This is a genomic window from Pseudomonas sp. SST3 (assembly GCF_003325755.1).
In genome coordinates this window covers 229683-285064 of record NZ_QORI02000002.1, presented here as the reverse complement: position 1 = coordinate 285064, position 55382 = coordinate 229683, and the positions used below count along the sequence as shown (strand labels likewise).

The 55382-nt window shown below is 61.8% G+C and carries 56 protein-coding genes, 1 tRNA gene, 1 other RNA gene and 2 pseudogenes (2 of these 60 cut by a window edge); 26 read left to right on the top strand and 34 right to left on the bottom strand.

From position 1 onward, the window contains the following. Window positions 1-119, bottom strand: partial view of a PAS domain-containing protein gene (locus DQ405_RS03495; RefSeq protein ID WP_168422951.1) — the beginning only. The gene continues 1981 nt to the left of window position 1, outside the view; 119 of the gene's 2100 nt are visible here — the first part of the coding sequence; it begins with the start codon at window positions 117-119; the stop codon falls past the left edge of the window. A 206-nt stretch (window positions 120-325) separates the two neighbouring features. Further along, window positions 326-1006 carry a GMP/IMP nucleotidase gene (gene yrfG / locus DQ405_RS03490; RefSeq protein ID WP_168422950.1) on the bottom strand — a complete coding sequence of 227 codons (681 nt, stop codon included), beginning with the start codon at window positions 1004-1006 and terminating at the stop codon, window positions 326-328. A 120-nt stretch (window positions 1007-1126) separates the two neighbouring features. On the opposite strand from yrfG, the gene nudE reads away from it, so the two are divergent. The 3 genes from nudE (at window position 1127) to DQ405_RS03475 (ending at window position 5467) form a co-directional block, all read left to right on the top strand. Next, entirely contained in the window at window positions 1127-1693 is a 567-nt protein-coding gene (gene nudE, locus DQ405_RS03485; protein WP_168422949.1) for an ADP compounds hydrolase NudE, read from the top strand. Beyond that, window positions 1690-2505: a 3'(2'),5'-bisphosphate nucleotidase CysQ gene (gene cysQ, locus DQ405_RS03480; protein ID WP_168422948.1), complete on the top strand. Its 816-nt coding sequence runs from the start codon at window positions 1690-1692 to the stop codon at window positions 2503-2505. The genes nudE and cysQ overlap by 4 nt, the downstream gene beginning before the upstream one ends. 94 nt (window positions 2506-2599) lie before the next feature. Beyond that, a complete protein-coding gene (locus DQ405_RS03475; protein WP_342030394.1) occupies window positions 2600-5467 on the top strand; it encodes an ATP-binding protein in 2868 nt (955 codons plus the stop codon). Between the two features lie 13 nt (window positions 5468-5480). Here DQ405_RS03475 and DQ405_RS03470 read toward each other — a convergent pair whose 3' ends face one another. Both DQ405_RS03470 and DQ405_RS03465 read right to left on the bottom strand, forming a co-directional pair. After that, the gene (locus tag DQ405_RS03470; RefSeq protein ID WP_168422947.1) at window positions 5481-6473 is read right to left on the bottom strand and encodes an asparaginase; all 993 of its coding nucleotides are present in this window, start codon (window positions 6471-6473) and stop codon (window positions 5481-5483) included. Window positions 6474-6533: 60 nt separating this feature from the next. Further along, complete coding sequence (locus DQ405_RS03465) at window positions 6534-7979, bottom strand: alanine/glycine:cation symporter family protein (RefSeq protein WP_168422946.1); 1446 nt, start codon at window positions 7977-7979, stop codon at window positions 6534-6536. Window positions 7980-8130: 151 nt separating this feature from the next. Here DQ405_RS03465 and DQ405_RS03460 point away from each other — a divergent pair, with 151 nt between their 5' ends. After that, the gene (locus DQ405_RS03460; RefSeq protein WP_168422945.1) at window positions 8131-8952 is read left to right on the top strand and encodes a helix-turn-helix domain-containing protein; all 822 of its coding nucleotides are present in this window, start codon (window positions 8131-8133) and stop codon (window positions 8950-8952) included. A 103-nt stretch (window positions 8953-9055) separates the two neighbouring features. On the opposite strand, the gene DQ405_RS03455 is transcribed toward DQ405_RS03460, so the two are convergent. Beyond that, window positions 9056-9814: a substrate-binding periplasmic protein gene (locus DQ405_RS03455; protein ID WP_168422944.1), complete on the bottom strand. Its 759-nt coding sequence runs from the start codon at window positions 9812-9814 to the stop codon at window positions 9056-9058. 375 nt (window positions 9815-10189) lie between these two features. Next, complete coding sequence (gene aspA / locus DQ405_RS03450; protein ID WP_168422943.1) at window positions 10190-11614, bottom strand: aspartate ammonia-lyase; 1425 nt, start codon at window positions 11612-11614, stop codon at window positions 10190-10192. Window positions 11615-11804: 190 nt separating this feature from the next. Here aspA and DQ405_RS03445 point away from each other — a divergent pair, with 190 nt between their 5' ends. Then, window positions 11805-12731, top strand: a complete 927-nt coding sequence (locus DQ405_RS03445) for a LysR substrate-binding domain-containing protein (protein ID WP_168422942.1) — start codon at window positions 11805-11807, stop codon at window positions 12729-12731. Window positions 12732-12771: 40 nt separating this feature from the next. Here the strand turns inward: DQ405_RS03445 and adhP are convergent, their stop codons facing one another. Next, window positions 12772-13812 (bottom strand): alcohol dehydrogenase AdhP, encoded by a 1041-nt coding sequence (adhP, locus tag DQ405_RS03440; protein WP_241729786.1) that lies wholly within the window; start codon window positions 13810-13812, stop codon window positions 12772-12774. A 230-nt stretch (window positions 13813-14042) separates the two neighbouring features. Here adhP and purE point away from each other — a divergent pair, with 230 nt between their 5' ends. The 5 genes and pseudogenes from purE to DQ405_RS03415 all read left to right on the top strand — a co-directional run bounded on the left by purE (window position 14043) and on the right by DQ405_RS03415 (window position 17238). Further along, complete coding sequence (gene purE, locus DQ405_RS03435; RefSeq protein ID WP_168422940.1) at window positions 14043-14534, top strand: 5-(carboxyamino)imidazole ribonucleotide mutase; 492 nt, start codon at window positions 14043-14045, stop codon at window positions 14532-14534. Next, entirely contained in the window at window positions 14535-15620 is a 1086-nt protein-coding gene (locus tag DQ405_RS03430; RefSeq protein WP_168422939.1) for a 5-(carboxyamino)imidazole ribonucleotide synthase, read from the top strand. It abuts the gene before it with no gap. 99 nt (window positions 15621-15719) lie between these two features. Next, a pseudogene (locus DQ405_RS03425) lies at window positions 15720-15970 on the top strand (GlsB/YeaQ/YmgE family stress response membrane protein). A gap of 49 nt (window positions 15971-16019) precedes the next feature. Continuing rightward, window positions 16020-16550 carry a DUF3299 domain-containing protein gene (locus tag DQ405_RS03420; protein ID WP_168422938.1) on the top strand — a complete coding sequence of 177 codons (531 nt, stop codon included), beginning with the start codon at window positions 16020-16022 and terminating at the stop codon, window positions 16548-16550. Beyond that, window positions 16534-17238, top strand: coding sequence for a uracil-DNA glycosylase family protein (locus tag DQ405_RS03415; RefSeq protein ID WP_168422937.1), 705 nt, complete (start codon window positions 16534-16536; stop codon window positions 17236-17238). The genes DQ405_RS03420 and DQ405_RS03415 overlap by 17 nt, the downstream gene beginning before the upstream one ends. Before the next feature lie 6 nt (window positions 17239-17244). On the opposite strand, the gene DQ405_RS03410 is transcribed toward DQ405_RS03415, so the two are convergent. From DQ405_RS03410 to DQ405_RS03330, 17 genes and pseudogenes are all read right to left on the bottom strand, one after another. Continuing rightward, window positions 17245-18324: an FAD-dependent oxidoreductase gene (locus tag DQ405_RS03410; RefSeq protein ID WP_168422936.1), complete on the bottom strand. Its 1080-nt coding sequence runs from the start codon at window positions 18322-18324 to the stop codon at window positions 17245-17247. Between the two features lie 225 nt (window positions 18325-18549). Continuing rightward, a complete protein-coding gene (locus DQ405_RS03405; RefSeq protein WP_168422935.1) occupies window positions 18550-19434 on the bottom strand; it encodes a D-hexose-6-phosphate mutarotase in 885 nt (294 codons plus the stop codon). 162 nt (window positions 19435-19596) lie between these two features. Next, window positions 19597-20286 carry an ABC transporter permease gene (locus DQ405_RS03400; protein WP_168422934.1) on the bottom strand — a complete coding sequence of 230 codons (690 nt, stop codon included), beginning with the start codon at window positions 20284-20286 and terminating at the stop codon, window positions 19597-19599. Continuing rightward, window positions 20283-20978: an ABC transporter permease gene (locus DQ405_RS03395; protein ID WP_168422933.1), complete on the bottom strand. Its 696-nt coding sequence runs from the start codon at window positions 20976-20978 to the stop codon at window positions 20283-20285. The genes DQ405_RS03400 and DQ405_RS03395 overlap by 4 nt, the downstream gene beginning before the upstream one ends. A 62-nt stretch (window positions 20979-21040) precedes the next feature. Further along, window positions 21041-21796 (bottom strand): ABC transporter substrate-binding protein, encoded by a 756-nt coding sequence (locus tag DQ405_RS03390; protein WP_168422932.1) that lies wholly within the window; start codon window positions 21794-21796, stop codon window positions 21041-21043. A gap of 14 nt (window positions 21797-21810) precedes the next feature. Beyond that, complete coding sequence (locus tag DQ405_RS03385) at window positions 21811-22584, bottom strand: ABC transporter ATP-binding protein (protein WP_168422931.1); 774 nt, start codon at window positions 22582-22584, stop codon at window positions 21811-21813. A 271-nt stretch (window positions 22585-22855) separates the two neighbouring features. Further along, entirely contained in the window at window positions 22856-24913 is a 2058-nt protein-coding gene (locus DQ405_RS03380; protein ID WP_168422930.1) for a BCCT family transporter, read from the bottom strand. Between the two features lie 218 nt (window positions 24914-25131). Beyond that, window positions 25132-25911 carry a transporter substrate-binding domain-containing protein gene (locus DQ405_RS03375; protein WP_168422929.1) on the bottom strand — a complete coding sequence of 260 codons (780 nt, stop codon included), beginning with the start codon at window positions 25909-25911 and terminating at the stop codon, window positions 25132-25134. Window positions 25912-26044: 133 nt separating this feature from the next. Then, a complete protein-coding gene (locus DQ405_RS03370; protein ID WP_168422928.1) occupies window positions 26045-26368 on the bottom strand; it encodes a DUF3325 family protein in 324 nt (107 codons plus the stop codon). After that, entirely contained in the window at window positions 26361-27938 is a 1578-nt protein-coding gene (locus tag DQ405_RS03365; RefSeq protein WP_168422927.1) for a PepSY-associated TM helix domain-containing protein, read from the bottom strand. The genes DQ405_RS03370 and DQ405_RS03365 overlap by 8 nt, the downstream gene beginning before the upstream one ends. A 1-nt stretch (window position 27939) precedes the next feature. Next, window positions 27940-28266 carry a hypothetical protein gene (locus DQ405_RS03360; protein ID WP_168422926.1) on the bottom strand — a complete coding sequence of 109 codons (327 nt, stop codon included), beginning with the start codon at window positions 28264-28266 and terminating at the stop codon, window positions 27940-27942. An 18-nt stretch (window positions 28267-28284) separates the two neighbouring features. Further along, entirely contained in the window at window positions 28285-30417 is a 2133-nt protein-coding gene (locus DQ405_RS03355; protein WP_168422925.1) for a TonB-dependent receptor domain-containing protein, read from the bottom strand. A 481-nt stretch (window positions 30418-30898) separates the two neighbouring features. Then, window positions 30899-30974 (bottom strand) — tRNA-Phe (locus DQ405_RS03350). Between the two features lie 173 nt (window positions 30975-31147). Continuing rightward, window positions 31148-31420, bottom strand: a complete 273-nt coding sequence (locus DQ405_RS03345; RefSeq protein ID WP_168422924.1) for an oxidative damage protection protein — start codon at window positions 31418-31420, stop codon at window positions 31148-31150. Then, window positions 31417-32499 carry an A/G-specific adenine glycosylase gene (gene mutY / locus DQ405_RS03340; protein ID WP_446730857.1) on the bottom strand — a complete coding sequence of 361 codons (1083 nt, stop codon included), beginning with the start codon at window positions 32497-32499 and terminating at the stop codon, window positions 31417-31419. Before mutY ends, DQ405_RS03345 begins: the two co-directional genes overlap by 4 nt. Further along, window positions 32496-34717: pseudogene (locus DQ405_RS03335) on the bottom strand (AsmA family protein). The gene mutY and the pseudogene DQ405_RS03335 overlap by 4 nt, the downstream one beginning before the upstream one ends. 153 nt (window positions 34718-34870) lie before the next feature. Beyond that, complete coding sequence (locus tag DQ405_RS03330) at window positions 34871-35269, bottom strand: acetyl-CoA sensor PanZ family protein (RefSeq protein WP_168422923.1); 399 nt, start codon at window positions 35267-35269, stop codon at window positions 34871-34873. A gap of 217 nt (window positions 35270-35486) precedes the next feature. Between DQ405_RS03330 and hisB the strand changes: the two genes are divergently transcribed. The 7 genes from hisB (at window position 35487) to DQ405_RS03295 (ending at window position 40479) form a co-directional block, all read left to right on the top strand. Further along, complete coding sequence (hisB, locus tag DQ405_RS03325) at window positions 35487-36080, top strand: imidazoleglycerol-phosphate dehydratase HisB (protein WP_168422922.1); 594 nt, start codon at window positions 35487-35489, stop codon at window positions 36078-36080. Further along, window positions 36080-36718, top strand: coding sequence for an imidazole glycerol phosphate synthase subunit HisH (gene hisH / locus DQ405_RS03320; protein ID WP_168422921.1), 639 nt, complete (start codon window positions 36080-36082; stop codon window positions 36716-36718). Before hisB ends, hisH begins: the two co-directional genes overlap by 1 nt. Further along, window positions 36719-36979: a DUF2164 domain-containing protein gene (locus DQ405_RS03315; RefSeq protein ID WP_168422920.1), complete on the top strand. Its 261-nt coding sequence runs from the start codon at window positions 36719-36721 to the stop codon at window positions 36977-36979. A 37-nt stretch (window positions 36980-37016) separates the two neighbouring features. Further along, window positions 37017-37760, top strand: a complete 744-nt coding sequence (gene hisA, locus DQ405_RS03310) for a 1-(5-phosphoribosyl)-5-[(5-phosphoribosylamino)methylideneamino]imidazole-4-carboxamide isomerase (RefSeq protein WP_168422919.1) — start codon at window positions 37017-37019, stop codon at window positions 37758-37760. Between the two features lie 88 nt (window positions 37761-37848). Further along, entirely contained in the window at window positions 37849-38619 is a 771-nt protein-coding gene (gene hisF / locus DQ405_RS03305) for an imidazole glycerol phosphate synthase subunit HisF (RefSeq protein ID WP_168422918.1), read from the top strand. Window positions 38620-38688: 69 nt separating this feature from the next. Then, window positions 38689-39435: a substrate-binding periplasmic protein gene (locus DQ405_RS03300; protein ID WP_168422917.1), complete on the top strand. Its 747-nt coding sequence runs from the start codon at window positions 38689-38691 to the stop codon at window positions 39433-39435. A gap of 297 nt (window positions 39436-39732) precedes the next feature. Further along, window positions 39733-40479: a substrate-binding periplasmic protein gene (locus tag DQ405_RS03295; protein WP_446730856.1), complete on the top strand. Its 747-nt coding sequence runs from the start codon at window positions 39733-39735 to the stop codon at window positions 40477-40479. A gap of 9 nt (window positions 40480-40488) precedes the next feature. On the opposite strand, the gene DQ405_RS03290 is transcribed toward DQ405_RS03295, so the two are convergent. From DQ405_RS03290 to gpmI, 4 genes are all read right to left on the bottom strand, one after another. Beyond that, window positions 40489-41253: a divergent polysaccharide deacetylase family protein gene (locus DQ405_RS03290; RefSeq protein WP_168422976.1), complete on the bottom strand. Its 765-nt coding sequence runs from the start codon at window positions 41251-41253 to the stop codon at window positions 40489-40491. Between the two features lie 50 nt (window positions 41254-41303). Beyond that, complete coding sequence (locus DQ405_RS03285) at window positions 41304-42641, bottom strand: S41 family peptidase (RefSeq protein ID WP_168422915.1); 1338 nt, start codon at window positions 42639-42641, stop codon at window positions 41304-41306. Between the two features lie 41 nt (window positions 42642-42682). Continuing rightward, window positions 42683-43942, bottom strand: a complete 1260-nt coding sequence (locus DQ405_RS03280) for a murein hydrolase activator EnvC family protein (RefSeq protein ID WP_168422914.1) — start codon at window positions 43940-43942, stop codon at window positions 42683-42685. 115 nt (window positions 43943-44057) lie between these two features. Next, on the bottom strand, window positions 44058-45593 hold the full coding sequence (gene gpmI, locus DQ405_RS03275; RefSeq protein WP_168422913.1) for a 2,3-bisphosphoglycerate-independent phosphoglycerate mutase: 1536 nt from the start codon (window positions 45591-45593) through the stop codon (window positions 44058-44060). A gap of 142 nt (window positions 45594-45735) precedes the next feature. Between gpmI and DQ405_RS03270 the strand changes: the two genes are divergently transcribed. The 3 genes from DQ405_RS03270 (at window position 45736) to secB (ending at window position 46985) form a co-directional block, all read left to right on the top strand. Next, entirely contained in the window at window positions 45736-46149 is a 414-nt protein-coding gene (locus DQ405_RS03270) for a rhodanese-like domain-containing protein (protein ID WP_168422912.1), read from the top strand. A 2-nt stretch (window positions 46150-46151) separates the two neighbouring features. Then, window positions 46152-46406, top strand: a complete 255-nt coding sequence (gene grxC / locus DQ405_RS03265; protein ID WP_168422911.1) for a glutaredoxin 3 — start codon at window positions 46152-46154, stop codon at window positions 46404-46406. Window positions 46407-46490: 84 nt separating this feature from the next. Beyond that, window positions 46491-46985 (top strand): protein-export chaperone SecB, encoded by a 495-nt coding sequence (gene secB, locus DQ405_RS03260; RefSeq protein ID WP_168422910.1) that lies wholly within the window; start codon window positions 46491-46493, stop codon window positions 46983-46985. 87 nt (window positions 46986-47072) lie between these two features. Here the strand turns inward: secB and DQ405_RS03255 are convergent, their stop codons facing one another. After that, window positions 47073-48050, bottom strand: coding sequence for an NADPH:quinone oxidoreductase family protein (locus tag DQ405_RS03255; RefSeq protein ID WP_168422909.1), 978 nt, complete (start codon window positions 48048-48050; stop codon window positions 47073-47075). A gap of 175 nt (window positions 48051-48225) precedes the next feature. On the opposite strand from DQ405_RS03255, the gene DQ405_RS03250 reads away from it, so the two are divergent. Continuing rightward, the gene (locus DQ405_RS03250) at window positions 48226-48636 is read left to right on the top strand and encodes a flagellar basal body-associated FliL family protein (RefSeq protein WP_168422908.1); all 411 of its coding nucleotides are present in this window, start codon (window positions 48226-48228) and stop codon (window positions 48634-48636) included. Window positions 48637-48652: 16 nt separating this feature from the next. On the opposite strand, the gene DQ405_RS03245 is transcribed toward DQ405_RS03250, so the two are convergent. Continuing rightward, entirely contained in the window at window positions 48653-49102 is a 450-nt protein-coding gene (locus DQ405_RS03245; RefSeq protein ID WP_168422907.1) for an EVE domain-containing protein, read from the bottom strand. A 193-nt stretch (window positions 49103-49295) separates the two neighbouring features. Between DQ405_RS03245 and DQ405_RS03240 the strand changes: the two genes are divergently transcribed. Next, entirely contained in the window at window positions 49296-49445 is a 150-nt protein-coding gene (locus DQ405_RS03240; protein ID WP_168422906.1) for a hypothetical protein, read from the top strand. A 52-nt stretch (window positions 49446-49497) separates the two neighbouring features. On the opposite strand, the gene DQ405_RS03235 is transcribed toward DQ405_RS03240, so the two are convergent. The 4 genes from DQ405_RS03235 to DQ405_RS03220 all read right to left on the bottom strand — a co-directional run bounded on the left by DQ405_RS03235 (window position 49498) and on the right by DQ405_RS03220 (window position 50839). Next, window positions 49498-50100: a 5-formyltetrahydrofolate cyclo-ligase gene (locus tag DQ405_RS03235; protein WP_168422905.1), complete on the bottom strand. Its 603-nt coding sequence runs from the start codon at window positions 50098-50100 to the stop codon at window positions 49498-49500. 6 nt (window positions 50101-50106) lie between these two features. Further along, window positions 50107-50285, bottom strand: a non-coding RNA gene (gene ssrS, locus DQ405_RS03230) — 6S RNA. 33 nt (window positions 50286-50318) lie between these two features. Further along, entirely contained in the window at window positions 50319-50633 is a 315-nt protein-coding gene (locus DQ405_RS03225; RefSeq protein ID WP_158186502.1) for a cell division protein ZapA, read from the bottom strand. Continuing rightward, entirely contained in the window at window positions 50630-50839 is a 210-nt protein-coding gene (locus DQ405_RS03220; RefSeq protein WP_045164100.1) for a TIGR02449 family protein, read from the bottom strand. Before DQ405_RS03220 ends, DQ405_RS03225 begins: the two co-directional genes overlap by 4 nt. Window positions 50840-50962: 123 nt before the next feature. Between DQ405_RS03220 and DQ405_RS03215 the strand changes: the two genes are divergently transcribed. The 4 genes from DQ405_RS03215 to DQ405_RS03200 all read left to right on the top strand — a co-directional run. Then, on the top strand, window positions 50963-51517 hold the full coding sequence (locus tag DQ405_RS03215) for a YecA/YgfB family protein (protein WP_168422904.1): 555 nt from the start codon (window positions 50963-50965) through the stop codon (window positions 51515-51517). A 13-nt stretch (window positions 51518-51530) separates the two neighbouring features. Next, window positions 51531-52862: a Xaa-Pro aminopeptidase gene (pepP, locus tag DQ405_RS03210; RefSeq protein WP_168422903.1), complete on the top strand. Its 1332-nt coding sequence runs from the start codon at window positions 51531-51533 to the stop codon at window positions 52860-52862. A gap of 2 nt (window positions 52863-52864) precedes the next feature. Further along, window positions 52865-54043: a 2-octaprenyl-6-methoxyphenyl hydroxylase gene (ubiH, locus tag DQ405_RS03205; RefSeq protein ID WP_168422902.1), complete on the top strand. Its 1179-nt coding sequence runs from the start codon at window positions 52865-52867 to the stop codon at window positions 54041-54043. A gap of 144 nt (window positions 54044-54187) precedes the next feature. Next, a protein-coding gene (locus tag DQ405_RS03200; RefSeq protein WP_168422901.1) for a 2-octaprenyl-3-methyl-6-methoxy-1,4-benzoquinol hydroxylase crosses the window boundary here: on the top strand, window positions 54188-55382 show its 5' portion. Its footprint extends 26 nt past the window's final position; 1195 of the gene's 1221 nt are visible here — the first part of the coding sequence; the start codon lies at window positions 54188-54190; the stop codon falls past the right edge of the window.

Here is a 55382-nt window from a genome sequence, read left to right as displayed (position 1 = left end):
CGCAGCGAGGCGGGCCAGCCTTCGGTCGGGCCCAGAGGCGTTGCGTTCCACTCGTGGGCGCGGATCCGCCCGCTCATTTCATTGGTACCGGCTGGCCAAGGCCTTGAGTTTACTGCCATAGGTCGTCCATCGATGCGCGGCGGGCCGTTGGCGCCAGTCGTCGCGCTTATACGGCATCGTTTGCCTGGTGAGGCGCAGCCAGCAGCCTGGCCTCGTTGTTTGTTATGTCATTCGGACGCATCGCCATTCTAGTCGCCCTTCCAAGCGGCTAATGGCTTATAGGCGACCTCGGTCGTGCGCAATTAAGCCGGCGCCGCGTCCATGTTCAGGCGGCAAAGCCCTGCAGGCTACGAACCAGCTCAAGATAATCATCCACGGCGAGGAATTCTTCGGTGTTCTTTTGCCCGCGACGGCTGTCTGGTTCGCTGATGGCCAGTAGATGCGCAACGCCGAAGTCGCGCGCGCTGCGCAATACCGGCAGGCTATCGTCAATGAATAATGAAGTGGCCGGATCGAAATCCAGATCCGCCTTCAGGGCGTACCAGAACTGTGCCTGCTCCTTGGGAAAGCCATAATCGTGGGAGCTGATCAGTCGATCGAACCAGGGCGCCAGTTCGATGCGTTCCAGCTTCAGAGACAACGAATCGCGATGGGCGTTGGTGATCAGCACCACGCGCTTGCCGGTATCGCGCAGGGCCGCAAGAAATTCATCGGCTGCCGGCCGCAGGGCGATCAGATCGACGATCTCGCGCTTCATCTCGCGGATCGGCAGGTTCAGCTCGCGGGTCCAGAAGTCCAGGCAGTACCAAGTGAGTTTGCCTTCGTGCTCGTTGAACAGCGGCGCCAGTTCCAGTTCCGCCATAGCGCGGCTGATGCCGTGCAGCTCGGCATAGCGCTGGGGTAGGAGTTCGAGCCAGAAATGGTTATCGAAGTGCAGGTCCAGCAAGGTGCCGTCCATGTCCAACAGGACGGTGTCGATTTCAGGCCAGGGCAGTGAAGCGATCATGATGGGCTCTTCTTCGGCAATTGACCCCATGGTGCGACAGTGGTCGGTTCGATGCAAAGCGTTCACGGCTCACACGAAAAGGCGGGTTATGATTGCGGCTCGCGTTTCAAGGATATCCCCATGCGCCAGAAACCTACCGTGCTTGCCCGTGAGATCGTTGCCACCAGCCGTCTGTTCCGTGTCGAGGAGCTGCAGCTGCGGTTTTCCAACGGTGTCGAGCGCACCTACGAACGGCTGGTCGGAAAGGGCTCCGGCTATGGCGCGGTGATGATCGTTGCGCTGGAGGACGACGGCAGGGCGCTGCTGATCGAGGAATATTGCGGTGGCACCGACACCTACGAGCTGTCGTTACCCAAGGGGCTGATCGAGCCGGGTGAGGATGTGCTCGATGCGGCCAACCGCGAGCTGAAGGAAGAAGCCGGTTTCGGCGCGCGCAAGCTGGAGCTGCTGACCGAACTGTCCCTCTCCCCTGGTTATATGAGCCAGAAGATTCAGGTCGTGTTGGCCCGCGATCTCTATCCCGAGCAGTTGCCGGGCGATGAACCCGAGCCGATGCGCGTCGATCGGGTCGATTTGCGAGAGCTGTCCAGCCTGATTCAGAACCCGCAGTTCAGCGAAGGGCGGGCCTTGGCGGCGTTGTACCTGGCGCGGGATCTGCTGACCGAGCGGGGGGAGTTCGGCCAATGAGCCATCCATATCTGACTCGGGTCATCGATCTCGTTCGCGACGCAGGGCAGGCGATCCTGCCACACTGGCGCAGTGGTGTGGAGGTGCTGGAAAAAGCCGATGCCTCACCGGTTACCGCTGCCGACATGGCAGCCCATCATCTACTGGCTGACGGCCTGCGTGCGCTGGATGCCAGCATCCCGGTGCTGTCCGAGGAGGACTGCGACCTGAATCTCGCCGAACGTGCCGGCTGGACGCGCTGGTGGCTGGTCGATCCCCTTGACGGCACCAAGGAGTTCATTGCCGGCAGCGAGGAGTTCACTGTCAACGTGGCGCTGATCGAGCGAGGCCGGGTGCTGTTCGGAGTGGTTGGCATCCCGGCCAATGGCCGCTGCTATTACGGTGGCGCCGGGCTCGGCGCCTGGCGGGCCGAAGCCGACGGAACGACGCAGCCGTTACGGGTGCGTCAGCAACCGGCCGAGCGATTCACCGTGGTTGCCAGCCGCCGTCACTCCAGTGAGGCCCAGGAGCGCTTGCTTGAAGGCTTGCGCCAGCGTTTCGGCGAGCTGGTGTTGGCCAATATCGGCAGTTCCTTGAAACTGTGCCTGCTGGCCGAAGGTGCCGCCGATTGTTATCCACGCCTTGCGCCGACCTCGCAATGGGATACCGCGGCGGCCCAGGGTGTGCTTGAGGGTGCCGGCGGCGAGGTGCTGGATATCAGCGGTGCTACGTTGACCTACGAAGCGCGCGAAAGTTATCTGAACCCGTTCTTCCTGGCGTTGCCGCAGGGCGTGGACTGGCGAGCAGACCTGATCGAACTGGCGAATCGCTGAGACGGGTGGTATTGCTAGCGTTTTCTACACGGGCGGAAACCGGTTGCGGTGGCGCGGCGACCTGCCGCTTGAATCGGCTCGCTGGAGCAGCGTTGTGTCATTGAAAACCCCTACCGGGATACGCCAATGGATCTGGCGTGCATTCGTGCAGAGCGCGCTGATTCCGCTGGTGCTGGTCGAAGTGGTACTGATCGCAGTCTATCTGCTGACCAATAACGCCATTCGTGATGCGCAGATCGAGCATCTGCGCGAGACGGCGCTCGCTGAGCTGCAGACGACGGTCGGCCGCGAAGCGAGGATCATCAGCCAGCAATTGCAGCAGGTCGCGAGTGCCACGACGCTGTTTCGCAATTTCACTCTCCGCGCGCTTGAAGACGATAGCGCTGAGCCGCTTCCGCAGCTGCGGCTTGATCCCGGCGGGGTTCGCTACAGCCCCCATGATGAAGGCGGCGCGGCAAGCTTTTACTCGGCCGCCACCGCCCGTGAACTGCAGGATCTTGCGAAGGTTGCGCGCTTGCGCCGTCTCGATCCGCTGATGAAGGAGCTGCACGCGGGCAATCCGCTGATCGCCAGCCTCTATTTCAACAGCTGGGACAGCTACAACCATATCTATCCCTGGTTCAACACCGCGGAGCAGTATCCGCCGAATATGGACATCCCCAGCTACAACTTCTATTACATGGCCAGCTCCTGGCACAACCCGGCGCGGCGGGTGGTGTGGACCGACGTCTACCTGGATCCGGCCGGGCACGGCTGGATGATGTCGGCCATCGCGCCGGTGTATCGCGATGACTTTCTGGAAGGGGTCAGCGGCATCGACATTACCGTTGGCGGCATCCTGCAACAGATCGGTCAGTTGCGGGTGCCCTGGGATGGCTATGCCATGTTGATCAGCCGCGACCTCAATATCATGGCGTTGCCCGAGGCGGGCGAGACCCAGTTCGGCCTCGATGAACTGTCCGAGCACTCGTACGAGGAAGCCATCCGCCAGGAGATCGTCAAGCCCGAGGACTTCCGCCTCGGCCGCCGCCCGGAAACCCGAAAGCTGGCGCAAACCATCGCGACGCAGGCAGTTGGCGTGCAGCGAGTGAGCCTCAATGGCCGCCAGCAGCTGGTGGCCTGGGCCACGGTGGAGCAGACCGGTTGGCATCTGCTGACGGTGGTGGACGAAGCCGAAGTGTTCGACAAGACCAATACCCTGGCCAACCGCTACCAGCAGATCGGCTATCTCTTGATCGCCGGCCTGTTCCTGTTCTACCTGCTGTTCTTCGCGTACATGTGGCTGCGTGCGCGGCGGCTTAGTCAATCGCTGATTTCGCCGATCGCCAGTATTTCGCAGATGATGGGACAGATCGGCCAGGGTCAGTGGCGGCCGCAGCCGGTCTCCTCCGATATCCGGGAACTCGATGATCTGGCGCAGCACACTCGGGCGATTGGCGCCCAGCTGGAGCTCAGTGAGGCGCAGCGGTCACAGACGCAGAACCGCCTCGAGCTGGTACTGGAGAGCGCGACCGAAAGTCTCTGGGAAAATGACATGCGCAGCGCCACGCTGCAGTTTCGCGGGCGACTTCCTGTGCGCTTCGGGCTACCCTCGGCACAGCTCAGTGAAACGCAGTTCCTGCAGCGCATTCATCCGCGTGATCTGCCGCGTGTGCGGGCCGAGCGGGCACGTATGCAGACGGGCGAAACGATGCGCTATGAATGCGAGTTTCGCTTTGCCGACGCACTCGGCGAATACCATTGGTTGCTCAGCCGCGGCCGGGTACTCGAGCGTGATCCGCGCACCGGCGAGGCCACGCTGCTGGCAGGTACCCATGTCGACATCGATGCGATCAAGCGGGTCGAAGAGGACCTGCGCCATGCCACGCAGCAGGCGCAGGCGGCCAACGAGGCCAAGACCCATCTGATTTCCAGCGTCAGCCACGAACTGCGCACTCCGCTCAACGCAATCCTCGGTTTCGCCCAGCTGATGCGGATGGACTGCTCACCTGAAGCCGACCCCGAGGCGGCCGACTACCTCGACGAGATTCTGCTGGCCAGCCGGCACTTGAACCAGCTGCTCGGTGACATTCTCGATTGGTCGAGCCTGCAGGCAGAGCGGCCACGCCTTGAGCTCAAGCGGGTCGAGGTCACGGCGCTGATGCGCGAATGCGCAGAGCTGGTGACACTCGAGGTTCAACGCCATGAGCTGCAACTGGAACTCGACCTGCCGGCGGCCCCCATCGAGGTGCTGGCCGAGCCGCGGCGTTTGCGTCAGGTGCTGCTCAATCTGCTATCGAATGCGATCAAGTACAACAAACCATCCGGGAAGATTCTGCTTGGCGTCGAAACAGTCGCCGGCCAGGTGCGTCTACTGGTCGAAGACAGTGGGCTGGGCGTCGACAAGGCATTGCAGGCACAGCTGTTCGAGCCTTTCCAGCGCCTTGGGCGTGAGAATTCGAACATTCAGGGTGCGGGCATCGGGCTGTCGCTGAGCCTGGAATATGCCAAGTTGATGCGCGGCAGTATCGGCGTGGAGAGCGAGCTCGGTACCGGCAGTCTGTTCTGGGTCGCCCTGCCGGTTCTCGAACCACAACCGGAGCTACCGGTCCACGAGCGGCCGCGAATTGTCTATGTCGAAGATGATCCTGCGAGTCAGTTGCTGGTGCGCAGGGCGTTGGCGGACATGGCAGAAGTCAGCGTGATCGATAATGGCAGGGCGGCGCTGGAACACCTACTCACCGATCCACCCGAACTGCTGTTACTGGACCTTAACCTGCCTGGACTGAAGGGCGACGAACTGCTGTCGCTGCTGCGTCAGGCGCCGGCCACGCGGAATCTGGCGGTCATCGTACTGACCGCGGCCATCGAAACAGGCAACGAGATGGACTGCCTGGCTCGTCTGACCAAACCTGTGGACCTCGATGAGCTGCGCCGACAGGTCCGTGCCTGCCTGCAGGCGCTGGATCTGAAGCCGAGCTGAACGGCCGGTGAGGCTAAGCGGCGCGCTCGCCGCAGAGATCGAGGGCGAACCAGTGTTCCACTTCCGCTTGCGACAAGCCGGCACCGAGCAGGGCGAACAGCTTCCCGAGCGCTGCCTCGCGGGTCATGCCGCCGCCGGAAATCAGTCCGCTGGCGGCCAGCTTGCTGCCGGCTGCGTAGATATCGAACTCTACGTGACCCTGCGGGCATTGGCTGATCGCGGCCAGCACCACGCCTCGCGCGTGCGCCTCCTTCAACACCGCCAGCAACTCGGCATCGTCGGCTGGTCCCGTGCCGCTGCCGTAACATTCGAGCAGCAGGCCCTGCACGCCGCTGGCAAGCAGGGCGCGCAGCTGCGATGCCTGCATGCCCGGATACAGCGGCAATACCGCCAGGTTGACCGGCCGGCGAGGCTGGCGATAGTCGAGCGCAGACGGAATTTTCGGCGCACGCTCGCTCCGGCGCAGACGCGGCGAAATGCCGAACGCATCAAGGGTGGCGGTACCCAGCTTGCTGGCCCGGACGCCCGGCATCAGCTTGCCGCTGAAATACAGATGGACCCCAGGCTCGACACCGGCATGTAGCGCCTGCATCGCGCCGAACAGATTGTCCCAGGCATCGCTGCCCGATACGCCGGCCGGCAGCATCGCGCCCGTCAGTATCACCGGCACCTCGAAGCCGAGCAGCAGGAAGCTCAGGGCGGCGGCGCTGTAGGCCAGGGTATCGGTGCCGTGCAGCACAAGAATGCCATCGCAGTGATGCTGCTCGACGCCGGCACGGATGGCCTCGACCATGGCCAGCCAGTTGGTCTGGTTCATGTTGGCGCTGTCGATCGGCGGCAGCAGCTCGCGGAACTGCCAATCAGGAAGGGTCAGCGGTGGTTGCTGATTCTGCTGCTCGCGCAGCCTGCCGGCGAAGCCGGAGGCAGGCATCAGGCCCTCACTGCTCTGCTGCATGCCGATGGTGCCGCCGGTATACAGCACCAGAATGTTTCTGGAAGCCGGCATCGCTATCTCCTATATGAAACAGGGGCCTGTGCGGCCCCTGTCATGTACGTTCGCGAACGTTTAAAGCTGATGTGCCTGAGACGCAGCGACCGTGCCGTCAGCAGTTTTTTCAGCGGTGCCCCTGGCCGGCCAGACATTCGGGTCCAGCTCCAGATCGGCAAACTGTTTCGGGTCGAATACTGGCGACTCTACACCCGCCTCACGCTGGCTGTCATAGTCTCGCATCAGGCGCAGACCGACTTTGAACAGCAGCGCCAAGGCGACCAGGTTGCAGATCGCCAGCAGGCCCATGGTGACGTCGGCGAACGCGAACACCGTGCCCAGGTCCTGTACCGAACCCCACATTACCAAGGCAACCACCAGTAGCCGATAGGCCATTACCGGCCAGCGCTTGACGGTGAAGAAGCCCAGGGCGTTCTCGCCGAGATAATAGTTATAGATCAGCGTGGTGAACACGAACAGCAGCAACGCGAGGCTGATGAATACCCGGCCCCATTCGCCGACGACGGCGGCCACGGCGGTTTGAGTCAACACGACACCGGCCATCTCGCTGCCCGGTTCGAAGACGCCGGAGAGGATGATGATCAGCGCGGTACAGCTGCATAGCACGATGGTGTCGATGAACACGCTGAGCGACTGCACGATGCCCTGCGCCACCGGATGCTTGACTTCGGCCACCGCCGCCACGTTAGGCGCGCTACCGAGGCCGGCTTCGTTGGAAAACAGACCGCGCTTGACGCCCATGATGATCGCTGCGCCGATGCCACCCGCGAAGGCGGGCTCCAGCCCGAAGGCGGCGCTGAAAATGGTCCCGAAGGCTTCCGGGATTTGCCCGGCGTTGCTGCCGATGACGAAGACCGCCATAGCAATGTAGGCAAAAGCCATGACGGGTACCAGCACATCGGCGAACTTGGCGATGCGTTTGATCCCGCCGAAGATGATCAATCCGATCACCACCATCAATGCAATGCCGCTCACGAAGGTGGGCACGCCGAACGTGTCGTTCAACGAGCTGGCGACGGTGTAGGACTGCACCGCGTTGAAGCCGAAACCAAAGGTCACCAGTAGCAGCAGCGAAACCACGATGCCCAGCCAACGCTGGCCCAGTCCGTGCTGAATGTAGAATGCAGGGCCGCCGCGGTAGCCACCGTCTGGCTCACGACGCTTGTACAGCTGCGCCAGCGAGCACTCGAAGTAACTGGTGGCCATGCCGACCAGCGCCACGACCCACATCCAGAAGATCGCGCCCGGACCGCCGAGCATGATCGCTACCGAAACCCCTGCAATGTTGCCGGCGCCCACGCGGCCGGCGACGCTGAGCATCAGCGCCTGGAAGGAACTGAGCTGACCCGGCTGGCGTTTGAAGGCTTCGCCGAAGATGCCAAACATGCTGCCGAAGTAGCGAAACTGGACGAAGCGCGAGGCGATGGTGAAGTACAGGCCAAGGCCTATCAGCATCATGATGAGCAGCTTGCTCCAGATGAGATCGTTGAGAAGATCGAGCATGGTGGAAAGTCTCTCTTGTTGTTTTTGACGAATGAAGTGACGCAGGGCGGGAATGGTTGGCCAGATGCGGCGCTCGCGCAATTACGCGGGTCGCGGCAACATGGCGCGAGTTGATGCTAGAATCGCGCCGCTCGCATCACTGGGATCGACCATGCAGGACCATCTAGGGACCAACCTCAAGCTGCTCTGCAGTCACTACCGCTCAATCGCCGAAGTCTGCCGCAAGGTCGGCATCAACCGCGCACAGTTCAACAAGTACCTCAATGGGCAGAGCCGCCCCACCGCGCACAACCTCAAGCGCATCTGCGATTTTTTCGGCGTCGAGGGTTATGAGTTGGGGCTGCCTAGCGACCAGTTCGGCCAATTGATCGGTTTGCGACGGCACGACCAGGAGCGCATCGCTGCCAGCGATCCGCTCCTGGAGTTGTTCCAACCGATGCGCGACAACGCCAACAGCCTGGCCCGGTATTGCGGGTACTACCTCGAATACGCCAATTGCATGTCGGTGCCGGGGCAGATACTGCTGTCGCTGGTTCATTTGCGCGAGGACCGCGGCAGCTATGTATTCGAGCGGCAGGAGCGTCAGGAGCAGTCGCGCCCCGACAATCCCAAGCAGGAGGACGGTGTGGTGCGCTGCCGCTATCTCGGTGCCGCCTTCTACCTGCAGGATCGCCTGTTTCTCATCGATTACGAATCGCTGACCGGCAACGAGATGAGCCAGACCATCCTCATTCCCAGCTTCAAGAGCCGAATCAGCCGCCTCAACGGCCTGAAGACCGGTGTCTCCAGTGGCGATCGACGCACCCCGGCCTGTACCCGTGTGGTCTGGGAATATCTGGGTAGCGAGATCAATCGAGTCAACGCCTACCGCCAGGTCATGCTCTATGGCCTGGACGATCCACGGATCGAACCGGAGATTCGGGAGCGGCTGGCATCTGTGCAAATACGCGATGGGTTGTTCGAGATCGAGTAATTGCGGAGCCGTTCCAATGGTTGGCTATCGGGCCGGCGAAGCCGGGGAAGGAATGCGGTTCGGGCTGTGATGGCGCCTCGCGCCATCGCGCTATCGGTGCGGCTCAGCAGAGCTCGGGGTGTTTGACGCAGCTGCCGTAACCTTCGGTCTTCATTTCGTCCAGCGCCTGCTGCAAGCGTGTGACCACTTCGTCAGGGGTGTCTTTGTTCAGCGCCAGATACAGCGGTGCGGAGTTGAATACCAGCACGGTGTTGAGACCGCTCACGCCTTTCTGCTTGGCGTAATAGCGCCAGACCGGATCGGACGTGGCCCAGAGGTCGATTCGACCGCTGAGTAATTTCTGCAGATTCTCCTGATCGCGCAACGCATTGACGGGTGTCAGCCCCTGCGCCTCGATGCGCTGGCTTACCGCGCTGCTTTTGTAGGCACCGATGGTGTAACCCTTGGCTTGAGCCAGGCTGGTCAGCTTGAGGTCCGTGCCGGGCGCCGAGAGCAGCACGCTTTCATATTGCGCGATGGGGCCGACCCACTTGAACAATGGCCGGCGCTCATCGGTCATCGAGGTGGAAAACAGGCCGTGGTCAGGTAGCTCCAGCGTCGACTGATAGATACGATCCCAGGGGAAGCGCAGCGTCATTGAGTAGGCAATCTCGGCGCGCTTGAACATCTCGCGAACGGTGGTCGCGCTGATGCCCTGGATGTGTTCTTCCCGGGCGAAATTCTTGCCGCCATCGGCCATGTTGAACGGCGGAAAATTCTCGGTCTGCAAGACTACTTCATACCCCTTCGGCAACTCGGCATGGACGAGCGGCGCACCAAGGAGCGAGCTGAATAACAGGGTAGTGGCGAGTAGTTTTTGCATGAGACCTCCGTGAAATCGGCGGAGTCTACGCAAGGGCGCACAGCTGATTCTTGTACCGGGTCACGCTTTGATCGTATGCCAGGCACCGCTGGTGAGGGGCGGCGCACCCGAGTTGCTGGAGCCGCGCTGAGCGACCCATATCGAGATGCGATCGATTCCTGCAATCAACGCTCAGCCTTCGAGCTTCAGCCGGCTGCGGTGAGCACCAGGCCCGGCATAACCAACCCAGCACCAGGACCGCGCGGCGCAGGCAGGCGCTGGGACGTGTTGAGCGTGGTGCTCTGATTCACGTCTATAGAAAAGGCAAGCATAGGCGGCGGCTTGCTAGAAGGGCGCCCGTCAGCGGGCGCCTTGTGACTGGGTGAGGTGGCTGGGTCAGGCCTTCAGCGGCACCAGGCGCGGGGCGATCATATTTTCCGGGCGCAGGATGTCGTCGAGGGTGGCGTCATCCAGCAGCTGTTCCTCGCGCACCAGCTCCAGCACGCCGCGACCGCTGAGCAAGGCCTGCCCGGCGATGCGGGTGGCATTCTCATAGCCGATGTAGGGGTTCAGTGCGGTGATCAGGCCGATGGAGTTTTCCATCAACCGACGGCAGTGGTCCTCGTTGGCGGTGATGCCGACGATGCAGTGCTCGCGCAGCATGTCCATGGCGCGCTGCAGCAAACGGATCGAATCGAACAGCTTGAAGGCGATCAGCGGCTCCATGACGTTGAGCTGCAGCTGACCGGCCTCGGCGGCAATGGTCAGCGATAGATCGTTGCCGATCACTTCGAAGGCTACCTGATTGACCGCTTCGGGGATCACCGGGTTGACCTTGCCCGGCATGATCGAACTTCCGGGTTGACGCGCTGGCAGATTGATCTCGTTAATCCCGGTGCGCGGGCCGCTGGAAAGCAGGCGCAGATCGTTGCAGATCTTCGACAGCTTGACCGCCAGGCGCTTGAGCATGCTGGAAAAGGTGACGAAGGCGCCCATGTCCGACGTGGCTTCGATGAGGTCGGCGGCGGGTTTCAGCGGATGACCGCTGATGGTCGCCAAACGCTGAACGGCCAGGGCTTGATAGTTCGGGTCGGCGTTAATGCCGGTACCGATGGCCGTTCCGCCGAGGTTGACCTCGACCAGCAGTTGCGGCGCGATCAGGCGCAAATGCTCAAGGTCTTCGCCAAGGGTGGTGGCGAACGCTCGGAATTCCTGGCCGAGCGTCATCGGTACTGCGTCCTGCAGCTGGGTGCGACCCATCTTGAGAATATGCGCGAACTCAGCAGACTTGCCGGCGAAGGCCTGCACCAGACTGTCGAGGCTGGCCAGCAACGTGTCGTGGCCGAGTAGCAGGCCCAGGCGAATGGCGGTGGGGTAGGCGTCGTTGGTGGACTGCGCCATGTTCACGTCATTGTTCGGGTGCAAATGGCGGTACTCGCCCTTGGCGTGACCCATGTACTCAAGCGCCAGGTTGGCGATGACCTCGTTGGCATTCATGTTGGTCGAAGTGCCTGCGCCGCCCTGGATCATGTCGACGACGAACTGGTCGTGATGCTCGCCACGGATCAGGTGCGCACAAGCCTGGCTGATCGCCAGGTGCTTGGCATCGCTGAGATGCCCGAGCTCGCGGTTGGCGTCCGCTGCCGCCTGTTTGACCATCGCCAGCGCGACCACCAGTTTGGGGTAGTGGGCCAGCGGTACGCCCGACAGGCGGAAGTTGTGCACGGCGCGCAGGGTCTGGATGCCGTAATAGGCGTCAGCGGGTACTTCGAGGGAGCCAAGCAGATCTTTTTCGACGCGGAAGGATGCAGCGGAGGACATGATTGTTCTCATCCGAGAGAAGTGCGGCACTTGCCGCGAAGGCCTATAGAATAAGGCGTCGGGCGGATTTTCCACCAATGCCGTTAAACGCTGGGTCATGCGTGATCGGCATAATGCGCATGTGACGTCGTCTCGCTTTCAAGCGCTATACCGCGCTACCTCACCTTCGATCGAGCCAGCAGGAGCCGGCATGAACATTGATACCAAATGGCTGGAAGACCTCGTCGCGCTGGCCGCTACACGCAGCTTCTCCCAGGCGGCGCAGCGGCGTTTCGTCACACAACCGGCATTCAGCCGACGTATCCGCAGCCTGGAAAATACCCTTGGCGTGACCTTGGTGAATCGTGCCCGGACGCCTGTCGAATTGACCGAGGCGGGGCAATTGTTCCTCGTCACGGCGCGCAACATGGTGGAGCAGCTCGGTGAGGTGGTGCGTTACCTGCACAACCTTGAGGGCCAGCGCGGCGAGGTACTGCAGTTCGCCGCGGCTCATTCGCTGGCACTGGGCTTCTTTCCCGAGTGGCTGGCGCGCTTGCGACAGGATGGCGTGCCGGTGAACAGTCGGCTGGTGGCGACCAATGTCGGTGAGGCGGTGCATTCCCTGCGCGAAGGGGCCTGCGACCTGATCCTTGCCTACTACGATCCGGATGCCACGCTGCAGATGGATCCCGAGCTGTTTCCGTCCTTATCGCTGGGGCGCACCGATATCGTGCCGGTCTGTGCGGCGGATGAAGCCGGTGAGCCGCTGTTCGACCCCGACAGTGGCCAGACCGTCCCGCTGCTGGCCTATAGCGCTGGTGCGTCGCTGGGCCGCTCGGTCAACCTGCTGCTGCGTCAGCGCGGGCTCCGGTCGTCCACGGTGTATGAGACGGCGATGGCCGATAGCCTGAAAAGTATGGCCATGCAGCGACTGGGGCTGGCCTGGGTACCACGACTCTCCGTGACCGCCGAGTTGGAGCGCGGTGAGCTGGTGATCTGCGGAGCCGAGCATTGGCGGGTGCCGCTGGAGATTCGTCTGTATCGCTGTGCGCTGGTGCGCAAGGCACCGGTGCGACTGCTCTGGCGCAAGCTGGAAAGCGGCGCGGGTCAGGTTGCTGAGATGGCGGTTGCGGATTGAGTTGGGCCCGGACGCGAGCTTGGCGCATCCGGGCCTGCACTTAAAGGCTCAGAACAATGCGCCCCTCGATGGTCCCCGCGCGCATCTGGTCGAAGATCTGGTTGATGTCGTCCAGTTTGCCAGCATGGATAGTCGCCTTGACCAGGCCTTCGGCGGCGAAATCCAGCGCTTCCTGCAGGTCGGCGCGGGTGCCGACGATCGAGCCGGTAATGCTGATGGCCTTGAGCACCACATCGAAGATCGGCGTAGGGAAATCGCCCGGCGGAAGGCCAACCAGCGCGACCGTTCCGTGACGGCGAGCCATGCCGATGGCCTGGCCGAAAGCGCTGTTGGACACTGCAGTGACCAGCACCCCATGCGCCCCGCCGATGTCGCGCTGGACGATCGCCACCGGGTCTTCGCGGCGAGCATTGATGGTCAGGCTGGCGCCGAGCGTCTTCGCCAGTTCCAGCTTGGCATCGTCGACGTCGACCGCCACCACGTGCAAGCCCATCGCCTTGGCGTATTGCACCGCGACATGGCCCAGCCCACCGACACCGGAAATCACCACCCACTGGCCGGGACGGGCGCCGGTCATCTTCAGGCCTTTGTAAACCGTGACGCCGGCGCAGAGGATCGGTGCAATCTCATCGAACGCGACCTTGTCCGGCAGGATGCCGACATAATTGGGGTCAGCCAGGACATATTCGGCGTAGCCACCGTTGACTGAATAACCGGTGTTCTGTTGCGCGGTACACAGGGTTTCCCAGCCGGTCAGGCAATGCTCGCAGCAGCCACAGGCGGTATAGAGCCAGGGCACGCCGACGCGATCGCCTTCCTTGACCCGTATTACGCCGCTGCCAACAGCGGCGACGTAGCCGACACCTTCATGGCCCGGAATGAAGGGCAGGGTGGGACGTACCGGCCAGTCCCCTTCGGCCGCGTGCAAGTCGGTATGGCAGACGCCACAAGCTTCGATCTTTACCAGTATCTGCCCGGCGCTCGGCAGCGGGACCTTCACTTCCTCGATACGCAGTGGTTCGCCGAACGCATGCACCACGGCGGCTTTCATGGTCTGGGTCATGGGGAGTCTCCTTTGCATCGGAGCCGCCAGTCTGCTCCCGACCCGGGTCCATCATTGACTTCGAGCAATACCCGCCGCGATCGACGGCGTAGTCGGACGTACGGCCGCGGGTGCCGGCGGGCGGGGGCCTGCGGTATACTGCGCGGCCTTCGGTCGGACCGATCCGACCATGTACCTGCACGGCCGCGCTGTCACCAGCGCGGCCGTTGTTCCTGATGCGCCCGCGGGCGCCGAAGAGAGGCACGACGATGACCGCACTGGTAGGCGTGATCATGGGCTCCAAGTCCGACTGGTCCACCTTGAGCCACACCGCAGACATGCTGGAGAAACTCGGCATTCCGCATGAAGTCACCGTGGTGTCCGCGCACCGCACCCCCGATCTGCTGTTCCAGTACGCCGAACAGGCCGAAGCGCGCGGGCTGCGGGTGATCATCGCTGGCGCAGGCGGCGCGGCTCATTTGCCTGGTATGTGCGCGGCTAAGACGCATCTGCCGGTGCTTGGCGTGCCGGTGCAGTCTTCGATGCTCTCGGGTGTGGATTCGTTGCTGTCGATCGTGCAGATGCCCGCTGGCGTACCGGTCGCCACACTGGCCATCGGCAAGGCAGGCGCGATCAACGCGGCGCTGCTGTCGGCCAGCATCCTTGGTCACGAATTCCCTGAATACCACGCCGCGCTGAAGGCATTCCGCGACGAACAGACCCAGACCGTGCTCGACAACCCTGACCCGAGGAACGCGTAAATGAAGATCGGCGTAATCGGTGGCGGCCAGCTGGGCCGCATGCTCGCCCTGGCGGGAACGCCGCTGGGCATGAACTTCGCCTTCCTCGACCCGGCGCCAGATGCCTGCGCCGCGGCCCTGGGCGAGCATCTGCGAGCGGATTACGGCGATCAGGACCACCTGCGCCAGCTCGCGGACGAGGTCGATCTGGTGACCTTCGAGTTCGAGAGCGTGCCGGCTGAAACCGTGGCATTCCTCTCTCAGTTCGTCCCGGTCTATCCGAGCGCCGATGCCCTGCGCATCGCCCGTGATCGCTGGTTCGAGAAGTCCATGTTCAAGGACCTGGGTATCCCGACGCCGGCCTTCGCCGACATCCAGTCTCAGGCCGATCTCGACGCCGCCGCGACGAGTATCGGTTTGCCTGCCGTGCTCAAGACCCGCACGCTGGGCTACGACGGCAAGGGCCAGAAGGTCTTACGCAAACCGGCGGATGTCACCGGTGCGTTTGCCGAGCTGGGTAGCGTGCCGTGCATCCTGGAGGGCTTCGTGCCGTTTAGTGGCGAGGTTTCGTTGATCGCCGTGCGTGGGCGCGATGGCGAGACCTGTTTCTACCCGCTGGTGCACAACACCCATGAAGACGGCATCCTGCGGTTGTCGGTGGCCAGCAACAATCATCCGCTGCAGTCGCTGGCTGAAGACTATGTGTCTCGCGTGCTGACCAAGCTGGACTATGTCGGTGTGCTGGCTTTCGAATTCTTCGAAGTCGATGGTGGGCTGAAGGCCAACGAGATTGCGCCGCGCGTGCATAACTCCGGGCACTGGACCATCGAGGGCGCCGAGTGCAGCCAGTTCGAAAATCACCTGCGCGCCGTGACCGGCCTGCCGCTGGGCTCGACGGCGAAACTGGGCGAGAGCGCAATGCTCAACTTCATCGGCGAGGTACCGCCTGTGGCGAAGGTCATTGCCGTCGAGGATTGCCATTTGCATCACTACGGCAAGGCATTCAAGGCCGGACGCAAGGTCGGCCATGCCACCCTGCGCTGCCCGGATCGCGCCACGCTTGATCGGCAGGTCACTGCGGTCGAGTCGCTGATCCAGCGCGACTGAATCCTCCGGCCGTCTGGCTCGCAGGTTTGGCGTCGAACTGCCTGGCCCGCTCCCGGTCCGAAATTACGTGACGCGTATTTTCGACTAGAGGAGACTGCAATGGGCATCATCGGAACCATCATCATCGGCCTGATCGTAGGCATCATCGCTCGCTTCCTGAAACCCGGCAACGACAGCATGGGCTGGATCATGACCATCCTGCTGGGTATCGGCGGCTCGCTGCTGGCTACCTATGGCGGCCAGGCACTTGGGCTCTACCAGGCGGCGAAGGCGCAGGCTTTATCGGTGCGGTAATCGGTGCGATCATCCTGCTGGTGATTTACGGCATGGTGACCGGCCGTAAGCACTGATCCGCTGGGCCGCGCTCTGCGGCCCCGCTCCTTTCATCGTTCGGTTGTCATGCGCCCGATAATCCTTTCACTGCTTCTGTGCTGTAGCTCCCTCGTCCACGCCGCACCGGCGGAGCTCGACTGGCTCGAGCTGATGCCAGCCGAGGATCGCAAGGCGCTGGAAGAGATGCCGGAGATCGAGCACAACTCACCCGAAGCCGATGGCTTCAGCGATCAGGGTGGGCTCAAGCAAGGGAGCGGTCTGCCGGAAGTGATGTATTCGGCCAAAACCGTGCCTTCACTGGACGGAAGGGAGATCCGTCTCGGTGGCTACCCCGTGCCGCTGGAAACCGACAGCGAAGGCCGCAGCACCGAGTTCTTTTTAGTGCCCTATCCGGGCGCCTGTATCCACGTTCCACCGCCACCGCCGAACCAGATCGTGATGGTTCATTATTCGGACGGTATCGCCTTGGACGACATCTACGCACCGCTGTGGGTGGACGGCACGCTGCGAATCGAGCCGGTCAGCAACGAGCTGGCCGATGCCGCGTATGTGATCTCCGCAGCCGAGGTGACGTTGGTTGATGAAAGCGACCTCTGAGCCGAAGCGGCGCCCGATAGCGCTCGATCAAGCACAACACGAGGCATTCCGCGCGCTCGCAGCGGAAACCGACGGCATTGACCTGGCCGTCTATGAGCAATTCGAGAAGGACTCGCTGGAGCCGATCATCGGGCTCGGTCGCGCCGACGCGCCGCTTGCCTTCTTCGGTCGTGATCCTGGTCGTGAGGAGGTGCGCTACGGCGAGCCGTTCATCGGTGGTGGCGGTCAGCTGGTACGCCGCGGGCTCTATCGGCATCTGCACGGCGAAGACATGCCGGATTTCGAGGCCGGCCGCGCGCTCGGCGAAGCCTTCTTCTGGATCAACACAGTGCCTTACAAGCCACTCGGCAATCGGGCCTGGTCGATGGCGATCAAGCGTCGCTTTCATCCGCTCATGCAGCGTTTGTTGATTGAAAACTGGCGCGGACGTGACATCGTCACCCTCGGCCGTGAAGCGTTTCTCTGGTTCGGCATGGAGCAATCGCGCGAGGTGCGCCGGCAACTTGAAGCCTACTGGCAGCGTGAGGATCGTTTCACCGCCCATTTCGATATCGAACTGGCGACCGAGCAAGGCGCCATGCGGACGTTTCGCTTGCACCCACTGCCACACCCCTCGCCACGCAACCTGACGTGGTTCAAGCGCTTCCCCGCGCTCCTGGAAACGCGGCTGCAGCAATTACTTGATTGAACGCCGTCAGTCATCAGCACCATGGCGGCGCATGAAGCTGCGGTCGATATGATCCTTCCAGGTGCCCAGTAGTTTGCCTTCGGCCGTCAGGCTGGCCCAGCTCAGCAAGGCACCGCCGTGCCCATCGGCCAGCAGAGCGAGGCTGTGCGTCTGCGGATGATAGTGGCGCAGCGGCTGGCCGATGGCTGCCCGGCCGAGGTTGGTAGCGAGCACGTCCGCCTGGCGCACGGCATGCACGCCGTTACGCGCGGCGCCGGGAAGGCTGGCGCAGTCGCCGCTAGCGAAGACGTGTGGATGCGAACGGCTCTGCAGGGCCGGAGTCACCTCGATGAATCCGCGAGAATCCAGACGCAAGCCGGACTCACGCAGCCATTCCAGTGGGTAGGGCCCGGTCGCGACGACAAGGCGTCGGCCTCGCCAGCGTATCTGGCCGTCGCCTATCAGGGTATTACCATGCACCGCCTGGATCGGGGACTGCTCATGGACCTGAACGCCGGCACGCTGTAGATGCTTTAACGCGATGCGACGAAGGCGCGGCTGATGACCTGTAAGGAGATCGTCAGCCGAGAACAGATGAAGCTCCGGCTCGCGTCCAGCCATGGCCAGCGCCAGCTCTACACCTGCCGCGCCGCCACCGAGGATGGCTACCGGTTCGGGTGTTTCCTGCCACTGCTGCCAGCGCCGGATGAAATCGGCGAATGGCTTCACCGAAAGCAGCTCCATGCCATCGCCGGACTGTTCTGGCAGCCGTGGGAGGGAACCCAGGTTGAGCGACAACCAGGTGCTGCGCAATGTCTCACCCGTCGCCAGGAGCAGTTCGGGAGTGTCGGGGAGCAGCGCCACCAGGGTGCCCTGGACAAACTCCACCCCGGCTGCCGCGCAGAGCTTGGGCAGCCCTACGCGGCACTGGCGTGTCTGGTAGTGCTCGGCGAGCAGACCTGGCATCATCGCTGAATACCAGGCGTGAGGCTCGGCCGATACCAGGCCGATACGGCCCATGGGACGTTCCCGGCTGGCCCATAGACGCAGCACGCCGAGGTGGCTGTGACCCGCGCCGGCAAGCAGTAGATCGAAGTCAGTATTCATGGCGCATCAGGCTGATGCGCATGGAGAGCGAGGCGGCTAGATGCTGTCTGCTGCAGCGTGGCATCCATGGCAAGAGATCCTCCAGAGCATTGCAACCGGCCGGTGGGCTTGCATCAGTCGCAGCCCAGCGATCGCCGAGGGCGGTGGGATGCTCGCCTGCAGTATAGGTTCTGCGCAGCTCGTTGGCTGTACTTCTTCGCCACGCGCAGCCGCCACCCGCTTGCGTTATAGGCTCGAGGAGCCGATCGATACGCCGAGCGTATGGCTGCCGCCGGGTTCCAGCTGGACCATGTCGTCCAGCACGTTGGCGGTCTCGATGCACACCATGCGCTGCCAGGCATCGTCGGCAAATTGCGAAAGGCGCTGAGCCTTCGCAACCCAGGGGTTCCACAACACCGCTGAGCGGGAGCCGTGACTCTCCAGCGTGATGCGGCGGTTAAGTCCCGGATCGCGTAGGCACAAGGTCGGCGGCAGGTCCAGATAGATGCGGTCCGTTTCGCCGTCGAACGCCAGATCGCCCCGCTGCTGTCGCTGCTGCCAGTCTTCGAGCGTTTCGATATAGGCGCGCCCGTCCAGGCCTTCTACTGCTACCTGATGAATGTCGCTGATAGTGAAGTAGCTGTGCAGCGCCTGGGACAGGGCGATGGGAACCTCGCCCTGGTTGCGGCTGTTGAGGGTCAGGTGCAGTCGCTGGTCCAGCCGGATCTGCAGGCTCAGTTCGATGGCGTGCGGCCAGCCGGGAAGGTCGCCGGTATTGCAGGCGAACTCCAGCGTGGCGCTGTTGGCGTCGCTGCGTTTCAACATCCAGTCGATGTTGCGCACCAGCCCGTGTGCCGGGGCCGGCTGGCTGCTCCGGTACATGTCCTGTATTGGCTGTGGATTGCGCGCCAGATCGCCGAACCAGGGCCAGCACACCGGGACGCCGCCACGTACTGCCTGGCCGCGCTCGTAGGCTGCTTCTTCACTGAGCCATATGATCGGTGTGCCCTCGTCCTGGCGGTAGCTGAGCACTTGCGCGCCCTGTTCGGCGACCACTACTTCGGCGGCACCATTGCGGATGCGCCAGCAGGCAAGTTGGTCCATTTCGATGCGCTGGATGTCGACGGGCATGGCGGTCTCGTGGCAAGGGATGACGGGTTGTTCTGACCCTGTCGGCAGCGAAGGATTCCGTCGCGGTGAAGCCGCGGATCAGCGCCACGGAAACAGGTCGCGGCTGATGGTGGGTGTCGAGCCGCCCCGGCCTTGAGCCGTGGGCGGATCCGGGCGGAGGGATCAGCGGCCCTGACAGGCATCCACGCGCAACCAGCGCTCCAGCAGTTTGAAACCCTGCATCAGGATGAAGGCGATGATCAGGTAGATCAGGCCGGCGGTAAGGAACATCTCCTCGTGCATATAGGTGCGCGCCGCGATCTTGCGTGCCATGCCGGTCAGCTCGAGCAGGGTGATCGTACTGGCCAGGGCGCTGGCCTTGAGCATCAGGATCACTTCGTTGCTATAGGCCGGCAGACCGATGCGCGCGGCGCGAGGGAGGATAATGTGCCGTAGTGCCTGATAGCGGGACATGCCCAAGGCTCGGGCGGCCTCGACTTCTCCTGCCGGCACGTTCTGGATTGCGCCACGCAGGATCTCGGCAATATAGGCAGCGGTATGCAGGGTCATGGTGATGATCGCGCACCAGTAGGGGTCACGTAGAAATGGCCAAAGCCAGCTCTGACGAACCACCTCGAACTGCGCCATGCCGTAGTAGACCAGGAACAGCTGGACCAGCAACGGCGTGCCGCGGAAGAAGAAGATGTAGCCGTAAGGCAGGGCGCGCACTGCGAGTATGCGCGAGGATCGGGCGATGCCCAGCGGCAGGGCGAGAATCAGCCCGGCGACAACCGAAACGCCAACCAGCTGTAGGGTGAGCCAGGCGCCCTCGAGAAAGCTTGGCAGCCATTTGATGAACAATTCCCAGCTCATGCGGCGCTCCTGACGAAGCCGCGACCGGCACGTTTTTCAAGGAAGTACATGCCCGTCATGGCGATGACGGTCAGGCTCAGATAGATGAGCGCGGCGACGACGAAGAAGGTGAACGGCTCCTTGCTGGCGGTTACTGCGATTTGCGAGCTGCGCATGATTTCTTCCAGGCCGATGACCGAAACCAGCGCGGTGTCCTTCATAAGGATCATGAACAGATTACCCAAGCCAGGCAGGGCCAGGCGCCACATCTGGGGCAGGATCAGACGCAGGAAGATCCGTCGCTTGCCGAGGCCGAGCGCCAGTCCGGCTTCGCGATGCCCTTTCGGAATCGCCAGCAATGCGCCACGGAAGACTTCCGTGGCATAGGCGCCGAAGCACAGGCCGAGGGCGATAGTGCCAGCGGCGAACGGGCTCAGGGCGAGATTTTCAATGCCGAACACGTTGCCGATGCCGCGCACCAGGCTGATCGTGCCGAAATAGATCAGCAGCACCCAGAGCAGCTCGGGCACGCCGCGCACGATGGTTGAATAGGTGCCGCCCAGCCAGCGCAGTGCAGCGAACGGAGAAGTTTTGGCCAGTGCGCCAAGCAGCCCGAGCACCAGGCCCAGGGCCAGTGCCGCGAGGGCCAGCTGAATGGTCATCCAGGTTCCGGCGATCAGCGCCGGACCGAATCCATGAAGGTCGGGAATCATATGGGCTCAAACACCAAAGCCCGACCTACCAGTGCTGGTGGCCGGGCTTTGGTTCAGACGGATCAGTAGATGTTGAAGGGGAAGTACTTGGCGTTGATCTTCTCGTAAGTACCGTCAGCGATGATCTCGGCCAGGGCCTTGTTCAGCTTCTCGCGCAGCTCGTCGTTGCCCTCGCGCACGGCGATGGCGATCTTGTCGTCATCGAATACCGGCTCGCCCTTGAACTCGAAGTCCTTGCCAGCATCGCTCTTGAGCCATTCCCACTGCACGAAGGAGTCGGCAAGAATGCCATCGACGCGGCCCGAGGCCAGGTCGAGATAGGCGTTTTCCTGGGTGTCGTAGAGTTTGATATCGACCACGCCGTCCAGGTTGTCTTCTAGCCAAGTGCCGGCGATGGTCGCGCGCTGGGCGCCGATCACCTTGCCGTCCAGATAGTCCTTGTCGGTCTTGAAGTCGACCGACTTCGGTGCCACGAACTGCAGCTTGTTGGTGTAGTAGTGGTCGGTGAAATCTACGGCGTTCTCACGCTCTTCGGTAACCGACATCGACGCAGCAAGGAAATCGAACTTGCCGGCATTGAGCGCAGGGATGATGCCATCCCAGTCGGAGGTGACCACTTCGCATTCGACTTCCATCTTCGCGCAGAGCGCGTGGGCGATGTCCAGGTCGAATCCGACCACTTGACCGCTGGAGTCGATCAGGTTGAAAGGAGGGTAGGCGCCTTCAGTGCCGATGCGCAGCTTGTCGGCGGCAAAGGCGTTGGCGCCGAGCATCAGGGTGGCGGCGGCGGTCAGCAGAATCTTCTTATAGCTTTTCATGTGGTGTTGCTCCATTAGCGATGGCTGGACATGAACTGTTTACAGCGTGCCGATTGTGGATTGTCGAACACCTGCTCGGGCGTTCCTTGCTCTTCGATCAGGCCCTGATGGAGAAAAACCACCTCACTGGAGACCTGTTTGGCGAAGTTCATTTCATGAGTGACCAGCAGCATGGTACGGCCCTCATCGGCCAACGACCGAATCACTGCAAGCACTTCTTGTACCATTTCCGGGTCGAGCGCCGAGGTCGGCTCATCGAACAGGATCACCTTCGGTTGCATCGCCAGGGTGCGCGCGATGGCCGCGCGTTGCTGCTGGCCGCCGGATAGCTGGTTGGGATAGACATGGCGCTTGTCAGCGATGCCCACCTTGGCCAGCAGGGCTTCGGCGCTTTCGGTAGCTTCGGCCTTGCTCAGGCCGAGCACGCGGCGCGGCGCCTCGATGATGTTGTCCAGCACACTCATGTGCGGCCAGAGATTGAAATTCTGGAACACGAAGCCGAGCTTGCTACGCATCAGGTTGATCTGCTTGGCATCGGCTGCCATTAGGTCGCCGTCTTTGGCACGCTTGAGGCGCAACTGCTCGCCGGCGACGAGTATCTCGCCCTCGTTGGGGTTTTCCAGCAGATTGATGCAGCGCAGGAACGTGGACTTTCCGGAGCCGGACGAGCCGAGGATGGAAATTACGTCGCCGTCGCGCGCTGTCAGCGAGATGCCTTTGAGTACTTCCAGATCGCCGTAGCGCTTGTGCAGGTTGCGGATTTCCAGTGCTGGGATGGCCTCAGCCATTGAGCTTCCTCTTCTCGGACCAGGCGTTGCGTGGTCCCTTTACGGTGTAAATTGCGCTCCGGCCGACTGCTCGCCCTCCTGGCGAGGCGCAAACCTAGCATGGGCGGGAGCATGCGCCAAGCGCGGCGCGGCTCCAAGGTTTGTGACCGGCCGGTCACTTGGGTGTGGTCCCTTTACTTCCCCCTTATGTATAGATGAATTTGCGGGTCGTGGGGCGTAAACGGTGAGCGAATGCCAGCCGACGATCGAGACCTCGGAATGCCGTAACGCATCATGGATGATCGGGCTTGGGCAGGTCCGTATCGCCGCCCAGCATCTCGTCATGCTCCTGCATCTTCCAGGGCAGGCTGCCGGGAGAGATATGCAGGAAGTGCAGGTACTTCTCGAACTGGTCGAGAATATCGCTGATGATGTCCTGCTGGCCATAGCCGTAGATGTCGTAATGCTGCCCCCCGCGACGCAGGAAGACCTCCGCGCGGTAGTACTGCTCATCGGCATCTGGCCCCTCGGAAAGCGCGAAAGCGGGCATGGCGTAGCCGACCATGCGGATCTCGTAGATGAAATCGACCTGATCTTCCTTGATGACCTCGAGATAAACACGGGAGTTGGCCTCGTCGGCGTGCACCTGAGCGTCCCACTCCTGGCCGCCGAGTTCGCGCTGCACACGGCGCATGGCCTTGAGCACGGTGCTGCTCATAAACTCTTGAACGTGGTCGCGGTCCGGGAAACTGACCATGCCGGCCAGGCGCTTCTTCCACAGGCCGGGACCTGCATTACTGGCCAGACGTGTGCTCTGCATGTGGTTCTGCAGGCTGGTTTCGTGGTGTCCTTCGATCACCAGTGCGCGCCACATGCCCAGCGCAGCGATCATCATGATGATGGCGAACGGCAATGCGCTGGCGATGGTCATGGTCTGCAGCGCGCTAAGGCCACCGGCGAGCAGCAGGGTGGCGGCGACCAGCCCTTCGGTGGTGGCCCAGAACACGCGCTGCCAGACCGGCGTGTGAATCGCGCCGCCCGCGGCCAATGAATCGATCACCAGGGAGCCGGAGTCCGACGAGGTGACAAAGAACGTGATGATCAGTACCACCGCCAGGAAGGATGCGATGGAGGTCATTGGTAATAGCTCGAACAATTTGAACAGCGCGATGGCGTTGTTGGCCTGCACATCGGAAATCAGCGAGGTGTAACCCTCGACCATGATCAGGTGCAACGCGGTGTCGCCGAATATCGAGAACCAGAGAAAGGTGAAAATCGTCGGCACGAACATCACGCCGAAGACAAATTGCCGGATCGTCCGGCCGCGGCTGATCTTGGCAATGAACAGGCCAACGAAGGGTGACCAGGCGATTGTCCAACCGAAGATGAACAGCGTCCAGTTGCCGATCCAGTCGCTGCGAGAATAGGCCTGCAGGTTGAAGGTGCGCTCGATGATGTTGTTCAGGTAGCTGCCGGTGTTCTGCAGGAAGGTCTCGAGAATGAAGATGGTCGGGCCTACGGTAAATACGAAGAGCATCAGGCCGATCGCCAGAACCATGTTCAGCAGCGACAGGTTCTTCACACCTTTGTCGAGACCGGCCACCACGGAGCAGATCGCCATCGCGGTGATGATGGCGATGGCAATGATCTGCACGCTGATGCTCACCGGAATTTCCGGCCACAGGTAGTTGATCCCGGCATTGATCTGGGTGACTGACAGACCCAGTGTAGTGGCGATGCCGAACAGTGTGCCCAGAATCGCGAAAACGTCGACCACATGACCGATCGGCCCATGGATGCGCTCGCCAATGAGCGGATAGAGCGCCGAACGCATGGACAACGGCAAGCCATGACGGAACGAGAAGTAGGCCAGTACCAGGCCGGTCAACCCGTAGATCGCCCAGATATGGAAACCCCAATGAAAGAACGCGATTTGCATGGCTTGCTTGGCTGAATCCACCGTTTCAGCAGCACCGGCTGGCGGTGATGCGTAATGCAGCACCGGCTCGGCCACGCCGAAGAACAACAGGGCGATGCCGTAGCCGGCCGAGAACAGCATGGCGAACCAGGCGGGGAAGCTGTATTGCGGTTCCGCATGATCAGGTCCCAGTTTGATATTTCCCCAGGGCGTCATGGCGATGCCGACGATGAATACCAGAAAGAAGGCCACCGACAGCATGTAGAACCAGCCGAAGTTGGTGGTGATGAAGGCGAGCGTCGAACTGAACACCTCTCCGGCCAGATCGGGATTGCTGATGGTCCCGATTACCAGCAGTAGCGTGACGACCACTGCCGGGATAAACACCGGAAAAAGAATGATGGCCTTGGGTAGCTTCTTGTCTGCTTCCATATGTCGTTCGGGTCTCTGGTTGCTAGAGGGGGACGGAAACGCGCACTGGCTCCGAAGCGAAACTGCTAACTGAAGGGTAGACGGTGATTTCGCGGCAATTACTCACCCGATAAACGGGGAGACGGGCGATTGGCCGATTGCTGCGTCGTGAAAGAGCGGCCGGGCATGGTCGGCTGAGACGAGGCTGGTAGCTGTATCGCGCGCTCAGCCGAGGTGAATCAATACGCTGCTTGCAGCTGGTGGCGACGCAGAATGACCGATACGGTGCCGTCGGCTATGAGCGTATCGAGTGCCTGCTCGAACACCTTGAACTGCGCTTCGCTGAAGCGCTTGCGCGACAGGCCGATACCGTATGAGACCATCGCCAGCTCGCCTGTCTCGTATAGCCCATCGAGCTGCTCCTCCTTGATCAGATGCCAGGCGACATCCTGGTTGAGCACGGCCAGGCCGTGCTCGCCGAAGCGCCCGGAAGACAGCATCTGCAACAGGCGGCGATTACTTGCGGTCAGGTGAATCTGCACATCGGCGACCGGTTCGAGGCGTTGGGAGAGTACATACGAGGTGCCGGACGGGCCGTAGACGCCGATCACGCGGCCTGCCAGGTCGCCCGGTTGGCTGTATACGAAGGCGCTGCCCTCGCGGGCGAACACGCTGTAGCGCGAGGTGACGAGCATGCGGGTGATATGAAACGCGCGCTCGCGTTGCGGTGAGCGAACCACTGTGAAGATGCCGTCTGCTTCGCCCTGTTCGGCCTGCCGTAGCGCCCGCTGCCAGGGATGAACCTTGATCGAGCAGTCCTGGCGCAGGTGACTGCACACTGCCTGGACGATTTCCACCAGCGGACCCTTGGCCTGATGTGTTCCCGCACCGGTATTGCCGAAGCGTTCGGCTCGGTAGGTAAACGGCGGAAAATCTTCGGTGACGAACGTCCACTCTGCCGCACTCGTCGGGGCGGCGAGGATCAGCCAGATCAGTAGAATCGAGGGGAACGTCCGCACAACCGTTAAAGCTCCTGATACATGAGCGGCCTTCCTTAGCAGTGCAGCCAGCAAATGGCAGCTTATGTGTAATTGTTCTGACTCGCCACCCTGCCGGCCCCGAAGGCGTTTGGTCCCGGCTTGATGCTGCGGCTCAGCGATGCGTGAACGCTATAAAACGGGCAACGGGTCGCAGCCAGACAGGCTTCCAGCTCAAGGTGAATGACAGACTGAGCGCAGCGGCGCTGAGGAGCGTCACCCAAAGCAGGACGCCGAATGCGCCACCTTGAATCGTCAGCAGCAGGAACAGGACGCTTGCCAGCATTAGCGTGGCCAGCAGCCTGTGTCGTATCGGTGCGGACGGCGCGGGCGCGAGCGGGTCGACCGCCTTCAGATGCGCCGGCTGGCCGAGCGCTAACAAGGCGAAGGCCACATAGCCCAGCGCAAAGGCCAGCAGCGATGCGGCGAACTCAGGCACCCTGCTGCTCCCCCCGCAGCTTGCCCGCTACCGGTTGCGGCAAGCTGCGGGCGCGCTGAATACGAGCAGCCACCAGCAGACAGAAGCCCGCGAGCACCAGCAGCATCAGGTCCATACCGGCAACGGCCGTGTGGCCGGCGGACAGGCTGCGTAACAGATGATCGCCGGTGGTGAGCCAGTTCAGCGCCACGGCAATTACTGCAAGCACGGCGGCGAACTGCAGTTGCCGGCGCCATGCCTGCGCAGGCCTCAACACGGCGTGTGCCAGCGCTAGCAGCCAGCTCAGGTAAAACGCCCAGCCCTCCAGTGCGGCTCGTTGGGTGCCGGTCGCTAGGCTGTCCATCGGCAGCAGGCGATTGGCGATGAAGAAGGCCAGGGTTGCGATGATCAAACCAGCCCCCGCGGTCACACTCAGCGCTTCGACCAGGCGTGCGCCGATCCGCCCTTGACGCTGGTGCCGGGCACGCCGCGAGCCGGTCCAGAACAGCAGCCCGGTGCCGATCAGCACACAGCCACTAAGGCCCCCGGTGAAGTACAGCCAGCGCAGCGTCCAGTGGTCGAACTGGATGAAATGCAGGCCCGTCAGAAAGCGTTGTACTCCACTGACAGGGGCCGTCGAATGCTGATGAAGCAGCGCGCCGGTCGTGCCGTCGAAGGTCAGCCGGTCGACATTCATCGTCACGTCATCGGCAAAGGAGCGACGAACCTCGACGTACGCGTTGCGGTCGCCGGGATTCCAGACGCGCACGAAATAGGCCTCGCCGGGTGTGCCGCTCTCGGTCCAGATGGCCTTTGCGCTCGTCAGCATGGCGTCCAGTGACGCGCTTTCGGCGTCCACGCCCGATGCGGGGCGCGAGTAATTTCCCAGTGCTTCGAGCTTGAACTGCGCCTGGCCTTGTGGATAAAGCGTCTGGGTAATCCCTGGAAAGTAGATCAGATAGAAGATGATCAGCCCGGACAGGCTGATCACGAAATGAAACGGCAACACCAGCACCCCGGTGAGGTTGTGCAGGTCGAGCAGGCTACGTTGTGGTCGCTTGCGTGGGCGAAAGGTGAAGAACTCGGCGAAGATCTTGCGGTGCGCCACTACCCCTGACACCAAGAGCACCAGCATGCCCATCCCGGCCACGCCGACCAACCAGTAACCGATGCTACGCCAGCTGAGGTGCAAGCTGAAATGGAAGGGAAAGATGAAGCGCGTCCCGGCCCAGCTGCCCTGGTCGGCAATCAGCTCGCCAGTGTGCGGATCAATGTGACGGCGTACCGGACCCTGCTGTGGGTCCTGATAATCGAGTTGCAGGGTCGGCGTGCGCGGAGTCGGCAGGCTGATCGACCAGACCGGCGCATCAGCCGCCAATTGCTGGGCATGCGGCAGGACGAGCCGGTCGAGCGATAGCGACGCCGGCGCGGGTGCCAGGCGCGTGCCTGGTTGCATCCAGCGGTCGATCTCGCGATCGAACACCGACAGCGAACCGGTCCAGAAGATCGCCAGCAGCAGGCCGCCGAGCAGCACGCCAGCCCAGGTATGCAGCCAGCTCATTGATTGGCGGAAACCCTTGCCTGGCGCCATCTCAGGCACCGACCAGGGCTGGCGCCAGCTGATGCCGCAATCCCAGACCGATCGCGGTGCCTGCCAGTAGCAGAGCCCAGACCCGCCAGAGCCTGGGCTCGGTGAAGCTCCACAACAGCAGTACGAGGTACAGGATGAACCCCAGCATCGCCGCGAGGATCACCGCTTCGCTGCGCGCCATGCCGCCGAGCAGCGTCAGCAGCTGGGCGGCGGTCGAGGAGAGCGCCACCGTGCACGCGTATCCGCCGCCGACCGCCGCAACAACGCGCAGCAGCAGGCTGGCTTGCCTGGGCCATCGCCGGCCCGGAGGCTGCCCGTCGCGTTTCATCGCTCTTGATCCACTACCTTAGAAACTGACCTGGTAACCGAGCGTCACCGTGCGCCCGCGACCGTTGAATACGCGTCCGTCACGGGTGACTTTCGAACCGGTGTTGGCCGCCTGGGAATAGTACGTCAGGTAATCTCGGTTCAGCAGATTCTCGACCCCGAGGCTGAGTTCGCCGACTGGCAGGCGATAACCCATGTAGGCATCCACCAGCGTATAGCCATCGAACTCCAGGCCCGGTTGGTCAAAATCACGACTGACGTAATGGTTGGCCTGCAGCAGGCTATGCAGTTGGTCGGTCCAGTTTGCCTGCCAGCTGGCGCCATAGCGGTCCGGCGAGATGTTCGCGCCGTTGAGATCGGTATCAACCTTGCCGTCGCCATCGGTATCGGATTGACCGTTGACCTGGGCGTACATCAGTTTCAAACGATGGGCATCGTTGACCCGCCAGCCGCCAGTGAACTCAATGCCGTCGATTTCGGTGCGTTCCCGACGAATCTGATACACCCCGCCAACGCTATCCAGGCGCGACCCCAGTTCCGCATCGGATTCGTAATAGCTGATCTCCGCATCGAACGGGCCGTGGTTCAGACGAAAGCCGATTTCGCGGTTCTCGGTGACTATCGGTTGCAGGTCGAGGAAGTTGTCGACACTGGTGTCCGGTGTCTCGATTCCGCGCAGCACCCGGCCTACGTCCGGCATGCCGAAGCCTTCGGAATAGTTGGCGAAAAGCTGCACCCAGTCTGTCATTTGCCAGACCACACCGGCGTTGTAGAGCGTTTCTTCGAAGGTCGGATTGCCACCTTCGACGTCCACGCCACCGAGCGCCGGATTGGTCGAGGCGATGGTCTTGAAGCTGTCTACATCCAGATCGGCGAACTCATGGCGAACGCCGGCAAACAACGTCAGGTCTTCCATGGCGCGGATTTCGGCCTGCAGGAAAGGCGCGTAGTTACGGAAAACCGTCTCCGGTACCCATTCACGATCGGTGAGGATCAGCTGCTGGCTGGTGGTGTCCTGCAGCACATCGAGGCCGCCGGTGAGCATCAGGTGATCATCGAGCAGGCCGTCACGGCTGAGGGTTAGCTTGCCGCCGATCTTGTCCGACTCGTTCTGCGATTGGTCGAACAGGGTGCCGATAGGCGCGATGCCGGCATCTTGAAAGGTGCCGTTGGTACCTCCACCGAAGCGCGCGCGAAAGCGCTGCGTGTAAAGCTGCAGGCCCAGCTCGTTGCCATACAGGTCAGCGTGCTTGTACGACAGACTGGTCGCCAGCACTTCGTTCTGTGGCGCTTTGCCCTGCGGGTCGCCTTTGCGTGACGTGGCGGGAATGTCGGCGTCGGCATCGCCCGGAACGTTGACGTACTCGTGCTCGCCCTCGACCTCGTAGCGATTGACCATCAGGCCGATGTTCTGGTTGTCGTCCAGCCAATAGCCGAGCTTGACCAGCAAGTCGGTGCTGGTCGAATCCATAACGTCGCCCTGGGTGTCATCGACGCCGATCAGGTCGCCATTGGCATCGTAGAACATCCCCTGGGTCTGCCAGCTGGTACCGACGAGGTAGTCGAAGTTGCCCTGGGTGCCCTCGACTCGATAGTCCAGCTTGTAGCCGAGTCCTTCGGATTCATAATCGGTGGGGGCGATGAAACTAACCCCGGCATGCTGGCGCAGCGTGCCGCTCTCGGGGCGGCGGGTAACGTAGTTGATGATACCGCCCGTCGCGCCCAGGCCGTGCTCGGCGCTAGCGCCATGAATCACCTCGATGCGCTCGACCATTGAAAGATCAATGGTATAGCCATCGCGCTGGCTGTCTCGTAGTGGTGTGGATTGCGGCACACCATCGATGAGAATCAGCGCCGAGCGACCGCGGAAGGTTTCACCCGCGCTGCTCATCTTCTGCCGACTCGGCGAATAAGACGGGATCAAATTGCTCAACACCGCACCGTGATCCGAGGTGATCGCCAGCTGCTGCTCAATCTGCTCGCGATCTATCACGGTGATCTTTTGTGGCGTCTTGCCGGCTTCGCTTCTGGCGCGTGTTGCGCTGATAGTTACCGCTTCGAGCTCAGTGGCCTCTGCGGCAAAAGCTGGCGCGGACGAAAGGGAAAAAGACGCAAGCGAAATGGATAGGCACAGGCAGGATTTGCGAAACACGAGACGCTCCCGATTTTGGTGTTGTGGGGAAATCGGGGCGAGAATGTAAACTAAATGAAAATAGTTTGCATTATGTTCATGGTTTGTCTCGGTGCTTGGATGGTGCCATCCGAATACCGGCATATAGCCAACGCCGCTCTGGGCGGGATATTCACCGCAGCGGTCGGACGGTCTGTCGGCTGCAGAATTCGGTAGTCACGCATCCAGTTCGCGGCGCCGGCTACTGTGACGCGCTGTCAGCGAAGGCATCAGTGCTGCCCGTTGAGAGGACAACGTCAATCGGATCGAAGACTGCTGCGTCGACGTTGGCTTGATATCACCGGCGTATCGCAACGGAGTGTCGAGTTGGGGCGGAAAAGTGGTTCGCGGGCTTCGTCGGCCTAGGCACCGGCGAAGCGGAAGGCATGCAGAGAAGCGAAGAGGGCGGGCAGCAGAAAACAAAAAGGCCCACCAGATGGTGAGCCTTTTTTGTTCGGATTCATGGTGCCCAGGGACGGAATCGAACCGCCGACACGGGGATTTTCAATCCCCTGCTCTACCGACTGAGCTACCTGGGCAACGGGGCGCTATTAGACGGATTTGGCTTTTGCCTGTCAAGCGCGGCCTGGAAAAATATTTAGCCAGAACGGGTGTTTAGCGTTGTATTGGCATTTCGGTAGCCCGTCGGGGCAGCTGCAGCGGTCCCGACGGAACAGGCATAGTGCGGGGCGTCCCCGTCTGGTGCAACGGGTCATTCGCTCGGCGGTACGTACCCTTCGGCCTGAGCGTAGTCTTCGCCAGAGAAGAATTTGTCCATCTCGGCCTGCAAAAACTTGCGATCTTCAGCGTTCATCATGTTCAGACGGCGTTCGTTGATCAGCATGGTCTGGTGCTTCTGCCAGTCATCCCAGGCCTTCTTCGATACGTTGTTGTAGATGTCCTCGCCCTTTGCGCCCGGATACGGCGGGCGATCGAGGCCGGGGAGTTCTTCTTTGTATTTGCGGCAGTTCACGGTGCGGGTCATGACATCTCTCCTGCGTTCAATTCGGCGGCGGCGCGCTTGAGCAGCATCTTCACCGGGGCGGCGAGCCCCAGTCGCGGCGGGGTGGCGAGGTTATACCAGAGCCAGTCTGGCTCGGCCACGGCGTTGGCCTCGGACTTGACTGTTATCAGCCAGGGCTCGATGGCCAGCTGGAAATGACTGAAAGTATGGGTCAGGCAGGGCAGCTCTCGGCGCTGTTGTAGCTGCAGGGCGTGGCGTTCGGCGAGCGGGTCGAGCGCGGCCAGATCGTCCAACTCCGGCAGGCTCCAGAGTCCGCCCCAGAGGCCAGTGGGTGGCCGACGATAGAGCAGGATGGCGCTCTCATGGTTGGCCAGCAAGGGCATCAGCGTGCGCTTCTGTGGAAGCGCCTTGCGAGGCTTGGGCGCCGGAAAATCGGTTTCGCGACCGAGCAGATGGGCGCGACAGCCAGCTTTCAACGGGCACAGCAGGCAACTGGGTTTGCTGCGGGTGCAGAGCGTGGCGCCGAGGTCCATCATCGCCTGGGTGTAATGGTTGACGCGCGTTTGCGGGGTCAGGCGTTCGGCAACGTCCCAGAGCTGCCTGGCGACTTTCGGCTCGCCCGGATAACCATCCTGTGCGACGTAGCGGGCCAGTACGCGCTTGACGTTTCCATCGAGTATCGGCGCGCGCAGGCCCATGCTCAGGCTGGCGATGGCGCCCGCGGTGGATCTACCGATGCCGGGCAGTTCGGCGAGCCGCTCGACGCAACGCGGAAAATCACCGCCGTGCTCGGTAACGATCAGCTTGGCAGTCTTGTGCAGATTGCGGGCGCGGCTGTAGTAGCCCAGCCCCGTCCACAAATGCAGCACTTCATCTTCGGCAGCCGTCGCTAGTGCCTCAACGGTCGGCAGCGCATCCATGAAGCGGTCAAAGTAGCCAAGCACGGTACTGACCTGGGTCTGCTGCAGCATGATCTCCGATACCCATACCCGGTACGGCGTGATGCCCTGCTGCCAGGGCAGATCCTTGCGGCCATGACGGTCGTACCAGTCGAGGACGGCCGCGCCGAATTGCTCGTCGCTCAAGGGGCGTAGGATCATCGGTTGAACAGCCCTTTCAGTGCGTCCTTTAGCTCAGGACTGACCTTGTCGCCAAGCTTCTCTTCGATGGTCTCGTTGAGCTTGTCTCCTGCGAGCCTGGCGGCGATCTTGCCGAGGCCGTCCTTGTCGAAGCGGCAGGCCTTGGCGCCCAACTCCAGCGGGCCGCGGCAGTGCAGCGGCCATTCGATGCCAATATAACGCTCGTTGACGGCGCACGCCGGATCGGGCATTTCGCCCTTGTCACCTTCGATGACGATACCGATGCGGTAATCCATGCCCAGCACGCGAAGGTCGACATCGCCGTTGCCGTTTACCGTCAGGCCGGGAATGCTGGCCTTCAGGTCCGGGTTGCTGGCGACGCCGTTCCGCAAGGTTAGATTGCCTTTTAGTTCCCGGAACGGTGTGTCCTTGCTCCGCGGATCGCTGGACAACGGCTTGCGGTTGAGGGTGGCGATAGCGCGGCAGAGCTGCTGCTCGAGGTTGGCGTCGACGAGAATTCCGTTGTCGATGATGAAGCCGATCTTGCCATTGAGGTTGTCGATCCAGGCCTTCTGGCTGTTGCCCTGAGTACGCAGATCACCGTCCAAATTCAGCAGACCCTTGATAACCACTTCGTCGTTCTGGCTTTTCAGCAGTTGCTCGATTGGGACGCGAGCGATGCGGGTCTGGGCAGTTATCAGCGGTACCTGCGGGCGAACATCCAGGCTGGCCGAGGCTTCCAGACGCCCGTTGTAGAGCCCGCCGCGCAGCTCGTCCAATGTCAGCAGGCCGCCTGAGCTACGCGCCTTGAGCGCAAAGCTGTCGAGCGGCAGATTCATTGCGGTAAGGCTGTCGATGTTCAGGTTGATTCGCGTATCCAAGCTGCGTAGCGCGCCGATCGGCAAAACTGCGGCGTCGCTCCAGGCCTGTTGCGTTGGCTTGTTCGGCAAAGGCGTGGTGCCGCTGCCAATCACCGCAGCTTCAGTAGCCTCGACTTCGCTCTGGCGTGCCGCACCGGCAGCGTCTTCCTTGCTTGGCGGTGGCAAATAGCGATCGAGATCCAGCCGGTCGCCCTGGAGATCGACCTGCAGCGCCTGTTTGGCGAAGTCGCTGACGGCGACCTGGCCGGTAAAGCGGCCGCCGTCCAGTTTCAGATCGAGCTCTTCGAAGGTCAGGCTGGTCGGGGTGCCGGCCAGGCGGGTGACCAGCTCGGCCTTATTCAGAGCGGTGCTATCGGCCATGGGTGGAAGTTGCTGGCCGATGCCCTCAAGGAACTGGCGCAGACTGAATTCGGCGATGGATAGCGTGCCGGTGATCTTCGGCTGCTCCTTCAGGTCGCGCGCCTTCAGTTCGCCAAGGCCGCGCAATTGGTTGGCGGTGAACTTCAGGCTGGTCCACTCGGCGATTTCGGCGGCCAGGTCGACCAGCAGTTGCCCCTGTGCACTGAACGAAAGTGTCTTGCCCTGCAGCGGCTCGCCGGACGCCTCGCCGCTCAGACGCAGGTCTTCCAGTTGATATCGTTGCAGCTTGGTATCGAAGCGCAGTGCGCCCTGCAATTCGGTGCGGCCCGCATCACCGGTTTGTTACTGCCAAAGAAGGCGTTGAGCTTGACCGGAATCGGAGTAGCTTCGCGAATGGCGCCCGTTGTCAGTTCAATGCCTTCGGCACTGAATTGCTGGCCGCTTTGGGCATCATGGTAGGCCACACGTGCATCGCTGATGGTCAGGCTGTCGATATCCAGTTGCAGCGGGCGCCTGGTGTTATTCGATGACTGCTCGTCGGCAGGCGTCTCGACCGGGTCCGCTGGTGACGCATCGCCGGATTGAGCCTCGCTGGCCGGCTGGCCGATGCCTTCCCAATTACCCCGGCCGTTCTCGTCGCGTGCCAGGGTCAGGTTGAGACCGTTGAGGTTGATGTCGCTCATCTGCACTTCGCGACTGAACAGCGGCAGCACCCGGACCGATAGGCCCAGCATGCGCAGATCGGCGAAGGGCTGCTGCGGTGTGCGCACGGTGGCCAGGGTGGTGTCGTGCAGTTCCAGGCCGAGCCAGGGGAAGAGGCTCCAGCCGATGTCGCCGTCGATGTTCAGCTCGAGGCCAGCCTTGTCGCGGGCAAGCGCGCGGATTTCGTCCTTGTAGTCGTTGGGGTCGAACAGATGAGTCAGGGCAAAGCCCAATGCGACGATGAGCAGCAGCAACCCGAGGATTACCAGGCCCAGGATCTTGCCGAGCGCTTTCATGGACAGGTCCTTTGTTTTTGGTATTTCAAAAGCAGCGAGTATAGCGCCACGAACCACGGCTTTCGCCGCAGCTGGCGTTGGAGTGGCCGCATGCGTCTGGGTTCCTGTCCGGTTGCGGTGCGGCCCTAACCGTGGCGCCCGAATCCGCAGGCGCTAGATCGGATCCAGCGGCAGATGCAACCGCGCGGCCAGCGCCTGGGTCTCGAGGTGTTCCGCCGGCGCCGCCAGATGTAAATTCTGTCCGGCCTCGCCGGCCAGGCGTTGGCTCTCTTCAAGAATCCGTTTGCCGACGCCGCGGTTGCGGGTGACCTTGCGTACACAAAGATGTGACAGCTGCCAATGGGGTGCACCGCGCTGCAGCAGGGCTGCACCGAGAAGGCGGTCATTGAAGCGACCGGCGATCAGCGTGCCATGGGTTAGCGCGCTGTCGATCAGCGCTTCGGCACTTGCATGAGGCGCCAACAGCCAATCCGGCGCGTCGGCGAAGATTTTCGCCAGGTCGATACGGTCCTGCTGGCTGGGCTCGGTGATGCTTTCGACGTAAACGGGCATGTGAACCTGATGCGTTGTCGGTGATGCCAGCAAGCATAACCCTGCTATTTGGCAATCGCACGACAGCGTGCTGCCCGGCGCATCATGGGCGATCGCTCCGGGGTGTCTGGCCTTGCCGCTCCTGCAGGGCGCCGAGCCACGGTCGGGCGCGTATCCTCGATGGTCGTTTAGGCCTATAATGCCTCTCTTTTTCGCCCCACGATCAGCGGAGCTGTTGATGTCCGAACGTACGGCTTGCGTAGAGCGCAACACCCTGGAAACCCAGGTCAAGGCCACCATCAACCTGGACGGCACCGGCAAGAGCCGCTTCGCCATCGGCGTGCCCTTTCTCGAGCATATGCTCGACCAGATCGCTCGCCACGGCCTGATCGATCTGGATATCGAATGCCAGGGCGATCTGCACATCGACGACCACCACACCGTGGAGGACGTCGGCATCACCCTGGGCCAGGCGTTCGCCAAGGCCATTGGTGACAAAAAAGGCATGACCCGCTACGGGCATTCCTACGTGCCGCTGGACGAGGCGCTGTCGCGTGTGGTCATCGACTTTTCGGGGCGGCCGGGTCTACAGATGCATGTTCCCTATACCCGCGCAACCGTCGGCGGCTTCGATGTCGATCTGTTCCAGGAGTTCTTCCAGGGCTTCGTCAACCATGCCTTGGTCACCCTGCACATCGATAACCTTCGCGGGCACAACACCCATCACCAGATCGAAACCGTGTTCAAGGCCTTCGGCCGAGCGCTGCGCATGGCAGTGACACTGGATGAGCGCATGGCTGGGCAGATGCCGTCGACAAAGGGTTGCCTGTAATGCAGACGGTCGCTGTCATCGACTACGGCATGGGCAACCTGCACTCGGTCGCCAAAGCGCTTGAGCATGTCGGCGCCGGCAGGGTCCTGGTTACCAGCGATGCTCAGGTGATTCGCGAAGCCGATCGGGTCGTGTTTCCCGGCGTCGGCGCGATCCGCGATTGCATGGCCGAAATTCGCCGTCTGGGGTTCGACGAGCTGGTGCGTGAAGTCAGCGTTGATCGTCCCTTCCTCGGCATCTGCGTGGGCATGCAGGCGTTGATGGAGCGTAGCGAGGAGAACGGTGGTGTGGATTGCATCGGCCTGTTCCCCGGCCAGGTGCGCTTCTTCGGCAAGGATCTGGAAGAGGACGGTGAGCGCCTGAAGGTCCCGCACATGGGATGGAACGAGGTAGAGCAGGCGATCGCTCACCCCCTCTGGCACAACATTCCTGCCGGCGGCCGTTTTTATTTCGTGCACAGCTACTACGCCGAGGCGGGCAGTCCACGACAAGTAGTCGGTCGCGGCCATTACGGCAAGGAATTCGCTGCGGCGCTTGCCGATGGTTCGCGCTTCGCCGTGCAATTCCACCCCGAGAAAAGCCACACCCACGGCCTGCAACTGCTGCAGAACTTCGCCGCCTGGGATGGTCGCTGGTAAATGAGCCGGGCCAAGCTCAAGCCGCCGCTCCTGACGCTGGATTCCGCTCAGGAACAGGCTGCGCAGCAGACCATCAAGCGTTTTCTAGAAGAGCGTTTCGAACTGGAGCTTGGCTCCTTCGAGGCGCAGGAAGTGCTCGATCTGTTTGCGCGTGAGATTGCTCCGCTCTACTACAACAAGGCGATTTTCGATGTGCAGACACACCTGAAAGACAGGTTCGAAAGCATCGAAAGCGACTTGTGGGCGCTCGAAAAGAGCTGACCTTTAACCGATTCCCAGATTTGAACAGGTTCGAGCCATGCTGATTATCCCCGCAATCGATCTGAAAGACGGCGCCTGCGTGCGTCTGCGTCAGGGCCTGATGGATGACGCCACGGTGTTCTCCGATGACCCCGTAGCCATGGCCGCCAAGTGGGTCGAGGCCGGTTGCCGCCGTCTGCATCTGGTCGATCTCAACGGTGCTTTCGAGGGCCAGCCGGTCAACGGCGAAGTTGTCACGGCGATCGCCAAGCGCTATCCGAACCTGCCGATCCAGATCGGCGGTGGCATCCGCTCGCTGGAAACCATCGAGCATTACGTGCGCGCCGGCGTCAGCTACGTGATCATCGGTACCAAGGCGGTCAAGCAGCCGGAGTTCGTCGGCGAGGCCTGCCGCGCCTTTCCGGGCAAGGTCATCGTTGGTCTGGACGCCAAGGACGGCTTCGTTGCCACCGATGGCTGGGCCGAAGTCAGCAGCGTGCAGGCCGTGGACCTGGCACGCCGCTTCGAGGCCGATGGCGTCTCGGCGATCGTCTATACCGACATCGCCAAGGACGGCATGATGCAAGGCTGCAATGTCGAAGCCACGGTCGCGCTGGCCAACGCCAGCCGCATTCCGGTAATCGCCTCGGGCGGCATCCACAATGTCGGCGATATCCAGAAGCTGCTCGATACCAATACCCCCGGGATCATCGGTGCCATCACCGGCCGCGCCATCTACGAGGGCACCCTCGATGTGGCCGAGGCGCAGGCGCTCTGCGATCTCAAATTTAAAGACGAGTAACGAGTCATGAACTGGAAGCCGGAGGCCAAGCAGCTCGGCCGGCTTCCGGCTTCTGGACCCAAAGCTTCAAGCTCTTCCGGAGAAACGCATGGCCCTCGCCAAACGCATCATTCCCTGCCTCGACGTGGACAACGGCCGCGTGGTCAAGGGCGTCCAGTTCGAGAACATCCGCGACGCCGGCGATCCGGTGGAGATTGCTCGTCGCTACGACGAGCAGGGCGCTGACGAGATCACCTTTCTCGACATTACCGCCAGTGTCGACAACCGCGACACCACATTGCACACCGTCGAACGCATGGCCAGCCAGGTATTCATCCCGCTGACGGTGGGTGGTGGCGTGCGAAGCGTGCAAGACATTCGCAACCTTCTGAATGCCGGCGCCGACAAGGTGTCGATCAATACCGCTGCGGTGTTTACGCCCGAATTCGTTGGCGAGGCTGCCGAGCGCTTCGGCTCGCAGTGCATCGTCGTCGCGATTGATGCCAAGCGGGTATCCGCGCCGGGCGAAGCGCCGCGATGGGAAATCTTTACCCATGGCGGTCGCAAGCCTACCGGGTTGGACGCCGTGCTCTGGGCACAGAAGATGGAGGCGCTGGGCGCCGGCGAGATCCTCCTGACCAGCATGGACCAGGACGGCGTGAAGAGCGGTTATGACCTGGGTGTCACACGGGCCATCAGCGAGGCAGTCCACATTCCGGTGATCGCTTCTGGTGGCGTCGGCAACCTGCAGCATCTGGCCGATGGCATCATCGAGGGCAAGGCCGATGCGGTGCTGGCCGCCAGCATCTTCCACTTTGGCGAGTACACCGTGCCGGAGGCCAAGGCCTATATGGCCAGCTGTGGCATCGTCATGCGCTGAGCCTGCTTCGAATAAAACTTTTCAGGGACGTGGTCGGGCGGTTTGCGCCCGTATTCAAGGAAACAAGCAATGTTCAAATTCACGCTTCTTGCCCTGGTGGCCAATCTGACGCTGGCCGCTGCCTCTGCCCAGGCCGCTCCGGAACAAATCGATCTGCTTACCGAGAACTTTCCGCCCTACAACATGGCGGCTGACGGCAAGAACTTCGCCCGAGATGAAAATATCAGGGGTATCGCCACCGATATCATTCGCGAGATGTTCCAGCGGGCCGGTGTCGATTACACCCTTACCTTGCGCTTCCCCTGGGAGCGCATCTACAAGATGGCTCTGGAAACGCCGGGGTATGGCGTGTTCGTGACGGCTCGGCTGCCTGAGCGTGAAGCACTGTTCAAGTGGGTAGGGCCTATCGGGCCGGATGACTGGGTGCTATTGGCGCGTGGTGACAGCACCATCGAGCTCAACAGTCTCGAGCAGGCCAGGCAGTATCGGATTGGTGCCTACAAGGGTGACGCCATCGGTGAGCATCTCGTTGCCCAGGGGCTGCAGCCCTCGCTGGCGCTGCGCGACCAGACCAACGTCGAGAAGCTGCAGAGCGGCACTATTGATCTCTGGGCGACGGGCGACCCAGCCGGACGCTTCCTGGCGAAGCAGCAAGGCGTAAATGGACTCAAGCGAGTGCTGCGTTTCGACAGTGCCGAGCTGTTTCTGGCGCTGAACAAGCAGGTTTCCGACGAGACGGTGGAAAAGCTGCAGGCCGCGCTGGACCAGATGCGCGCAGACGGTACGGTAAATACCATCACCGGCCGCTACCTCTGACCGATCACATTGACCGGCGATAAACCCCGCCGCCGCTAGGCCTCGACCCAGCGGTGCTCTATTGCAGAGCGCCCGCTGACCTCTCCCGCGTGTCGTCGCCCTCTGTCTGCACGCCAGGCACCACCATGCATGGCGGTGATGGCAAAATGATGCGCGAATTCTGTGCGCCACGTCTCATCCGGAAGGCGGCCTCGCTGCGTCTGGTTCACAAGTTGCTACACCTAACGAAGCGGCAGCCGCACGGCGCGTGTCGGCGAGCTGTCGGCCTGAAGCACTTGCAGACGTGGGGGAAGTTTGATGAAACGAATTCTAGCGGCCGGACTGCTGATGTTAATGGCCGCCTCGGCCAAGGCTGCACTGCCGGACGATTATAAAATGGTACTGCTGACCGAGAATTTTCCGCCATTCAATATGGCGGCTGATGGCAAGAACTATGCGGCGGACAGCAATATCAGCGGAATCAACGCCGACATCGTGCGCGAGATGTTCAAGCGTGCCGGAATTACCTACAGCCTGACGCTGCGTTTCCCTTGGGAGCGCATCTACAAGCAGGTGCTGGAACAGCCGGACCAGGGACTGTTTTCCACCACCTATACCCCGGAGCGTGAGCCATTGTTCAAGTGGGTCGGGCCGCTTGCCAGCACCGGCTGGGTGCTGCTGGCACCGCCCGGTAGTCCGTTGCGTTTGAGTTCGCTTCAGCAGGCGCAGCAGTACCGGGTCGGCGCCTACAAGAACGATGCGGTCAGCCAGCATCTGGAAGCCAACGGATTCCAGCCGATCAACTCACTGCGCGACCAGGAAAACATCGGCAAGCTGCTCAAGGGACAAATAGATCTTTGGGCTACCACCGATCCGGTCGGCCCCTACCTGGCCAAGCAGGAGGGGGTGAGCGGGCTGCCTACGGTATTGCGGTTCAACGATGCGCAGCTGTTCCTCGCGTTCAACAAGCAGACGCCAGACGAAGTCGTTACGCGGCTGCAGAACGCTTTGGACGAGATGAAGAGTGACGGCGTGATCGATGCGATTATGCGCCGCTATCTCTGATCAGAACCCTCAGCGGTAAACGCCGAGCGTGCCATGAGCAACCGTTGCGCGGTTGCCTCGGGTGGCGATCATCTGACCGATATCCACCCAATCGATCCCCTGAGCACGCAGGCGCGGTAATTCCTGCTCCAGCAACGCCAATGTGCTCGGGTACGGATGCCCAATGATGACCACTGAGCCCTGCTTGCGAGCCAGGCGGACAGCCGTGCGGAACTGCGCAGTGACGGCGGCGGGGCTGGGATCGTCATCGAGGAAAATATCGCGCGATAGGCTGGCCAGCCCGATTCGCTGTGCCGTGGCGGCGGCTACCGTCCTGGCATTGGTGCGGCTGTCGAGAAAGAACAGGTGGCGCTGCTGCAGTTCGCCCATCAAGGACGCCATGGGCTGCGGTTGATCCGTCATCTGGCTACCCATGTGATTGTTCACGCCGCTAGCGTGCGGGACCTTTGCCAGCGCGCTGTGCAGACGGCGGATCAGCTCGGTCTGCTCCAGTTGCGGTTGCCAGGCATAGGGGCCGCCAGCGGGTGCCATGGGCAGGTGCAACATGACCGTTTTACCTGCGGCATTGGCCCGCTCAGCCAGTTTTGTGGCGTGGCGGCTGTCTGGCAGAATCGCCATGGCCACCGGGCCGGGCAAGGCGAGAACGCGAGCATCCCGAGCCGCATGCTGGCCCAGATCATCAATCACCAGAGCCAGCTTCGGCATCCGTGATATGGCGGCCAAGCGTTCCGCTCCATCTGCCGGGTCGGCGCCAGCATCCGGTGCGCCAATCATCAGCAGTGGTGCAAGAATCCCCAGCAGCAGGTATGCAGCCCGCGACACCGCTATTGGCCGCGGGTGAGGTTCAACCCCTTGAGCAGATTCAATGCCTGGCCGAGCTGGAAGTCTTCGTCCTGCGGGCGTGGCGAATCGCTGGTGATCGAGGTGCCAGTGGGGCGCTCCGGGCCGCCGTTTCCATTGCCCAGATGACCGGCCAGATCCGCTTCGCGAACGCCTTCGACGGCCTGTTCGCGGGTGAGCTTGGCGCGGGTTACCTGAATATCCGGCTCGATGCCCTGGGCCTGGATGGAACGGCCATTCGGGGTGTAATAGAGCGCGGTGGTCAGCTTCAGTGCGCGGTCATTGTTCAGTGGCAAAACGGTTTGCACCGAGCCCTTACCGAAGCTATCGGTCCCCATGACAACGCCACGCTTCTGGTCCTGTAGGGCGCCGGCAACGATTTCGGAAGCGGAGGCGCTGCCGCCGTTGATCAGCACAACCAACGAAACGCCTTCGCTGGCATCGGCCGGGTCGGCGTTGAAGCGCAGCTCGGAATTGGCGATGCGGCCCTTGGTATAGACGATCAGGCCATCGGTGAGGAAATGATCGGAAACTTCCACGGCCGCCTGCAGCACGCCACCCGGGTTGTTGCGCAGGTCGAGCACCAGTCCGTTGAGCTTGTTGCCGTTTTCCTTGCGCATTTTTGCCAGTGCTTTACCGACCTCTTCGCCGGTATTGATCTGGAATTGCGTGACGCGCAGATAGCCGTAGCCGGGCTCAAGCATCTGGCTTTTGACGCTGTTGACCTTGATCACCGCGCGGGTGAGATTGACCGAAAAGGGCTTGCCACCTTCGCGTACAAGTGACAGCGAAATGTCGCTGCCTGGTTTGCCGCGCATCATCCCGACGGCGTCCATCATGGACATGCCCTTGGTCGGCTTGCCGTCGATCTTGACGATCAGGTCGCCGGCCTCGATGCCGGCCTTCGACGCTGGTGTGTCGTCAATCGGCGAGACCACCTTGATGAATCCGTCTTCCATACCGACCTCAATCCCGAGGCCGCCGAACTCGCCGCTGGTGCTTTCCTGCAGTTCTGCAAAGGCTTCAGGCTCGAGATAGGCAGAGTGCGGGTCGAGATTGCTGAGCATGCCCTTGATGGCATTTTCCAGCAGGGTCTTGTCATCGACCGGCTCGACGTAAGCGGCCTTGATCCGGTCCAGCACCTCGGCGAAGGTGCGCAGCTCGTCCAGCGGCAACGGTGCCTTGTTGCTCGCGGCATCCAGCGCGATCGGCTCTGGTGCCAGCTCTGCGGGCGGTTGCTGGGCCCAGGCACCACCCTGCATCCCTAGCAAGATGGCCAGGGCCAGCGTAGATGGTCGGGCGAAACGGCGCAGGTGCTGCATGTCTGACTCCAGTTATGAGGGGGCGCTTTAGCCGAACCGGCTTATCCTTGCGCACGACACCATTGTGCCGGATCGCTCGGGCGACCCTGTTGGCGAATGGCGAAATACAGTGCGGCAGACTCTTGCCCGCCGCTGGTTCCTACGGTGGCGATCGGATCGCCTGCCTTGACGATTTCTCCGGCGTCGCGCAGCAGGCTCTGGTTGTGACCGTACAGGCTCAGGTAACCATTGCCATGGTCGAGAATCACCAACAGACCAGCACCGCGCAGCCAATCGGCAAACACCACTCGACCACCGTGCACCGCGCGCACCTGGGTGCCGACATCTGCACCGATCAGGACGCCGTCCCACTTGGTTCGAGCGTCTCCGCCGCGCGGAGTGCCATAACGAGCGACCAGCCTTCCATCCACCGGCCAAGGCAGCTTGCCTTTGGCGCTGGCGAACGGGCCGCCGAAACTTCCACCCGCGCTTGAAACGATCGGGCCGGACGGTGCCGAGCGGTTGTCGCCAGCCCGCTGCTGACGTGCCTCTTCTTCGCGTGCCAGAGCCAGGGCTCGCTGACGCGCCTGCTCGGCCTCGCGCGCCTGGCGTGCAAGGGTTTGTTCGATGGTTTTGAGGACGCGCTCAAGCTGCGCCTGTTCTTGTTTTCGGGCCTTGAGCTTCTGATCGCGGGTGGAGAAGTCTCGGTCGAGTTTGGCCAGCGCCAGCTGGCGCTCCTTGCGTACTTCGTCGAGCTGCGCGCGGCGCTCTTTCAATCCATCCTGCTGCTCGGCAAGAGTCGCTTGCTGCTTCTCGATGCCGGCCTGGACGCTAGCCAGTTGGCTGAGGGTGTGGTTGAAATCTGCGACCTGCTCGAAACGAGCCTTGCTGAGATAGTCGTAGTAGGTCAGGGTCCGGCTGAATTTCTCCGGGTTCTGCTGGTTGAGCAACAACTTCAGATATTCCTGGCGGCCGCTCTGATAGGCGGCGCGTGCCTGGATTCCGATCAGGCGCTGCTGTTCGATGCGGGCGCCTTCAAGGGTGGTCTTTTCTTCGTTGAGACGTTCCAGCTCCGCTTCGCTGCGATCGATTTCCTGCTGCAGAGAGTCGACCTGTTTCTCCAGTTGGCCCATCTCGCTTTCGGTGGTCTGCAGCTGTTTCTGCACCGCAGATTTTTCCTGCTCGATCTGCTTGAGCAGTTTCTGCAGTTCGGCGACGTCCTGGCGTGCCGCTTCGATCTGTTTGCGGGCATCGGCGCGCTCGTCCGCCATGGCTGAGCCAAGCAGGCAGAAGAGCGCGAATGCGAAGAGAATACGAGGCATGGGAGGGCGTAACCGAGAATTTAGCGACCGCGGTAGTATGCCTAAAAAAGTAGCTTGAAGCTTGAAGCCCCTCGCTGGAAGTAGAGCCTGACTTCCAGCTTCCAGCTTCCAGCTATCAGCTCAGTTCGACGATCGAGCGGCCGGTCATCTCTTTCGGCACTGGCAGGCCTAGCAGCGTCAGCATCGTCGGGGCGACGTCGGCGAGCACGCCGCCTTCGCGGATTCGCAGGTTGCGTTGGCCGTAATAGATGAACGGCACTGGCTCGCAAGTATGGGCGGTATGGGCCTGGCCGGTCATGGCGTCTTCCATCTGTTCGACGTTACCGTGATCTGCCGTGATCAGCGCCTCGCCGCCGACTTTATCCAGCGCTTCGACGATGCGGCCGATGCATTTGTCCAGACACTCCACGGCCTTGACCGCGGCCTCGAACACGCCGGTATGGCCGACCATGTCACCGTTGGCGTAGTTGACGATGATCACGTCGTAACGCTGATTCTCGATGGCATCGACAATGCGGTCGGTTACTTCCGGTGCGCTCATTTCCGGCTGCATGTCGTAGGTGGCGACCTGCGGGGACGGGATGAGGATGCGCTCTTCTCCGGCAAAAGGCTCTTCGCGACCGCCCGAGAAGAAGAAGGTGACATGCGCATACTTCTCTGTCTCGGCGATCCGCAGCTGGGTCTTGCCATTGTTCGCCAGGTATTCGCCGAGCACGTTGGTCAATGCTTCCGGGGCGAAGGCCGACGGCGCTGGAATGCTTGCGGCGTATTGGGTGAGCATGACGAAACCGGCCAGCTGCGGCACCCGGGTCCGCGGGAATTCATTGAAGTCTTTTTCGACGAAGCAGCGGGTCAGTTCACGTGCCCGGTCGGCGCGGAAGTTCATGAACACCACGGCGTCGCCGTCTTCCATGCGTACCGGTTCACCGATGGTGGTGGCTTTGACGAACTCGTCGCTTTCGCCGCGCTCGTAGGCGGCGATCAGCCCATCCACTGCGTAGTCGGCGTGGTATTCCGCCTTGCCGTCGACGATCAGGTTAAAGGCCTGCTCGACCCGATCCCAGCGGTTATCGCGATCCATGGCGAAGTAGCGGCCGACCAGGCTGGCGACGCGGCCCTTGCCCAGACGGGTAAAGGTTGCCTGCATCAGTTCGATGGAATGCTGAGCGCTCTTGGGCGGAGTATCGCGGCCATCGAGAAAGGCGTGCAGATAGATCTTTTCAGCGCCTCGCTTGACGGCCAGTTCGGCCATGGCGACCAGATGATCCTGGTGGCTGTGAACGCCCCCGTCGGAAAGCAGGCCGAGAATATGCACAGCCTTACCTGCCGCGACGGCCTTATCGACCGCGGCGCAGATGTTCGGATTCTCAAAGAAGTCGCCGTCACGGATGGACTTGGTTACCCGCGTGAAGTCCTGATACACCACGCGGCCTGCGCCCAGGTTCATGTGACCGACTTCGGAGTTGCCCATCTGGCCGTCCGGAAGGCCCACATCCATGCCGCTGCCGGAAATCAGACCGTGCGGCTGACTAGCGAGCAGGCGATCATAAACCGGTTTGTTGGCAGCATGGATGGCGTTGAATTCGGGATTGTCGCTGTGTCCGAAGCCATCGAGAATCATCAGTACCAGGGGTTTGGGCGCGGCAGGCATGTATTTGGCTCCTTGCACGAGGGCGCGAAAAATGGCGGGCAGTCTACTGGCTGGCCGGTTTGGCGTCACGATTCGCAGGGTTCAGCCCGGTTGAGGGGCTGTGTATACTGGCCCGCATTTTATCCCCCGGGTACCCTTATAAATGGTCGCTAACCTGATTGAATTCGTCTCTAACCACTATGTTCTGGTCAGCATCTTTCTGGTGCTGCTGGTCCTTCTGGCCCTCACCGAGGCGCGAAAAGGCGGCAAGAGCCTGAGCAACCGCGAACTGACCGGGCTGGTCAATCGCGACGAAGGCGTGGTGTTGGACGTGCGCGCGAAGAAGGAGTTCGACGCCGGTCACATCGTTGATTCATTGAACATTCCCTACGAGAAGCTGGTCAGCCGATTGGGCGAGCTGGAAAAGCACAAGGGCAAGACAATCGTTGTCGTCGATGCCATGGGCCAGCACGCCGGAACGGCCTGCCGCGAGCTGCAGAAGGCAGGCCACACTGCCGCCAAGCTGTCCGGAGGGATCTCCAGCTGGCGCGGCGAAAACCTGCCAGTGGTCAAGTAACTATGTCTAAAGTCGTCATCTATACCACCGCCTGGTGCCCGTTCTGCATCCGCGCCAAGAGCCTGCTCGATCGCAAGGGAGTCGGCTACGAAGAGATTCCCGTCGACGGCAAGCCTGCCTTGCGCTCGGAGATGGCAGCCAAGGCCGGGCGTACCTCGGTGCCTCAGATATGGATCGGCGACGAGCATGTAGGCGGCTGCGACGAACTGCACGCGCTGGAGCGGGCAGGTCGGTTGGATGCGCTGCTGCAGGCGTGATTTGATTCAAGGTCTGCCGGGCAGCCGATCAGTGTCGGCGCTGGCAGGGCTCCCAACCCGATATGCACAACAAGAAGGCTTCACATGACTGAACAAGCAAACAACGGCGCGGCGGCTGGTCAGGAAGAGCAGGGCGCGCAATTTTCCCTGCAGCGGATCTATGTTCGTGATCTTTCGTTCGAGGCTCCCAAGAGTCCGGAAATTTTCCGCCAGGAGTGGAACCCCAGCGTCGCGCTGGACCTGAACACCAAGCAGAAGTCGCTCGAAAACGACTTCCATGAAGTGGTGCTCACGCTTTCGGTAACCGTCAAGACCGGTGAGGAAGTCGCCTTCATCGCCGAAGTCCAGCAGGCCGGCATCTTTCTGATCAAGGGGCTCGAAGCTCAGGCCATGAGCCACACGCTCGGCGCGTTCTGTCCGAACATCCTGTTCCCGTACGCGCGCGAGACCTTGGACAGTTTGGTCACACGTGGCTCATTCCCTGCGCTGATGCTGGCGCCGGTGAACTTCGATGCGCTCTATGCTCAGGAAATGGCGCGCATGCAGCAGGGCAGCGAAGCGCCAGCCACTGCTCATTAATAAAGGCAGCGGTAAACTTTAAGCGAGAAGCAGAGCAAGGCCTGACTGTCCTCCGGCCCAGCCCATGCTTCCCGTCTGCAGCTTACGTTAGCGCACCTTCACGACCAGCTTGCCCACTGCCTTGCGCTGGGCAAGCGTACTGATCGCTTCTGCGGCCTGTTCGAGCGCAAAGGTCTGTGAGACCAGCGGCTTGAGCTTGCCTTCAGCATGCCAGGCAAACAGCTGCTTGAAGTTGGCTGCGTTGTCATGCGGCTGACGGCGGGCGAAGCTGCCCCAGAAAACCCCTACCAGCGAGGCGCCTTTAAGCAGCGGTAGATTCGCTGGCAGCGAAGGGATGTCGCCGGTAGCGAAGCCGACCACCAGCATTCGACCGTTCCAGGCGATGCTGCGGAACGCCTCTTCGAAAAATTGGCCGCCGACCGGATCGTAGATCACATCCACGCCCTGACCATCGGTGAGTTCCTTCAGGCGCTCTTTGAGGCTCGTCTCGGTGTAGTTGATCAATTCATCGGCCCCCGCTTTCCTCGCAACCTCGAGCTTTTCCGCGGTGGAAGCCGCGGCTATCACCTTCGCGCCCATTGCCTTGCCGATTTCTACCGCCGCCAGACCTACGCCGCCCGAAGCGCCCAGAACCAGCAGAGTTTCGCCCGGTTGCAGATTGGCCCGCTGTTTCAACGCATGCATTGATGTGCCGTAGGTCATGCTGAACGCAGCAGCCGTTTCGAAATCCATCGATGGAGGGACCGGCAGTACATTGTCTGCGGGAACAGCGACCTGCTCGGCAAAACTGCCCCATCCCGTGAGCCCCATCACCCGATCGCCTACCTTGAGATGGCGAACGCTTTCGCCCACGGCAGCGATCACGCCGGCCGCCTCACCACCTGGCGAGAACGGGAAGGGCGGCTTGAACTGATATTTGCCCTCGATGATCAGCGTGTCCGGAAAATTGACACCGGCAGCATGCACATCGAGCAGGACTTCGCCTTTTTTGATCTGCGGACTATCGGTCTGATCGATGACGAGATTTTCGGCCGGACCGAATTCTTTGCACAGGACAGCTTTCATCGGGTTTCCTTTTGTCGTTAGAGATGAGGCAGTGCGCCGTTGAATTCCACCAGTCTAGAAGTCTGCCTGCATGGCGCAACGAGCATGGCCTGTTCTGATGGCAATACATAAGGCCGGGCTTGGGTCCGGGCCCGGCACTGGTTATGCTGCGCCCTGTATTCCTTGGAGTTGCCTCGTGAAGCGCTTTCTTTTTCTTATGTTCGCCCTCTGCGTGGCGCTGCCGACATTGGCGGAAACATCCGAAGCCGAAACCGATGCGGCTGGGACGAAGACGATCTATTACACGCTGGTGCCTGCGCTGGTCGGTAACTACGGGGCGGAGGGCCGGCTGAAGTATTACAAGGCCGACATCGCCCTGCGCGTCAGCGGTAGTGAGGCGGAAGCGAAGGTCAAACATCACGAGCCGCTGATTCGCAATCAGTTGGTAACGTTGTTTTCACAGCAGACCGACACCAGCCTCGGATCGGTCGAGGCCAAGGAAGCCCTTCGGCAGGAAGCGCTCAAGCAGGTGCAGGCGGTGCTTGCGCAGGAAGAGGGCAAGCCGCTGGTGGACGATCTGCTGTTCAATAATCTGATCGTTCAATAGTCTGGGAGAAGAACGGTCAGCGCATGGTCAGGATGGCGCTCCACTCGCTTTCGCTGACGGGCATCACCGAGAGGCGGCTGCCTTTCTGCACAAGCGGCATCTGTGCGAGCGCCGGTTCGGCCTTCAGTCGAGGCAGCGTCAGCGTGAAGGCGAATCGCTCGACAAAGCCGACATCGACGGCGCTCCAGGGATTCTTCGATTCGCTGGCCTTGGGATCGTAATACGCGCTGTCGGGATCGAGCGCAGCGGGGTCCGGGTAGGCTGCGCTTGTGATGCGGCCGATTCCGGCAATGCCGGGCGTCGCGCAGCTGGAGTGATAAAAGAAAAACTGGTCGCCTTCGCCCATCTGGCGTAGGAAATTACGCGCCTGGTAGTTGCGCACGCCATCCCAGCGGGCGGTGCCAAGTTTATCGAGGTCCTCGATAGAAAATTCGTCCGGTTCGGACTTCATCAGCCAGTACGGCATGCTCTTTGCTCACTGCTGGTACTTGAAAGGGTTCTCAACGCGAAAACCCCGACAGCCGGTGGCGACGCTGTTTGCGCTGCGCAAAGGCTTGGCGGAGAATGCCGCGCTTGAGGTTGGCATTGTCGAGTCCGCAAAACCAAAACGATACGGACTTGGCGGAAACAGTTCGCCTGGCAGGGGGAGGCGACAAACTATGAAACGCAAGCCAGATATTCTTTGGGTGCTGGTGCTGATTTTCGGTCTCGGCGTTGTGACTACGGGGTATACCCAGGGCCTGTGGGAACGACCGGACAATGTATCGTCAATGGTTCCGATCAACCACTCGCAACAGCTTCAGCGCTGAGCTGAAAGGCCGCAAGGATGCGGCCCATGACATCTCTCGAAAGTTTCCTGTTTCATTTCGCATACCAGCCTTGGTCCGTCACCGTGGCCTGCAGGCTCACATCCCAGTTGGCCAAGGGTAGCTGATCGACTTTCTGGCATTCATGGGCAAGACCTAGAAGCGTCGGTTTGTGACCATTTTTGCGCCTGCCGCGATACGCCAGACTCCGATCGTAAAAACCTCCCCCCATGCCCAGGCGGCCGCCGTGCTCGTCGAACCCCACCAGCGGCATCAGTACCAGGTCGAGTGCCCAGATAGGTCGTTGCCGCCCAGGGCGAAAAGCTGGCTCGGCAATGCCGAAGCGATTCGGCTTCAGGCGCTCGTTCGGCATGATTCGCTGGAACACCATACGGGTGCGCGGCCAGGCGTTGAGTACCGGGAGGTAGGTGGCCTTTCCGCGTCGCTGGGCTTCAAGCATTAGCGGGCGGGGATCGATCTCGCCATCATTGGGTAAGTACAACGCGATATGCCGGGCACGGCGAAACAGCGGGTGCTGAGCCAGCTGTAGATAAAGTTTCTTGGCTGCCTGGCGTTGCTGGACGGGGGAAAGGTGACGGCGCGCTTGCCGCAACTTTCGTCGCAGCGCCGGGCGCGACAGGCCGTTGGCTACGATCATCAAAGAAGGCTCCCCAGCATGCCGCTGCCAGCGTAGGCCCTTGAACCCGAGAGTTCAAGGTGGCGACTACAGAGTACCTTAAGGCTTTCCGTCAGGCGGACATGCACACCGGCACTACGTGTAGCCTCCATGGTGTTGCTTATCGGGAGAGGGTCATCGCCGACTGGCGAACATGCCAGGGAGTGGGCGGGATTATAACGCAATCTGCCTGCCGTTCATCAGTTGCCGGAAGGGTTTGGATCGGCGGCCAGCGCGCTGTCGACTCGCTCCAGCAAAGTGCGCACATGCTCGCGGGCGCTGTTGGCCTCGGCATCCAGGCGATCATGCTTGTGTAGCAGCTCATGGGTGATGTTAAGCGCTGCCATCACAGCGACGCGGTCAGCGCCGATGACTTTGCCGCTGCTGCGAATTTCCCGCATTTTGCGGTCGAGATAATGGGCGGCGCCTTCGAGGTTGCTGCGTTCTTCGGGCGGGCAGGAAATGCAATATTCCTTGTCCATGATGTGCACGGTAACAGTGTTCGGCTGGGTCATGAGTCCTGCTCCAGGGCTTTCAGGCGCGAAATCATTGATTCGACCTTCACCCGTGCCATTTCGTTCTTTTCAATCAGATGAGCGCGTTCCTCGCGCCACGCCTGTTCGCTATGAAGCAGTAAGCGATTTTGCACCTTGAGTTGCTCGATGCGCTGAATCAGCTGTTCCAGCTTGGCGGTCAGCAATTGCAAGTCGGCGTCTTCCATGGGATTCCCGAGTGAATGGCGCGAGCGTTGGGTAGTCCGGCTTCGATGGTCTTGGCTCGTATGCCGATGCTAGGATACAGGCCTTCATTCTAGACATTAGCGCCTCCGTGCGCCTAGCTGCCAATGCCCATTCAGAACTCGCCGTACGCTGCTTTCGTCACCTTGTTGGCCAGCAGTGCCCAACCCGTCACACCCGCCGAGCTGCACGGCCTGTTACTTGGGCGCAGCTGCGCCGGTGCCGGTTTCGATGTCGAGCCCTGGCTGATCGACGCCACCGAACTGCTCGGTGCCGAGCCCGAGGAGTCGGTGCGCCAAGCGCTCATCGGCCTGCAAGAGATGGTCAAGGGTGAGTTGGCCGGCGACGATATCGCCATCGTTTTGCTGCTGCCCTCCGATGACGCGCCGCTAGCCGAGCGCGCGCTTGCTCTGGGCCAGTGGTGTCAGAGCTTCCTGGCCGGCTTCGGCCTGATCGCCGGCGATCGCGCGCTGAGCAGCGAGGCCATGGAGGTACTGCAGGATCTGGCAGCGATCGCTCAGATTCAGGATTCCTTGGACGAATCCGAGGATGGCGAAAGCGATTACATGGAAGTCATGGAGTACCTGCGCGTCGCGCCATTGCTGTTGTTTACCGAATGCGCCAAGCCGGTGCCGCCCATACCCAAGCCCTCCCTGCATTGAGGTCCGTCTGTACATGACCCGCATCCCGAAGTCGGAATACGCTCGTCGGCGCAAGGCGCTAATGACGGAGATGGAACCCAACAGCATCGCCATTCTCCCGGCCGCTCCAATGTACATCCGCAATCGCGACGTCGAGCATATATACCGTCAGGACAGCGACTTTCAGTACCTTTCAGGCTTTCCCGAACCGGAAGCTGTGATTGCGCTGATCCCGGGCCGCGAGCACGGGGAATACGTGTTGTTCTGTCGTGAGCGCGATCCGGCTCGCGAGCTGTGGGACGGCCTGCGGGCAGGCCAGGACGGCGCCATTTCGGAATACGGCGCCGACGATGCCTTCCCTATCGGGGATATCGACGACATTCTTCCCGGTCTGATCGAGGGGCGTTCGCGGGTCTACTACGCCATCGGCAGCAATCAGGAGTTCGACCATCGGTTGATGGAGTGGATCAATACCATCCGCTCCAAGGCGCGCCAGGGTGCGCAGCCGCCGAACGAGTTCGTTGCCCTCGACCACCTGTTGCACGACCTGCGTCTGTACAAGTCCGCCAACGAAGTGAAGGTAATGAAGCATGCGGCGCAGATATCCGCCCGTGCCCATGTTCGCGCCATGCAGGCCAGCCGTGCCGGGCTCTACGAGTATCATCTGGAAGCCGAGCTGGACTACGAATTCCGCAAGGGCGGGGCGAAGATGCCCGCGTACGGCTCTATCGTCGCGGCCGGCAAGAACGCCTGCATTTTGCATTACCGTGAGAACGACGCCGTGCTCAAAGATGGCGATCTGGTACTGATCGACGCCGGCTGTGAGATCGACTGCTATGCGAGTGACATCACCCGGACGTTCCCGGTCAGCGGCCGCTTTTCCCCCGAGCAGAAAGCCATCTACGAGCTGGTGTTGGCGGCCAATGAAGAGGCCTTCAAACACATTGCGCCCGGCAAGCATTGGAACGAGGCGCACGAGGCGACCGTCAAGGTCATTACTGCTGGCCTGGTCGAGCTGGGACTGCTCCAGGGCGACGTCGAAGAGCTGATCGCCACGGAAGCCTATAAACCTTTCTACATGCACCGTGCCGGGCATTGGCTGGGCATGGACGTGCATGATGTCGGTGACTACAAGGTAGGCGGCGAATGGCGTGTCCTCGAGCCGGGCATGGCGATGACTGTCGAGCCGGGCATCTATGTCGCGGCTGATAACCAGGACGTGGCGAAGAAGTGGCGGGGCATCGGCGTACGCATCGAAGATGACGTGGTGGTGACCCGCACAGGCTGTGAAATCCTTACAGGCGGTGTGCCCAAGACCGTCGCCGAGATCGAGGCATTGATGGCGGCTGCCGCCGAGGTCGCCTAGCCATGGGTGCCCTGGCCATCGTGGGCGGCGGACTGGTCGGTGCCAGCCTGGCGCTGGCTCTGCAGAAGGGCGCCAAGGCGCGCAGCTGGACGATCGAGCTGATCGAGCCGTTCGAGCCGGGCAACGAGTACCAGCCGAGCTACGATGCGCGCTCCACCGCGCTGTCTTACGGCACCCGGCTGATCTACCAGCGGTTGGGTGTCTGGGATCGCATTGCGGAGCGTGCCGAGCCGATCACCCATATCCATGTCTCTGATCGCGGCCGCGTTGGCGCCACCCGGCTCGATGCTCAGGCCCAACGGGTCCCTGCGCTGGGATACGTGGTAGAGAACGCCTGGATCGGCCATTGCCTGTGGCAGGCGCTGGATGACCAGGTTGTGGTTCGCCACTGTCCGGCTGAAGTCGAGCGCATGCAGCCCTTTGCAAAAGGTTATCGGCTGAGCCTGACCAGCGGTGTCGAGCTTGATTGCGATCTGGCGGTGCTCGCCGACGGCGGCCGATCCGCATTGCGCGAGCAGCTCGGCATCGAGATCAAGCGCACGCCTTATGATCAATCGGCACTGATCGCCAATGTCACGCCCGGGAAGCCTCACGGCGGGCAGGCGTTCGAACGTTTCACCGATGAAGGCCCGATGGCGTTGCTGCCTCTGCAGGACAACCGCTGCGCGCTGGTCTGGACGCGTCCGGTTCAGGACGCGGCGCGCCTGGTTGCGCTCCCCGAAGCTGAATTTCTCGGTGAGCTGCAGCAGGCGTTCGGCTATCGCTTGGGTGGCTTTCAACAGGTCGGCGCGCGACATCTCTATCCGCTGGCGTTGGTCGAGGCCGAGGAGCAGGTCCGCTCCGGCCTGGTCGTGCTCGGTAACGCCGCGCACAGCTTGCATCCGATTGCCGGGCAGGGCTACAACCTATCGTTGCGCGATACCGAGGCGCTTGCTGCGGCGTTATTGAGCAGCTCGGCGCAGCCGGGTGCTCTCGGTGTTTTGCAGGCTTACCAGCGGCAGCAGTGTTGGGACCAGCGGCTCACCGTCGGCTTTTCCGATCAATTGACCCAGCTGTTCGGTGGCTCGGCACGTCTTTCCATCGCCGGTCGCAATCTCGGTTTGCTGGGGCTGGATCTGCTGTCGCCGGCCAAGGACTGGTTCGCACGCCAGGCGATGGGGTTGGGTGTACGCGAGCGCTGATTAGCGCGAATCCGGACGATTGAACCCCCGCCTGCTGTTAGCGAATCTGCCAGACCAGATAGCGAAGGCTGCGGTGTGCAGCACCATCGATCGCACGGCCACCGATTAGACACGCCGCAAGCTCGGCGCCCAGGAGAGCAAGTAATGCAAGCGGACCTCATCATCGTTGGCGCCGGGATGGTCGGTAGTACCCTGGCACTGGCGCTGCAAGACGCAGGCCTCACTATCAAACTGATCGATTCCGGTTCGCTGGAGGTGCAACCACTCGCGCTCTCGGCCCCCTTCGAGCCGCGCGTCAGTGCGCTGTCCGCAGCCAGTCAGCGGATTCTCGAGCGTGTCGGCGCCTGGTCTGGGATTACCCAGCGCCGCGCCAGTCCGTACACGGATATGCACGTGTGGGATGGCTCCGGTACCGGACAGATCCATTTTTCCGCGGCGTCGGTGCATGCCGAGGTGCTCGGTCACATCGTCGAGAATCGTGTGGTACAGGACGCCCTGTTGGATGCGTTGAGGCGCGGCGGCTCGGTCGAACTGATGGCTGGTGCGCGCGTGGAGCAGCTCCAGCAGGACGAGCACGGCTGGTCTCTAGTCCTGGCAGACGGACAACGGCTCAGCGCAGGCCTGGTGGTTGCGGCCGATGGTGCTAATTCCGCGGTTCGTCGCCTGGCCGGTTGCGAAACCCGCGAATGGGATTATCTGCATCAAGCGATCGTCACCAGCGTGCGTTGTGCCGAACCGAATCAGCGAACTGCCTGGCAGCGCTTCACGGATGACGGCCCGCTGGCATTTCTGCCGTTGCAGCGCGCAGGGGACCCGCATTGGTGCTCTATCGTCTGGTCGGTGGCCGAGCAGGAGGCGCAGCGATTGATGGCGCTGGATGATGAGGCGTTCCGCCACGCGCTTGGACGAGCCTTCGAGTATCGCCTGGGGGAGGTACTGGAAGTCGACCCGCGGCTGTGCATCCCTCTGCGTCAGCGCCATGCCAAGCGCTATGTACAGCCTGGTCTGGCACTGATTGGCGATGCCGCACACACCATCCATCCATTGGCAGGGCAGGGGGTCAATCTCGGGTTGCTCGACGCGGCGGTGCTGGCAGAGGTTCTGCTTTCAGCCATTGCCCGTGATGCGCAGCTCGGCGATCCACGGGTACTGGGGCGTTTCGAGCGGCGCCGGATGCCGCATAACCTGACCATGATGGCTGCTATGGAGGGTTTCGAACGGCTGTTTCAGGCCGACCCGCTGCCGTTGCGTTGGTTGCGCAACGCGGGCTTGAAAGGCATCCAGGCGTTACCTGAAGCCAAGGCATTGTTTGTGCGGCAGGCCTTGGGCTTGAGCGGAG

Bases quoted from the DNA above. Each gene is read 5' to 3' on its own strand.
- yrfG (WP_168422950.1), bottom strand. From the start codon at position 1,006: ATGATCGCTTCACTGCCCTGGCCTGAAATCGACACCGTCCTGTTGGAC.
- nudE (WP_168422949.1), top strand. From the start codon at position 1,127: ATGCGCCAGAAACCTACCGTGCTTGCCCGTGAGATCGTTGCCACCAGC.
- cysQ (WP_168422948.1), top strand. From the start codon at position 1,690: ATGAGCCATCCATATCTGACTCGGGTCATCGATCTCGTTCGCGACGCA.
- DQ405_RS03470 (WP_168422947.1), bottom strand. From the start codon at position 6,473: ATGCCGGCTTCCAGAAACATTCTGGTGCTGTATACCGGCGGCACCATC.
- DQ405_RS03465 (WP_168422946.1), bottom strand. From the start codon at position 7,979: ATGCTCGATCTTCTCAACGATCTCATCTGGAGCAAGCTGCTCATCATG.
- DQ405_RS03460 (WP_168422945.1), top strand. From the start codon at position 8,131: ATGCAGGACCATCTAGGGACCAACCTCAAGCTGCTCTGCAGTCACTAC.
- DQ405_RS03455 (WP_168422944.1), bottom strand. From the start codon at position 9,814: ATGCAAAAACTACTCGCCACTACCCTGTTATTCAGCTCGCTCCTTGGT.
- aspA (WP_168422943.1), bottom strand. From the start codon at position 11,614: ATGTCCTCCGCTGCATCCTTCCGCGTCGAAAAAGATCTGCTTGGCTCC.
- DQ405_RS03445 (WP_168422942.1), top strand. From the start codon at position 11,805: ATGAACATTGATACCAAATGGCTGGAAGACCTCGTCGCGCTGGCCGCT.
- adhP (WP_241729786.1), bottom strand. From the start codon at position 13,812: ATGCAAAGGAGACTCCCCATGACCCAGACCATGAAAGCCGCCGTGGTG.
- purE (WP_168422940.1), top strand. From the start codon at position 14,043: ATGACCGCACTGGTAGGCGTGATCATGGGCTCCAAGTCCGACTGGTCC.
- DQ405_RS03430 (WP_168422939.1), top strand. From the start codon at position 14,535: ATGAAGATCGGCGTAATCGGTGGCGGCCAGCTGGGCCGCATGCTCGCC.
- DQ405_RS03420 (WP_168422938.1), top strand. From the start codon at position 16,020: ATGCGCCCGATAATCCTTTCACTGCTTCTGTGCTGTAGCTCCCTCGTC.
- DQ405_RS03415 (WP_168422937.1), top strand. From the start codon at position 16,534: ATGAAAGCGACCTCTGAGCCGAAGCGGCGCCCGATAGCGCTCGATCAA.
- DQ405_RS03410 (WP_168422936.1), bottom strand. From the start codon at position 18,324: ATGAATACTGACTTCGATCTACTGCTTGCCGGCGCGGGTCACAGCCAC.
- DQ405_RS03405 (WP_168422935.1), bottom strand. From the start codon at position 19,434: ATGCCCGTCGACATCCAGCGCATCGAAATGGACCAACTTGCCTGCTGG.
- DQ405_RS03400 (WP_168422934.1), bottom strand. From the start codon at position 20,286: ATGAGCTGGGAATTGTTCATCAAATGGCTGCCAAGCTTTCTCGAGGGC.
- DQ405_RS03395 (WP_168422933.1), bottom strand. From the start codon at position 20,978: ATGATTCCCGACCTTCATGGATTCGGTCCGGCGCTGATCGCCGGAACC.
- DQ405_RS03390 (WP_168422932.1), bottom strand. From the start codon at position 21,796: ATGAAAAGCTATAAGAAGATTCTGCTGACCGCCGCCGCCACCCTGATG.
- DQ405_RS03385 (WP_168422931.1), bottom strand. From the start codon at position 22,584: ATGGCTGAGGCCATCCCAGCACTGGAAATCCGCAACCTGCACAAGCGC.
- DQ405_RS03380 (WP_168422930.1), bottom strand. From the start codon at position 24,913: ATGGAAGCAGACAAGAAGCTACCCAAGGCCATCATTCTTTTTCCGGTG.
- DQ405_RS03365 (WP_168422927.1), bottom strand. From the start codon at position 27,938: ATGGCGCCAGGCAAGGGTTTCCGCCAATCAATGAGCTGGCTGCATACC.
- DQ405_RS03360 (WP_168422926.1), bottom strand. From the start codon at position 28,266: ATGAAACGCGACGGGCAGCCTCCGGGCCGGCGATGGCCCAGGCAAGCC.
- DQ405_RS03345 (WP_168422924.1), bottom strand. From the start codon at position 31,420: ATGACCCGCACCGTGAACTGCCGCAAATACAAAGAAGAACTCCCCGGC.
- mutY (WP_446730857.1), bottom strand. From the start codon at position 32,499: ATGATCCTACGCCCCTTGAGCGACGAGCAATTCGGCGCGGCCGTCCTC.
- DQ405_RS03330 (WP_168422923.1), bottom strand. From the start codon at position 35,269: ATGCCCGTTTACGTCGAAAGCATCACCGAGCCCAGCCAGCAGGACCGT.
- hisB (WP_168422922.1), top strand. From the start codon at position 35,487: ATGTCCGAACGTACGGCTTGCGTAGAGCGCAACACCCTGGAAACCCAG.
- hisH (WP_168422921.1), top strand. From the start codon at position 36,080: ATGCAGACGGTCGCTGTCATCGACTACGGCATGGGCAACCTGCACTCG.
- DQ405_RS03315 (WP_168422920.1), top strand. From the start codon at position 36,719: ATGAGCCGGGCCAAGCTCAAGCCGCCGCTCCTGACGCTGGATTCCGCT.
- hisA (WP_168422919.1), top strand. From the start codon at position 37,017: ATGCTGATTATCCCCGCAATCGATCTGAAAGACGGCGCCTGCGTGCGT.
- hisF (WP_168422918.1), top strand. From the start codon at position 37,849: ATGGCCCTCGCCAAACGCATCATTCCCTGCCTCGACGTGGACAACGGC.
- DQ405_RS03300 (WP_168422917.1), top strand. From the start codon at position 38,689: ATGTTCAAATTCACGCTTCTTGCCCTGGTGGCCAATCTGACGCTGGCC.
- DQ405_RS03295 (WP_446730856.1), top strand. From the start codon at position 39,733: ATGAAACGAATTCTAGCGGCCGGACTGCTGATGTTAATGGCCGCCTCG.
- DQ405_RS03290 (WP_168422976.1), bottom strand. From the start codon at position 41,253: ATGATTGGCGCACCGGATGCTGGCGCCGACCCGGCAGATGGAGCGGAA.
- DQ405_RS03285 (WP_168422915.1), bottom strand. From the start codon at position 42,641: ATGCAGCACCTGCGCCGTTTCGCCCGACCATCTACGCTGGCCCTGGCC.
- DQ405_RS03280 (WP_168422914.1), bottom strand. From the start codon at position 43,942: ATGCCTCGTATTCTCTTCGCATTCGCGCTCTTCTGCCTGCTTGGCTCA.
- gpmI (WP_168422913.1), bottom strand. From the start codon at position 45,593: ATGCCTGCCGCGCCCAAACCCCTGGTACTGATGATTCTCGATGGCTTC.
- DQ405_RS03270 (WP_168422912.1), top strand. From the start codon at position 45,736: ATGGTCGCTAACCTGATTGAATTCGTCTCTAACCACTATGTTCTGGTC.
- grxC (WP_168422911.1), top strand. From the start codon at position 46,152: ATGTCTAAAGTCGTCATCTATACCACCGCCTGGTGCCCGTTCTGCATC.
- secB (WP_168422910.1), top strand. From the start codon at position 46,491: ATGACTGAACAAGCAAACAACGGCGCGGCGGCTGGTCAGGAAGAGCAG.
- DQ405_RS03255 (WP_168422909.1), bottom strand. From the start codon at position 48,050: ATGAAAGCTGTCCTGTGCAAAGAATTCGGTCCGGCCGAAAATCTCGTC.
- DQ405_RS03245 (WP_168422907.1), bottom strand. From the start codon at position 49,102: ATGCCGTACTGGCTGATGAAGTCCGAACCGGACGAATTTTCTATCGAG.
- DQ405_RS03240 (WP_168422906.1), top strand. From the start codon at position 49,296: ATGAAACGCAAGCCAGATATTCTTTGGGTGCTGGTGCTGATTTTCGGT.
- DQ405_RS03235 (WP_168422905.1), bottom strand. From the start codon at position 50,100: ATGATCGTAGCCAACGGCCTGTCGCGCCCGGCGCTGCGACGAAAGTTG.
- DQ405_RS03225 (WP_158186502.1), bottom strand. From the start codon at position 50,633: ATGACCCAGCCGAACACTGTTACCGTGCACATCATGGACAAGGAATAT.
- DQ405_RS03220 (WP_045164100.1), bottom strand. From the start codon at position 50,839: ATGGAAGACGCCGACTTGCAATTGCTGACCGCCAAGCTGGAACAGCTG.
- DQ405_RS03215 (WP_168422904.1), top strand. From the start codon at position 50,963: ATGCCCATTCAGAACTCGCCGTACGCTGCTTTCGTCACCTTGTTGGCC.
- pepP (WP_168422903.1), top strand. From the start codon at position 51,531: ATGACCCGCATCCCGAAGTCGGAATACGCTCGTCGGCGCAAGGCGCTA.
- ubiH (WP_168422902.1), top strand. From the start codon at position 52,865: ATGGGTGCCCTGGCCATCGTGGGCGGCGGACTGGTCGGTGCCAGCCTG.